The 56,530-nt window shown below is 69.1% G+C and carries 57 protein-coding genes (1 of these 57 running past the window's edge); 40 read left to right on the forward strand and 17 right to left on the reverse strand.

Annotation, left to right across the window (positions count from 1 at the left end; translation table 11 throughout):
* The first annotated feature begins 224 nt into the window (after nucleotides 1-224).
* The 3 genes from hpf to ACIA03_RS18305 all read left to right on the forward strand — a co-directional run bounded on the left by hpf (nucleotide 225) and on the right by ACIA03_RS18305 (nucleotide 2,217).
* On the forward strand, nucleotides 225-866 hold the full coding sequence (gene hpf / locus ACIA03_RS18295) for a ribosome hibernation-promoting factor, HPF/YfiA family (RefSeq protein ID WP_396985039.1): 642 nt from the start codon (nucleotides 225-227) through the stop codon (nucleotides 864-866).
* A 100-nt stretch (nucleotides 867-966) separates the two neighbouring features.
* Nucleotides 967-1,647, forward strand: coding sequence for a response regulator (locus ACIA03_RS18300; RefSeq protein ID WP_396985041.1), 681 nt, complete (start codon nucleotides 967-969; stop codon nucleotides 1,645-1,647).
* Nucleotides 1,648-1,746: 99 nt separating this feature from the next.
* Nucleotides 1,747-2,217 (forward strand): hemerythrin domain-containing protein, encoded by a 471-nt coding sequence (locus ACIA03_RS18305; RefSeq protein WP_396985043.1) that lies wholly within the window; start codon nucleotides 1,747-1,749, stop codon nucleotides 2,215-2,217.
* A gap of 65 nt (nucleotides 2,218-2,282) precedes the next feature.
* Here ACIA03_RS18305 and ACIA03_RS18310 read toward each other — a convergent pair whose 3' ends face one another.
* Entirely contained in the window at nucleotides 2,283-3,128 is an 846-nt protein-coding gene (locus tag ACIA03_RS18310) for an LLM class F420-dependent oxidoreductase (RefSeq protein WP_396985045.1), read from the reverse strand.
* Nucleotides 3,125-3,919, reverse strand: coding sequence for a hypothetical protein (locus tag ACIA03_RS18315; protein WP_396985047.1), 795 nt, complete (start codon nucleotides 3,917-3,919; stop codon nucleotides 3,125-3,127). The genes ACIA03_RS18310 and ACIA03_RS18315 overlap by 4 nt, the downstream gene beginning before the upstream one ends.
* 137 nt (nucleotides 3,920-4,056) lie before the next feature.
* Between ACIA03_RS18315 and ACIA03_RS18320 the strand changes: the two genes are divergently transcribed.
* The 3 genes from ACIA03_RS18320 to ACIA03_RS18330 all read left to right on the forward strand — a co-directional run bounded on the left by ACIA03_RS18320 (nucleotide 4,057) and on the right by ACIA03_RS18330 (nucleotide 9,159).
* On the forward strand, nucleotides 4,057-5,268 hold the full coding sequence (locus tag ACIA03_RS18320) for a winged helix-turn-helix domain-containing protein (RefSeq protein WP_396985049.1): 1,212 nt from the start codon (nucleotides 4,057-4,059) through the stop codon (nucleotides 5,266-5,268).
* A gap of 66 nt (nucleotides 5,269-5,334) precedes the next feature.
* Nucleotides 5,335-8,250: a preprotein translocase subunit SecA gene (secA, locus tag ACIA03_RS18325; RefSeq protein ID WP_396985052.1), complete on the forward strand. Its 2,916-nt coding sequence runs from the start codon at nucleotides 5,335-5,337 to the stop codon at nucleotides 8,248-8,250.
* Between the two features lie 78 nt (nucleotides 8,251-8,328).
* On the forward strand, nucleotides 8,329-9,159 hold the full coding sequence (locus tag ACIA03_RS18330; protein ID WP_396985054.1) for a hypothetical protein: 831 nt from the start codon (nucleotides 8,329-8,331) through the stop codon (nucleotides 9,157-9,159).
* A 47-nt stretch (nucleotides 9,160-9,206) separates the two neighbouring features.
* Here ACIA03_RS18330 and ACIA03_RS18335 read toward each other — a convergent pair whose 3' ends face one another.
* From ACIA03_RS18335 to ACIA03_RS18355, 5 genes are all read right to left on the reverse strand, one after another.
* Nucleotides 9,207-9,686 (reverse strand): Rv3235 family protein, encoded by a 480-nt coding sequence (locus ACIA03_RS18335; RefSeq protein ID WP_396985056.1) that lies wholly within the window; start codon nucleotides 9,684-9,686, stop codon nucleotides 9,207-9,209.
* A gap of 182 nt (nucleotides 9,687-9,868) precedes the next feature.
* Nucleotides 9,869-10,198, reverse strand: coding sequence for a sec-independent translocase (locus tag ACIA03_RS18340; protein ID WP_045547966.1), 330 nt, complete (start codon nucleotides 10,196-10,198; stop codon nucleotides 9,869-9,871).
* A gap of 18 nt (nucleotides 10,199-10,216) precedes the next feature.
* Nucleotides 10,217-11,362 (reverse strand): Mrp/NBP35 family ATP-binding protein, encoded by a 1,146-nt coding sequence (locus ACIA03_RS18345; RefSeq protein ID WP_396985059.1) that lies wholly within the window; start codon nucleotides 11,360-11,362, stop codon nucleotides 10,217-10,219.
* 11 nt (nucleotides 11,363-11,373) lie between these two features.
* Nucleotides 11,374-11,922 carry a DUF1003 domain-containing protein gene (locus tag ACIA03_RS18350; protein ID WP_396985061.1) on the reverse strand — a complete coding sequence of 183 codons (549 nt, stop codon included), beginning with the start codon at nucleotides 11,920-11,922 and terminating at the stop codon, nucleotides 11,374-11,376.
* Nucleotides 11,915-13,282: a magnesium transporter MgtE N-terminal domain-containing protein gene (locus ACIA03_RS18355; protein WP_396985063.1), complete on the reverse strand. Its 1,368-nt coding sequence runs from the start codon at nucleotides 13,280-13,282 to the stop codon at nucleotides 11,915-11,917. Before ACIA03_RS18355 ends, ACIA03_RS18350 begins: the two co-directional genes overlap by 8 nt.
* A 233-nt stretch (nucleotides 13,283-13,515) precedes the next feature.
* On the opposite strand from ACIA03_RS18355, the gene ACIA03_RS18360 reads away from it, so the two are divergent.
* The 12 genes from ACIA03_RS18360 to ACIA03_RS18415 all read left to right on the forward strand — a co-directional run bounded on the left by ACIA03_RS18360 (nucleotide 13,516) and on the right by ACIA03_RS18415 (nucleotide 24,578).
* On the forward strand, nucleotides 13,516-14,913 hold the full coding sequence (locus tag ACIA03_RS18360; RefSeq protein WP_396985065.1) for an endonuclease/exonuclease/phosphatase family protein: 1,398 nt from the start codon (nucleotides 13,516-13,518) through the stop codon (nucleotides 14,911-14,913).
* A gap of 115 nt (nucleotides 14,914-15,028) precedes the next feature.
* A complete protein-coding gene (locus ACIA03_RS18365; RefSeq protein WP_141795287.1) occupies nucleotides 15,029-16,222 on the forward strand; it encodes an acyl-CoA dehydrogenase family protein in 1,194 nt (397 codons plus the stop codon).
* A gap of 112 nt (nucleotides 16,223-16,334) precedes the next feature.
* On the forward strand, nucleotides 16,335-16,505 hold the full coding sequence (locus tag ACIA03_RS18370; RefSeq protein ID WP_160146661.1) for a DUF5302 domain-containing protein: 171 nt from the start codon (nucleotides 16,335-16,337) through the stop codon (nucleotides 16,503-16,505).
* Nucleotides 16,506-16,562: 57 nt separating this feature from the next.
* Nucleotides 16,563-17,714, forward strand: a complete 1,152-nt coding sequence (locus tag ACIA03_RS18375; RefSeq protein ID WP_396985068.1) for a hypothetical protein — start codon at nucleotides 16,563-16,565, stop codon at nucleotides 17,712-17,714.
* 90 nt (nucleotides 17,715-17,804) lie between these two features.
* Complete coding sequence (locus tag ACIA03_RS18380; protein ID WP_396985070.1) at nucleotides 17,805-18,674, forward strand: glycosyltransferase family 2 protein; 870 nt, start codon at nucleotides 17,805-17,807, stop codon at nucleotides 18,672-18,674.
* 57 nt (nucleotides 18,675-18,731) lie between these two features.
* A complete protein-coding gene (locus ACIA03_RS18385; protein WP_396985072.1) occupies nucleotides 18,732-19,766 on the forward strand; it encodes a MaoC family dehydratase in 1,035 nt (344 codons plus the stop codon).
* 10 nt (nucleotides 19,767-19,776) lie between these two features.
* Nucleotides 19,777-20,571 carry an SDR family oxidoreductase gene (locus ACIA03_RS18390; RefSeq protein WP_396985074.1) on the forward strand — a complete coding sequence of 265 codons (795 nt, stop codon included), beginning with the start codon at nucleotides 19,777-19,779 and terminating at the stop codon, nucleotides 20,569-20,571.
* Nucleotides 20,572-20,607: 36 nt separating this feature from the next.
* On the forward strand, nucleotides 20,608-21,162 hold the full coding sequence (locus ACIA03_RS18395; RefSeq protein WP_396985076.1) for a histidine phosphatase family protein: 555 nt from the start codon (nucleotides 20,608-20,610) through the stop codon (nucleotides 21,160-21,162).
* Nucleotides 21,163-21,249: 87 nt separating this feature from the next.
* Complete coding sequence (locus tag ACIA03_RS18400) at nucleotides 21,250-21,891, forward strand: DUF6758 family protein (protein WP_396985079.1); 642 nt, start codon at nucleotides 21,250-21,252, stop codon at nucleotides 21,889-21,891.
* 47 nt (nucleotides 21,892-21,938) lie between these two features.
* Nucleotides 21,939-22,814 (forward strand): PHP domain-containing protein, encoded by an 876-nt coding sequence (locus ACIA03_RS18405; protein WP_396985081.1) that lies wholly within the window; start codon nucleotides 21,939-21,941, stop codon nucleotides 22,812-22,814.
* Entirely contained in the window at nucleotides 22,811-23,410 is a 600-nt protein-coding gene (locus ACIA03_RS18410; protein WP_141795295.1) for a MarC family protein, read from the forward strand. The genes ACIA03_RS18405 and ACIA03_RS18410 overlap by 4 nt, the downstream gene beginning before the upstream one ends.
* A 265-nt stretch (nucleotides 23,411-23,675) precedes the next feature.
* Nucleotides 23,676-24,578 carry a hypothetical protein gene (locus tag ACIA03_RS18415; RefSeq protein WP_396985084.1) on the forward strand — a complete coding sequence of 301 codons (903 nt, stop codon included), beginning with the start codon at nucleotides 23,676-23,678 and terminating at the stop codon, nucleotides 24,576-24,578.
* 60 nt (nucleotides 24,579-24,638) lie between these two features.
* Here the strand turns inward: ACIA03_RS18415 and ACIA03_RS18420 are convergent, their stop codons facing one another.
* Nucleotides 24,639-25,403 (reverse strand): SDR family NAD(P)-dependent oxidoreductase, encoded by a 765-nt coding sequence (locus ACIA03_RS18420; RefSeq protein ID WP_396985086.1) that lies wholly within the window; start codon nucleotides 25,401-25,403, stop codon nucleotides 24,639-24,641.
* A gap of 195 nt (nucleotides 25,404-25,598) precedes the next feature.
* Here ACIA03_RS18420 and ACIA03_RS18425 point away from each other — a divergent pair, with 195 nt between their 5' ends.
* Nucleotides 25,599-26,243, forward strand: coding sequence for a L,D-transpeptidase (locus ACIA03_RS18425; protein WP_396985088.1), 645 nt, complete (start codon nucleotides 25,599-25,601; stop codon nucleotides 26,241-26,243).
* 16 nt (nucleotides 26,244-26,259) lie between these two features.
* Here the strand turns inward: ACIA03_RS18425 and ACIA03_RS18430 are convergent, their stop codons facing one another.
* Nucleotides 26,260-27,723 (reverse strand): DEAD/DEAH box helicase, encoded by a 1,464-nt coding sequence (locus tag ACIA03_RS18430; protein WP_396985090.1) that lies wholly within the window; start codon nucleotides 27,721-27,723, stop codon nucleotides 26,260-26,262.
* A 174-nt stretch (nucleotides 27,724-27,897) separates the two neighbouring features.
* Here ACIA03_RS18430 and ACIA03_RS18435 point away from each other — a divergent pair, with 174 nt between their 5' ends.
* Nucleotides 27,898-28,599, forward strand: a complete 702-nt coding sequence (locus ACIA03_RS18435) for a ferritin-like fold-containing protein (protein WP_045547952.1) — start codon at nucleotides 27,898-27,900, stop codon at nucleotides 28,597-28,599.
* On the forward strand, nucleotides 28,589-29,650 hold the full coding sequence (locus tag ACIA03_RS18440) for a C39 family peptidase (RefSeq protein ID WP_396985092.1): 1,062 nt from the start codon (nucleotides 28,589-28,591) through the stop codon (nucleotides 29,648-29,650). Before ACIA03_RS18435 ends, ACIA03_RS18440 begins: the two co-directional genes overlap by 11 nt.
* 57 nt (nucleotides 29,651-29,707) lie before the next feature.
* On the opposite strand, the gene ACIA03_RS18445 is transcribed toward ACIA03_RS18440, so the two are convergent.
* From ACIA03_RS18445 to ACIA03_RS18455, 3 genes are all read right to left on the reverse strand, one after another.
* Nucleotides 29,708-30,019, reverse strand: a complete 312-nt coding sequence (locus ACIA03_RS18445) for a hypothetical protein (protein ID WP_396985094.1) — start codon at nucleotides 30,017-30,019, stop codon at nucleotides 29,708-29,710.
* A gap of 155 nt (nucleotides 30,020-30,174) precedes the next feature.
* Nucleotides 30,175-30,396 carry a DUF3107 domain-containing protein gene (locus tag ACIA03_RS18450; RefSeq protein WP_091052608.1) on the reverse strand — a complete coding sequence of 74 codons (222 nt, stop codon included), beginning with the start codon at nucleotides 30,394-30,396 and terminating at the stop codon, nucleotides 30,175-30,177.
* A 110-nt stretch (nucleotides 30,397-30,506) separates the two neighbouring features.
* Nucleotides 30,507-31,139, reverse strand: a complete 633-nt coding sequence (locus ACIA03_RS18455; protein WP_141806050.1) for a TetR/AcrR family transcriptional regulator — start codon at nucleotides 31,137-31,139, stop codon at nucleotides 30,507-30,509.
* A 127-nt stretch (nucleotides 31,140-31,266) separates the two neighbouring features.
* On the opposite strand from ACIA03_RS18455, the gene moeZ reads away from it, so the two are divergent.
* The 11 genes from moeZ to ACIA03_RS18510 all read left to right on the forward strand — a co-directional run bounded on the left by moeZ (nucleotide 31,267) and on the right by ACIA03_RS18510 (nucleotide 43,527).
* The gene (gene moeZ / locus ACIA03_RS18460) at nucleotides 31,267-32,481 is read left to right on the forward strand and encodes an adenylyltransferase/sulfurtransferase MoeZ (RefSeq protein ID WP_396985097.1); all 1,215 of its coding nucleotides are present in this window, start codon (nucleotides 31,267-31,269) and stop codon (nucleotides 32,479-32,481) included.
* A gap of 149 nt (nucleotides 32,482-32,630) precedes the next feature.
* Nucleotides 32,631-32,921 carry a hypothetical protein gene (locus ACIA03_RS18465; RefSeq protein ID WP_396985099.1) on the forward strand — a complete coding sequence of 97 codons (291 nt, stop codon included), beginning with the start codon at nucleotides 32,631-32,633 and terminating at the stop codon, nucleotides 32,919-32,921.
* A 20-nt stretch (nucleotides 32,922-32,941) separates the two neighbouring features.
* The gene (locus ACIA03_RS18470) at nucleotides 32,942-33,544 is read left to right on the forward strand and encodes a class F sortase (RefSeq protein WP_396985101.1); all 603 of its coding nucleotides are present in this window, start codon (nucleotides 32,942-32,944) and stop codon (nucleotides 33,542-33,544) included.
* Nucleotides 33,545-33,651: 107 nt separating this feature from the next.
* Nucleotides 33,652-34,521 carry a hypothetical protein gene (locus ACIA03_RS18475; RefSeq protein WP_396985103.1) on the forward strand — a complete coding sequence of 290 codons (870 nt, stop codon included), beginning with the start codon at nucleotides 33,652-33,654 and terminating at the stop codon, nucleotides 34,519-34,521.
* A gap of 21 nt (nucleotides 34,522-34,542) precedes the next feature.
* A complete protein-coding gene (locus ACIA03_RS18480) occupies nucleotides 34,543-34,863 on the forward strand; it encodes an MGMT family protein (RefSeq protein ID WP_396985105.1) in 321 nt (106 codons plus the stop codon).
* The gene (locus tag ACIA03_RS18485; RefSeq protein ID WP_396985675.1) at nucleotides 34,863-35,528 is read left to right on the forward strand and encodes a lysophospholipid acyltransferase family protein; all 666 of its coding nucleotides are present in this window, start codon (nucleotides 34,863-34,865) and stop codon (nucleotides 35,526-35,528) included. The genes ACIA03_RS18480 and ACIA03_RS18485 overlap by 1 nt, the downstream gene beginning before the upstream one ends.
* A 91-nt stretch (nucleotides 35,529-35,619) precedes the next feature.
* Entirely contained in the window at nucleotides 35,620-36,318 is a 699-nt protein-coding gene (locus tag ACIA03_RS18490) for a hypothetical protein (protein WP_396985107.1), read from the forward strand.
* Nucleotides 36,299-36,748 carry a cupin domain-containing protein gene (locus ACIA03_RS18495; RefSeq protein WP_396985109.1) on the forward strand — a complete coding sequence of 150 codons (450 nt, stop codon included), beginning with the start codon at nucleotides 36,299-36,301 and terminating at the stop codon, nucleotides 36,746-36,748. The genes ACIA03_RS18490 and ACIA03_RS18495 overlap by 20 nt, the downstream gene beginning before the upstream one ends.
* Before the next feature lie 4 nt (nucleotides 36,749-36,752).
* Complete coding sequence (locus ACIA03_RS18500; protein WP_396985111.1) at nucleotides 36,753-37,055, forward strand: DUF1905 domain-containing protein; 303 nt, start codon at nucleotides 36,753-36,755, stop codon at nucleotides 37,053-37,055.
* Between the two features lie 32 nt (nucleotides 37,056-37,087).
* Entirely contained in the window at nucleotides 37,088-40,306 is a 3,219-nt protein-coding gene (locus tag ACIA03_RS18505; protein ID WP_396985113.1) for an ATP-dependent helicase, read from the forward strand.
* A gap of 8 nt (nucleotides 40,307-40,314) precedes the next feature.
* Complete coding sequence (locus ACIA03_RS18510; protein WP_396985115.1) at nucleotides 40,315-43,527, forward strand: UvrD-helicase domain-containing protein; 3,213 nt, start codon at nucleotides 40,315-40,317, stop codon at nucleotides 43,525-43,527.
* Between the two features lie 739 nt (nucleotides 43,528-44,266).
* Here ACIA03_RS18510 and ACIA03_RS18515 read toward each other — a convergent pair.
* Nucleotides 44,267-46,054: a hypothetical protein gene (locus ACIA03_RS18515; RefSeq protein WP_396985117.1), complete on the reverse strand. Its 1,788-nt coding sequence runs from the start codon at nucleotides 46,052-46,054 to the stop codon at nucleotides 44,267-44,269.
* A 37-nt stretch (nucleotides 46,055-46,091) separates the two neighbouring features.
* Here ACIA03_RS18515 and nudC point away from each other — a divergent pair, with 37 nt between their 5' ends.
* Nucleotides 46,092-47,003, forward strand: coding sequence for an NAD(+) diphosphatase (gene nudC, locus ACIA03_RS18520; protein ID WP_396985119.1), 912 nt, complete (start codon nucleotides 46,092-46,094; stop codon nucleotides 47,001-47,003).
* 6 nt (nucleotides 47,004-47,009) lie between these two features.
* Here the strand turns inward: nudC and ACIA03_RS18525 are convergent, their stop codons facing one another.
* Nucleotides 47,010-47,255, reverse strand: a complete 246-nt coding sequence (locus tag ACIA03_RS18525; protein WP_396985121.1) for a mycoredoxin — start codon at nucleotides 47,253-47,255, stop codon at nucleotides 47,010-47,012.
* Between the two features lie 91 nt (nucleotides 47,256-47,346).
* On the opposite strand from ACIA03_RS18525, the gene ACIA03_RS18530 reads away from it, so the two are divergent.
* The 4 genes from ACIA03_RS18530 to ACIA03_RS18545 all read left to right on the forward strand — a co-directional run bounded on the left by ACIA03_RS18530 (nucleotide 47,347) and on the right by ACIA03_RS18545 (nucleotide 50,467).
* The gene (locus tag ACIA03_RS18530) at nucleotides 47,347-49,398 is read left to right on the forward strand and encodes an ATP-dependent DNA helicase UvrD2 (RefSeq protein ID WP_396985123.1); all 2,052 of its coding nucleotides are present in this window, start codon (nucleotides 47,347-47,349) and stop codon (nucleotides 49,396-49,398) included.
* 138 nt (nucleotides 49,399-49,536) lie between these two features.
* Nucleotides 49,537-49,752 (forward strand): hypothetical protein, encoded by a 216-nt coding sequence (locus ACIA03_RS18535; protein ID WP_396985125.1) that lies wholly within the window; start codon nucleotides 49,537-49,539, stop codon nucleotides 49,750-49,752.
* Nucleotides 49,753-49,856: 104 nt separating this feature from the next.
* A complete protein-coding gene (locus tag ACIA03_RS18540) occupies nucleotides 49,857-50,156 on the forward strand; it encodes a WhiB family transcriptional regulator (RefSeq protein ID WP_396985128.1) in 300 nt (99 codons plus the stop codon).
* Nucleotides 50,157-50,302: 146 nt separating this feature from the next.
* The gene (locus tag ACIA03_RS18545) at nucleotides 50,303-50,467 is read left to right on the forward strand and encodes a hypothetical protein (protein WP_231380176.1); all 165 of its coding nucleotides are present in this window, start codon (nucleotides 50,303-50,305) and stop codon (nucleotides 50,465-50,467) included.
* 106 nt (nucleotides 50,468-50,573) lie between these two features.
* Here the strand turns inward: ACIA03_RS18545 and ACIA03_RS18550 are convergent, their stop codons facing one another.
* Entirely contained in the window at nucleotides 50,574-52,217 is a 1,644-nt protein-coding gene (locus tag ACIA03_RS18550) for a GMC oxidoreductase (RefSeq protein ID WP_396985131.1), read from the reverse strand.
* A gap of 115 nt (nucleotides 52,218-52,332) precedes the next feature.
* Here ACIA03_RS18550 and ACIA03_RS18555 point away from each other — a divergent pair, with 115 nt between their 5' ends.
* From ACIA03_RS18555 to ACIA03_RS18565, 3 genes are all read left to right on the forward strand, one after another.
* Nucleotides 52,333-53,457 (forward strand): dihydrodipicolinate reductase, encoded by a 1,125-nt coding sequence (locus ACIA03_RS18555; RefSeq protein WP_396985133.1) that lies wholly within the window; start codon nucleotides 52,333-52,335, stop codon nucleotides 53,455-53,457.
* The gene (locus ACIA03_RS18560) at nucleotides 53,454-53,936 is read left to right on the forward strand and encodes a carboxymuconolactone decarboxylase family protein (RefSeq protein WP_396985135.1); all 483 of its coding nucleotides are present in this window, start codon (nucleotides 53,454-53,456) and stop codon (nucleotides 53,934-53,936) included. Before ACIA03_RS18555 ends, ACIA03_RS18560 begins: the two co-directional genes overlap by 4 nt.
* Nucleotides 53,937-54,015: 79 nt before the next feature.
* Nucleotides 54,016-54,180, forward strand: a complete 165-nt coding sequence (locus ACIA03_RS18565) for a hypothetical protein (RefSeq protein ID WP_008364206.1) — start codon at nucleotides 54,016-54,018, stop codon at nucleotides 54,178-54,180.
* Nucleotides 54,181-54,188: 8 nt separating this feature from the next.
* On the opposite strand, the gene argS is transcribed toward ACIA03_RS18565, so the two are convergent.
* Both argS and ACIA03_RS18575 read right to left on the reverse strand, forming a co-directional pair.
* Nucleotides 54,189-55,886 carry an arginine--tRNA ligase gene (gene argS / locus ACIA03_RS18570; protein ID WP_396985677.1) on the reverse strand — a complete coding sequence of 566 codons (1,698 nt, stop codon included), beginning with the start codon at nucleotides 55,884-55,886 and terminating at the stop codon, nucleotides 54,189-54,191.
* A 158-nt stretch (nucleotides 55,887-56,044) separates the two neighbouring features.
* Nucleotides 56,045-56,530, reverse strand: the 3' portion of a protein-coding gene (locus tag ACIA03_RS18575) for a hypothetical protein (protein ID WP_396985138.1). Its footprint extends 288 nt past the window's final position; the window shows 486 of its 774 coding nt (coding positions 289-774); its start codon lies off the right edge, out of view — the gene reads right to left on this strand; its stop codon occupies nucleotides 56,045-56,047.

Raw genomic sequence — 56,530 nt, forward strand, 5'->3', positions numbered from 1 at the left:
CTGGGGCAAGGGGATCACGGTGCGGCTTAGAAATAAGTCCTGCCCTTGCCCTCCCGTCAGATACGGGAACCGGCAGGGAGAAGGTGGAGTGGCACCAAGCCGCTAAGCCTCAGCAGGCGATTGTGGGGTCGAAGACCAGGTCGGCCGGGCGGACTCCGTACCCCGGAGGTCACATGCGCTGACCATCCGGGATTCCGCCAACCCCGAAACACCGGGAGGTACCCATGGAAGTTGTCGTCACGGCCCGCAACGCCGAGGTCTCAGACCGCTATCGCGCTCACGTAGCAGAGAAGCTCGCGAAGCTCGAGAAGCACGACCACCGCATCATCAGGATCAACGTGGAGGTCGACAACGAGCCCAACCCGCGCCAGCACAAGGGCGCCGTACACGTCGAGCTCACCGCGTACTCGAAGGGTCCGGTCATCCGGGCCGAGGCGTGTGCCGAGGACAAGATGGGGGCGCTGGACCTGGCTGTCGACAAGATGGCATCCCAGATGCGCCGCGCCGCAGACCGCCGCAGGGTTCACCGCGGCCGTCGTACGCCGGTATCCGTGGGGCAGGCGCTGGCGGGCATCGAGCCCGACGGGCTGGCCCCGACGTCCGGGGCCGGGGACCTCGAGGAGGACACCGTCCGGGAGCACCAGGTCGGTCCGATCACCGTGACGGGGGAGGGGCCCTTGGTGGTCCGGGAGAAGACGCACACCGCGGAGCCGATGACGCTCGACCAGGCCCTCTACGAGATGGAGCTGGTCGGACACGACTTCTACCTCTACATCGACAAGGACTCGATGAGGCCGTCGGTCGTCTACCGCCGCAGGGGGTATGACTACGGGGTGATCGCGCTCAACCGCGCGGACCTCGTCTGACCGCAGGCCCAAGCACAACGGCCGGGACTTTTCCATCCCTCAGATGGAGGAGTCCCGGCCATTCCCTTTGTCATCATGAGTTACGTGCCATGATGCATTCGTGTCATCTACATCTGGTGCCGATCGTGAGCCGGTCCGCGTTTTGGTTGTCGACGACCAGGAGCTCTTTCGAAGGGGTCTGGTCGCGCTGCTGGCGAGTGAGCCCGGCATCGAGGTCATCGGCGAGGCGACCAACGGCATCGAGGGCACCGAGCGTGCCGCGGCTTCGGCTCCGGACGTCGTGCTGCTCGACGTACGCATGCCCAAGCAGACCGGCCTGGAGGCCTGCGTCGCCATCAAGGAGGCCGTTCCCTCGGCCAACATCATCATGCTGACCGTCTCCGACGAGGAGGCCGATCTCTACGACGCGGTCAAGGCCGGCGCGATGGGCTACCTCCTCAAGGACTCCTCGATCGACCAGGTCGCCCAGGCGATCCGGGTCGTCGCCGACGGCCAGTCCCTGATCAGCCCCGCCATGGCGGTGAAGCTGATGGAGGAGTTCAAGCAGATGTCCCGGCCGGACCGATCCCCGGTCCCTGGCCCCAAGCTCACCGACCGCGAGCTCGAGGTCCTCGGCCTGGTCGCCAAGGGCCTCAACAACCGCGAGATCGCCAAGCGGCTGTTCATCTCCGAGAACACGGTCAAGAACCACGTACGCAACATCCTGGAGAAGCTCCAGGCCCACTCGCGCATGGAGGCGGTCATGTACGCCGTGCGCCAGAAGCTCCTCAACGTGGACTAGGCTCGGGTCAGCGTCGCGTGCCGGTGACAGACCGTGTCAGGCATGGAGGCGCCGGACACGAAGGAGCACGACTGATGTTGTCGTCCCCTTCGCCCTCACGTGACTGAGGGCGAGAAGACCAGGCTGATCGCCTGGGCAGATGAGATGCGGCGGGTCCACGACCGGCTGCGCAAGGCACTGCGGGTGACGCAGGAGGCCATCGCCGCGGGGGATCCCGCCGAGCCCGCGGCCCGTGACCTGCTGCTGTTCTGTCACGGGTTCTGTGCGGCCCTGGCCGGCCACCACGAGGGTGAGGACCGCTCGCTGTTCCCGGTGATCGCCCGAGCCCACCCCGAGCTGCGCGAGACGATCCGCTATCTCGAGCAGGACCACTCCATGATCGGCCACCTCCTCGGTGGTCTCCAGGCAGCCGTCGATCGGGCTGCGACCCCCGAGGACCTCCGGAAACACCTGGAAGGCATCGCGGCGATCATGGAGTCCCACTTCCGCTTCGAGGAGCGCAAGCTGCTCGGCGTGCTCGACGCCGTCGCGTTGGACGCGGACGTCGGGGCGGTGTTCGGTCCGCTGTGAATCGGACCCTGGGAGCGTGAGGCGTGTCTGGTGCGCCTGGCGCTCCCAGGGCGCGGTGCCCGCCGTCAGGCGGCGGCGTCGCGGAGCGTGTCGAGGTCGGCGGCGGCCCGGTCGAGGGCGGCCAGGTGATCGCCGCTGCGGGGGAGAACGAGGATAAACTCGGTCGCGCCCGCAGTGCGGAAGTCCGCGACGAGACGTGCGAGGTCGCCGGCGTCACCGAGGCGGAGCTGAACGGTGCGGCGGATCGTGTTCGGATCCCGGTCCACCGTGGCGCAGTGCTGGTCGAGGATCGAGCCGAGCCGGGCGTACTCCTCAGGGGTCTCACCCGTGGCGTTCCAGGCGTCGGCGTACTGCGCGACCATTCTCAGGGTCCGCTTCGGGCCGCTGCCGCCGATCCAGATGGGCGGGTGCGGACGCTGGACGGGCTTGGGCTCCGCGACGGCCTCGACGAGCTGGTAGCGCGTGCCGGTGAAGGTCGTGGTGGGCTCGGTCCAGAGTGAGCGGATCACCTGGAGCGCTTCCTCCAGGCGGTCGAAGCGTTCGCGGAAGGTGCCGAACTCGAGGCCGTACATGGTGTGCTCGCGCTCCGCCCAGCCTGCGCCGATGCCGAACTCCAGTCGGCCGCCGGAGAGGTGGTCGACGGTGGTGGCGAGCTTGGCGAGCATCCCGGGGTGGCGGTAGGTGTTGCCGGTGACCATGCAGCCGATCCGCACCCGCTTCGTCGCGACCGCCATCGCCGCCTGCATCGCCCAGCCGTCGAAGATCGGCTCGTTCGGACTCTCGCCCAGGCTGGCGATGTGGTCCATCACCCAGACGTGATCGAACCCCGCCTCGTCGGCCGTGCGCCACACCCGCAGGTAGTCCTCGATCGGAGCTGCCTGGCTGAGCTTGATCCCGAACCGCGTCGTCATGAATCCGAGCCTAGGCGCCTCTGTCGCAGCCGCGGGGGATGCGTCCTCGGACCTCTGGGTCTGAGTGAGGCGACCGTCCGGCGGACGTCGTGCCACGCGAACCACGCCGTACGCAGGCGGGGGAGCGGCGCCGGGTCGCCTCGGCGCCGCGCGCGGAGCCGATCACGAAGCCAGGCCGGTGCATCGACCTGCTCGATCGCAGCCGTCTTGGTGAGCAGCCGGCCGTGCTCGGCCGCGTACCGACCGCGGGCCATCGCGGTCAGGCTCAGCTCGGCGATCTCCGGTTCGAGGATCCACCAGTGCGGATGCTTGAGCGCATCGGCCCAGTAGCCGCAGACCTCGGCACGTGACGCTTTCCGGATGTTGTCGGCGGTGACCTCCGGAAACGCTGCCCGTACGTCCTCGCCGAACACCGACAGGCCGTGGATGGCCAGCTCCGCGCGAGGGATGGTCGTCAGCGGTCGGTGAACCAGCCGGCCGTGCGTCCAGGTGGGATGCGGCGCCGCGTGATCGTCGCGTCGATCGGCGGCGACATAGGCACACCCGAGGTCGGCGCCCGCTGCGACACCGGCATCGAGCTCACGGTGGATCGACGAGAGCACCTGGACGTCCGGAGTCCCGTCGGTGAGCGCGACCAGGTCGAGATCGCTCACACCTGGAACGTAGTCGCGGGTGGCGAGTGACCCGGCGACGTACAGACCGAGCACCCATGGAAGCGTCTCAAGGCGTTCGGCGAGCGCGACGACGGCCTGATGGTCGGTCGGGCTCGAGCTCTCCGTCGGGGGTGCCACGGGTTCATGGTCTCGCACTGACGTCTTGAACTTGGTGAGATCCTCCGTCACAGCAGCCGCGGGGTCGGCTCCTGGGGAGGTATCGCTGACCCGGATCAGGTCGGATAACGTCCGGAACCGGCTCTAGAGTCGGACTCGTGCCTCGCTCTCAGACACTCAGCCGCTCCCAGGCCCGCCGGATCGCGCTGGCGGCGCAGGGGTTCGCCGACAAGCCCCACACCACGCCGACGATGCGTACGTTCCAGCGCACTCTCGAGCGCACCGGAGTCCTCCAGGTCGACTCGGTCAATGTCCTGCAACGCGCGCACTACATGCCGCTCTACAGCCGGATGGGGGCGTACGACACCGGGCTGCTGCACCGCGCCAGCAAGGGGCGGAAGGACCGGCGGATGGTCGAGTACTGGGCGCACGTGCAGGCGTTCATGCCGGTCGAGCTGTGGCCGCACATGCAGTGGCGGATGGACCACTACCGCGCCCAGAAGGGCTCCAAGTGGTGGGGGAGCGTGCCGGACGGGATGAAGGAGAAGGTGCTCGCGCTGGTGGCCGAGCAGGGGGCGCTCACCGCACGCGAGGCGGCCAAGGCGCTCGACGACGCCGGCCCGCAGACCAAGGACCACTGGGGCTGGAACTGGTCCGACTCGCGCAAGACCCTCGACATCCTCTACATGTTCGGCGAGCTGGCCATCGCAGGCCGCAACGACCAGTTCGAGGTCGCCTACGACCTGCCCGAGCGCGTCATCCCGCGGGTCCACCTCGAGACCCCGACGCCGACGAAGGAGGAGGCCCACCTCGAGCTCGTACGCCGCGCCGCCAGGTCCCACGGGGTCGGCACCGCCAAGGACATCGCCGACTACTTCCGGATGCGCGTCGACGACACGACACGCGCGCTCGGCGCGCTCATCGAGGCGGGCGAGGTCGAGCCGGTCATGGTCGAGGGCATCCGCAAGCAGGCGTACCTCATCGTAGGGTCCCGCCTCCCGAGGCGCGTCGAGGCCCGGGCGTTGCTGAGCCCGTTCGACCCGCTGGTCTGGGAGCGGGAACGCACCGAGGCGCTCTTCGACTTCTTCTACCGGATCGAGATCTACACGCCGGCGCCGAAGCGGATCCACGGCTACTACGTGCTCCCGTTCCTCCTCGGTGAGCACATCGTCGGCCGGGTCGACCTGAAGGCCGATCGGAAGAGCGGGACCCTCCAGGTCAAGGGCGCGTACGCAGAGCCCAACGCCCCCCTGGAGACCGCCGTCGAGCTGGCGGCCGAGCTCGAGCGGCTCGCCGGCTGGTTGGGTCTGGACGCCATCGAGGTCGATCCCAGGGGCGACCTGGCGCCGCTCCTTGCGCCGTTGGTGTGAGCAGGCGACCGGCAGGTGGGTAGAGTGAGCGTGCTATCTGTCTGCCGCTAGTAGGAGCCCGCCACCGTGGCAATTCTCGACAAGATCCTTCGCCTCGGCGAAGGCAAGATCCTTCGCGAGCTCGAGGCCATCTCGAAGGCCGTCAACGCGATCGAGGACGAGTTCGTCGCGATGAGCGATGACGAGCTGCGCGGGATGACCGACGAGTTCAAGCAACGCCTGGAGAACGGCGAGGACCTCGACGACATCATGGCCGAGGCGTTCGCCACCGTCCGTGAGGTCACCAAGCGCGTTCTGGGCCAGCGTCACTACGACGTCCAGATCCAGGGCGGCGCGGCGCTCCACCTCGGCAACATCGCCGAGATGAAGACCGGTGAGGGCAAGACCCAGACCGCGGTGCTCCCGGCCTACCTCAACGCGCTGGCCGGCAAGGGCGTCCACGTCGTCACGGTCAACGACTACCTGGCCAAGTACCAGTCCGAGGTGATGGGCCGCATCTACGGCTTCCTCGGCCTCAGCGTCGGTGTGATCCTGCCGCAGATGACCCCGGCGCAGCGCCGCGCGGCCTACAACTGCGACATCACCTACGGCACCAACAACGAGCTCGGCTTCGACTACCTGCGCGACAACATGGCCTCCTCCATGGGGGACCTGGTCCAGCGCGGCCACTTCTTCGCGATCGTCGACGAGGTCGACTCGATCCTCATCGACGAGGCCCGGACCCCGCTGATCATCTCGGGTCCGACCGAGGACGATGTGAAGTGGTACGACGAGTTCGCCACGATCGCCAAGAACCTGACCAGGGACGTCGACTACGAGGTCGACGAGAAGAAGCGCACCATCGCCGTTCTCGAGCGGGGCATCACCCGGGTCGAGGACCACCTCGGCATCGAGAACCTCTACGAGGCGGTCAACACCCCGCTGATCTCGTTCATGAACAACTCGATCAAGGCCAAGGAGCTCTTCCGCCGCGACAAGGAGTACGTCGTCGCCAACGACGAGGTCCTGATCGTCGACGAGCACACCGGCCGCATGCTCGCCGGCCGTCGCTACAACGACGGTCTGCACCAGGCGATCGAGGCCAAGGAGGGGGTGAAGGTCCGCGAGGAATACCAGACCCTCGCGAGCATCACCCTGCAGAACTACTTCCGCCTCTACGAGAAGCTCTCCGGCATGACCGGTACGGCGATGACCGAGGAGTCGGAGTTCGACAAGATCTACAAGCTCGGTGTGGTCCCGATCCCGACCAACAAGCCGATGATCCGCAAGGACCAGCCCGATCTCGTCTACCGGACCGAGGTGGCGAAGTACGAGGCCGTCGCCGACGACCTGGTCGAGCGTCACAAGAAGGGCCAGCCGGTGCTGGTCGGCACGGTCTCGGTGGAGAAGTCCGAGTATCTCGGCAACATCCTCAAGAAGCGCGGCGTCCCGCACACCGTCCTCAACGCGAAGTACCACGCCGACGAGGCCAAGATCGTCGCGTTGGCCGGCCACAAGGGCGCCGTCACGGTCGCCACCAACATGGCCGGCCGAGGCACCGACATCATGCTCGGTGGGTCCGTCGACTTCCTGGCCGACCAGGAGCTTCGTAAGCAGGGCCTGGAGCCCACCGGCGAGACCGCCGAGGCGTACGAGCAGGCGTGGGCGCCGACCGTCGAGCGGATCAAGGAGCAGGTCAAGGCCGAGCACGAGGAGGTCACCAAGCTGGGTGGTCTCTACGTCCTCGGCACCGAGCGCCACGAGTCCCGCCGCATCGACAACCAGCTGCGTGGTCGTTCCGGCCGTCAGGGTGACCCGGGCGAGTCCCGCTTCTACCTGTCGCTGGAGGACGACCTGATGCGCCTGTTCAAGGGCGAGTGGGTCGACCGCATCCTGACCACGCTGAAGATCCCCGACGACGTGCCGATCGAGGCCAAGTCGGTGACCAAGTCGATCGCCAACGCGCAGACCCAGGTCGAGGGCCAGAACTTCGAGTCCCGCAAGAACGTCCTCAAGTACGACGACGTCATGGACCGCCAGCGCAAGGTGATCTACGCCGAGCGCCGCGAGGTCCTCGAGGGCGCCGACCTCGAGGAGCAGATCCGCACCTTCATCGACGACGTCGTCGAGGGCGTCGTCACCGGAGCGACCCAGGACTACGCCGAGGAATGGGACCTCGACCAGCTCTGGACCGACCTCAAGCAGATCTGGCCGGTCTCGGTCGAGCCCAAGAAGCTGATCGCCGACGCCGGCGGTAGCAAGGACGACCTCGACCGCCAGGAGCTCATCGAGATCCTCAAGAAGGATGCTCAGGAGGCGTACGACCGCCGCGAGGAGGAGATCGGCTCCGAGGGCATGCGCGAGGTCGAGCGCCAGGTCGTGCTCTCGGTCCTGGACCGCAAGTGGCGCGAGCACCTCTACGAGATGGACTACCTGCGCGAGGGCATCGGGCTGCGGGCCTACTCCCAGCGTGACCCGCTGGTGGAATACCAGCGCGAGGGCTTCGACATGTTCACCGCGATGATGGACGGCATCAAGGAGGCCGCGGTCGGCTACCTGTTCAACCTGGAGGTCCAGGTCGAGCAGGCTGCGCCTGAGGCCGGGAGCGCCGAGTTCCACTACCACCCCGACGGCACCCGTCACGCCGGTCCGATGCACGAGGGTGCGCTCGCCGAGCCGCCGGTCGGTGTCGGGCAGGCTGGTGGCCTCCAGGACATCTCCGCGGCCCTGAAGTCGCAGGCCGCCGACCGGGCCCCGAGCGCCTCGCCCCACATCGTCGCTCCGGGCCTGCAGAAGCCTGCCGCGCCCAAGCACCTGGCCTTCTCCGGCCCGGACGAGCAGGGCCAGGCCGAGGCGCTGGGCAACACGGTCACCAACGCTGACGACCCGTACGCCAAGGTCGGCCGCAACGAGCAGTGCCCCTGCGGCTCGGGCAAGAAGTTCAAGCAGTGCCACGGCCGTCCCGGCGGCCCGACCGGCCTGACCACCCGCGTCAACGGCTGACGCCCTTCTCGGGCACCAACCGGTGGAGCGCTGTACGCACCAGGTGCGTACAGCGCTCCACCGGTTTACTGTGCTTGAGTGAGTGATGCCGTCGACGATCCGGATACCGAGCGCAACCGGGTCCATGCCGCTGGGCTGCTTGCCTCGCAGCTGCGGGCGGTGCTCTACGCGGAACCTGCCTTCCTGTGCTTGACCAGCGTCGAGCAGCCGAAGGGCCGTGACCTTGGCGACCCGATCCACGTCGCCATCCAAAGGTCACGTCGCGTACGACCGCAGGACGGCTTGGTGATCCATCGCCTGGCCGACCTGGCGCCGCGGACGTACGGCGGCACGCCGCCCAGGCTCAACTTCGAGGACAACGCCCTGCTGATGGCCCACGAGGCGCGCAGGGATATCGACGCGATCGCGGCGTTCGCGCAGGTCGCGAGCAGGTCCTATGTCACCGCCGACTCGCTGCGGGGCGCCTTGGCGCGCTATCCATCGCTGCGCCGCCGCTCGCTCATCGCCGCGATGATCGATGACCTGGAGGCAGGCACTCACTCGGTTCTCGAGCACGGCTACCTAACCAAGGTCGAGCGGCCGCACGGGCTGCCGACCGGGAAGCGGCAGGTTCAGCGAGCTGCGCCGAACGGCAACCAGTTCCGTGACGTCGAGTACGTGGCGTACGGACTCGTGGTCGAGCTGGACGGCGCACTAGGCCACGAGTCGTGGCGGGACCAGGGTCGTGACGCCGACCGCGACCTCGACGACCTCGCCCGGGTCGGCTCCGTCACTGCACGGTTGCGCTGGCACCAGGTGTTCGACACTCCGTGCCGTACGGCCGCCCGCATCGGAAAGATCCTGGTCCGTGGTGGATGGCAAGGTGCGGTGCAACGGTGCAGGGACGGCTGTGACCTGACTCGGGTCTGAGGGTGTGGAGCGCCATACGCGCGTGGTAAGTACAGCGCTCCACAGGGTCACTCGTACGGCCCGAAGTTGAGGACCGTGCAGATCCAGTTCTCGCCGCTCTGCTCGAAGCGGAGGGCCATCGCGCGGTAGCCGTGGCCGTACTTGATCGTGGCGGTCGCTTCGACGATGGTCTCGGTGACGACGTGGAGGCGCCAGCGGTAGACCCGAGGGCGGACCGGCTGGTGGCGCCCCAGGCCGGGCTCGTACGCCCCGCTGCGGGCCGTCAGGGCGGCGCGGTATCGCAGGTCGGCGACGACGTCCTTGGTCGTCCAGCGGACCAGCTGGCTCGCCGGACGGTCGCCGCCGACGACCTCGGCGATCTTCTGGGCGAACTGCGGGATCCACGCCTTCAGATGACCGCGGGCGGGGACGATCGGGATCGGCTCGGCCAGCAGACCGTCGTCCTGCCCGCTCCGGTCCGGCTGCGGCGGGTCCAGGCGTGGCTGTAGCTCGAAGGAGAGCATGCCCTGGACATCGGCCAGGGGCACGTCGGCAGGGCGTTGCGGATTCGGCTCCGCTGAAGGATCAGGTTCCCGAGATGGTAGAGCGCTCATGGGCGCAAACTCCTTTCTACGCAGGCAACCCCCTCTTACCCGTTATGTGTCGCTCTAAACCGGCGGGTAACGAAAAGGTTCTGCTGTGACAAAAGGAGACTCGAGTGGCCAGCGCTTTAGGTTGCCTGGTCGTCGTACGGCGGCTTCTCGCCGGCCAGGAGAGGCCTGGGCGCCTTGGCGCGCGCCTCTTCCTCCTCGATCTCGGCGAGGGCTTCCTGGATCTGCCTGCTGACGATGCGACGGGGGTCGAGGTCACGCAGCTCGAGATCCTGGTAGGCGGGCCCGAGCTCTCCGCGCAGGTCGTCTCGCGCGTTGTTGGCCAGGTTGCGCACCTGGTGGAGGAGGCGGGCGATCTGCCGTGCCATGTCGGGGATCTTGTCCGGCCCGAAGACCAGGATGGCGATCACGACGATGACGGCAAGCTCCGCGAAGCCGATGCCGAACACGGAGGTGAACCTACAGGCTCAGAGCTTGGAGGTGGGAGTGAGGCCCAGCTGCATGCCCGCGAGCCCGCGCCCGCGGCCCGAGATCGTACGCGCCACCTCGGCCAGCACCTTGGCCGACTCGGCCGTCGGGTCGGACTCGACGATCGGCTTGCCGGCGTCGCCGGCCTCGCGCAGGGTCTGCTCCAGCGGCACCTGGCCGAGCAGCGGCACCTTCGAGCCGAAGCGCTGGGAGAGGGTGTCGGCGACCCGCTGACCGCCGCCGGAGCCGAAGAGCTCCATCTTGGAGCCGTCGGGCAGCACGAGCCAGGACATGTTCTCCACGACGCCGACGACGCGCTGGTGCATCATCTCGGCCATCGTGCCGGCCCGCTCGGCCACCTCGGCGGCGGCCTCCTGCGGGGTGGTGACCACGACGATCTCGGCGTTGGGCAGGTGCTGACCCAGCGAGATCGCCACGTCGCCGGTGCCCGGGGGCAGGTCGAGCAGCAGCGCGTCGAGGTCGCCCCAGTAGACGTCGGAGAGCATCTGGACCAGCGCCCGGTCGAGCATCGGACCGCGCCAGGCGACGACCTGGTCGCGACGCGGCTTGAGCATCCCGATCGAGATCACCGAGACGCCCGAGGCGGTCGGGACCGGCATGATCAGGTCGTCGACCTGGGTCGGACGGGAGTCGGCCACACCCAGCATCGCGGGCACCGAGTGGCCGTAGATGTCGGCGTCGACGATGCCGACCTTGAGGCCCTGCTGGGCGAGCGCGACGGCCAGGTTGACCGTGACCGACGACTTGCCGACACCGCCCTTGCCCGAGGCGATCGCGAAGACCTTGGTCAGCGAGCCCGACTTGGCGAAGGGGATCTCCCGCTGCGCCTGGCCGCCGGTGAGCCCGTTGCGCATCTCGGTGCGCTGCTCGTTGGTCATCACACCCAGCTCGAGGTCGACGCCGGTGACGCCGTCGACCTTTTCGAGCGCCGCGGTGGTGTCGCGGTTGATGGTGTCCTTGAGCGGGCAGCCGGCGACGGTGAGCAGCACCTTGACGCTGACGACACCGGCGTCGTCGATCGATACGGAGTCGACCATCCCCAGCTCGGTGATGGGACGTTTGATCTCCGGGTCCTGCACGGTCGCCAGAGCTGCGTTGACACGGTCGAGAAGCGGGCTACTCACGGTATGCAAGCCTACGTCGTGCGTGGGGACTCTCCCGCATCGACCGAGGGCTGGTCGATCGGACCACGATGACGGTCACGTTCATCCAGCTCCTCGAGGAGCAGCCGGAGCTCGGAGCGGAGGTAGTCGCGGGTGGCGACCTCGCCGAGGGCCATCCGCAGCGCCGCGGTCTCGCGGGCGAGGAACTCCATGTCGGCCTTGGACTGGGAGGCGATGCGTCGGTCCTGTTCGGCGATCGCGCGGTCGCGGTCCTCCTGGCGGTTCTGGGCGAGCAGGATGAGCGGGGCGGCGTAGGAGGCCTGCAGGCTCAGCGCCAGGGTCAGGAAGATGAACGGGAACTCGTCGAAGCGCCATTCCTTCGGGACGAGGAGGTTCCAGGCGACCCAGATGACCACGACCATCGTCATCCAGGCGATGAACCGGGCGGTGCCCATGTAGCGGGCGAAGGCCTCGGCGAACGAGCCGAAGGCGTCGGCCCGGAAGGTGGGACGCCTGACCAGGGGACGGCGCAGCTCCCGCGGGGTGTCGAGGCGTCCGCGGGCGGCGCGTGCGTCAGCCACGGCGCACCATGTCGGGGGTGATCACCTTGTTCGGGCGGGTGTCGGGACGGGTGTCGGGACGTGGCTCGGTGGCCGACTCCTGGCGGGCGAGCTTCTCGCGCCAGTTCTCCGGGAGCAGATGGTCGAGCAGGTCGTCGACGGTGACGGCGCCGGCGAGGTGGCCGTTCTCGTCGACGACAGGCGCGGCGACCAGGTTGTACGTCGCCAGGTGGGCCGCGACCTGCTCGGTGCTGTCCTCGGGGCGCAGCGGCTCCAGCGACTCGTCGAGAGCACCCGCGACCAGCGTCGACGGTGGCTCGCGCAGCAGCCGCTGGATGTGGGCGATGCCGAGGAACTTGCCGGTCGGGGTCTCCAACGGCGGACGGCACACGTAGACGACGGACGCCTCGGCCGGGGTGAGGTCGGGGTTGCGTACGAGCGCGAGCGCGTCGGCGATGGTCGCGTCGGGGCCGACGATGACCGGCTCGGGGGTCATCATCGAGCCGGCGGTGTCCTCCTCGTAGGACATCAGTCGGAGGACATCCTTCGCGTCCTCGGGCTGCATCAGGTCGAGCAGCAGGGTCGCGGTCTCCTCGGGCAGCTCGGCGATGAGGTCGGCGGCGTCGTCGGGCGACATCTCCTCGAGCACGTCGGCGGCACGCTCGGAGTCCAGAGCGCGCACGATGGCGACCTGGTCGTCCTCGGGCAGCTCCTCGAGCACCTCGGCGAGACGCTCGTCGTCGAGGGCGGCGATGACCTGCCGCTGACGCTCGGGAGGCAGCTCGTGGATCATCGTCGCGGCATCGGCCGGGCGCATCTCCTGGATCGCCTGGACCAGATGGGTCGCGGCCTGGGTGGGGGAGCGGCGGGCCAGGCCCTCGACGTCGTCCCACTCGATCACGTGCGTCTGGCCGCGGCGGCGCAAGCCCTTGGCGGGCTCCTGCACGGCGACCCGGGACAGCAGCCAGTCGCGGTTGCGCGCCTGCTCCATACCGACGTCGTAGACGGTCCCGGACACACCGGTGGTGCGGATCGTGACCTGTCGGTCGAACATCTGGCCGATGACCAGGGTCTCGGTCGACCGCTGCTGGAAGCGGCGCATGTTGAGCAGGCCGGTCGTGTAGATCTGACCGGAGTCGATGCTGGTCACCCGGGTCATCGGCACGAAGATGCGCCGGCGCCCGAAGACCTCGACGACGAGGCCCAGCACGCGCGGCTGCCGGGCGTCGGACCTGACCGTGACCACGAGATCTCGCACCTTGCCGACCTGCTCACCGAGCGGGTCGAAGATCGGAAGGCCGACCAGGCGTGCCGCATAGACGCGGTTGGGCGAGCTGCTCACGCCGCCACCCCCGTAGCGCAGGCGCCAGAGTACGGGCATGGCGGCGCGATGGACCTCTGGTTCACTCGCTGACGCTCGCTCACGACCCCACGTTATGACATGCGGCCCAGCAGTTCGCTTCGGCGCTCATGCGGTGGCGCAGAACGGGGAGTCAGATGAGCTATCTGAACCCGTGCGGGAGCGGGAACCGGGATTCGGGTGGGGCGTGTGTTACACAAGTGGTCTATGTGACCAGTGAGCGGTCGCCACCGCTTCGAAAGGGGTCCGAACAGATGCGTACGCACTCTCCTGTCACGTCTCGCGCGGTCCTGGCGGTCAAGGCCGTGCTCACCACGGGACTGGTCCTCGGCCTCTTCGGTGGCGGGCTCGTCGCCGTGCGCGACTCGACGGCGCCGGCCCCGGCTGACCTGGAGAAGGTTGCCTACTCGCCGCCGCGCTACCGGATGGTCCAGGCCAACATCAAGGCCAGCATGGGCACGGCCAGGTTCAAGAAGGACGTACGCGAGGTCGTCGGCACCGCGCCCGACTTCATCACCTACAACGAGGTGAACGGCCGTCGGACCGCGGATCTCGAGCCGGGGCGCTACCGGGTGTGGCGCAAGGGCGGCGACCCGTACAGGTCGGCGACGGCGGTGGCCTGGGACAACGACAAGTGGGCCGCCGCCTCCAAGGGCATCCACCAGATCAGCAACAAGCGCGGCAAGTCCGCCGACCAGCGGCTGCACTGGGGGATCAGGTATGCCAACTGGGTCACCCTCGAGAACCGCGCGACCGGCCGGAACGTCTCGGTGGTCGCGGTGCACTTCGCCCCGAAGTCGAAGTACTACGGCGATCTGGTCCGGCCCTCCGCCCGCGCGCTGAACGTGCTCGTCGAGGCACTGGCCCGCCGCGGCCCGGTGATGGTCGGCGGCGACCTGAACGTGCAGTACGACGGCTCGCGCTACCCCCGTGACATCTTCGACGCGCAGCATCTGGTCCCGACCTTCGACGTCACCCAGCAGACGCCGGTCACGCACGGCCAGGCCTCGACCATCGACTATGTGCTGGCCCGTGGGATCGCGCGGTTCGCCACCGGCAACCAGCGCGCCTTCGGCCTCGAGTCGGACCACAACGCCGTACGCGTCGACTTCTCGCCGCTGCCGGTCACCTCGACCGAGGGGTCGGCGCGGACCAGGTTCGGGCCGGGTGTCGTGGTCACCGACCCCGGACTGAGCGCCGCCGATGAGCAGAGCGTGCTGCGTACGGTCCTGAAGTCGATCAACAGTGCCGGACGCGGTCACGTCGTCCACCTGGCCACCCGCGCCCTGACTCACGGCAGGGTCCTCCGGGCGCTGAAGCGAGCCAAGTCCCGCGGGGTGGACGTCCAGGTCGTCACCGCCGAGCAGACCACGACCGACCAGATGCGCTCGCTGCAGCGGGTCCTCGGCAAGGACGTGCACAAGGCCAGCTGGGCCGTGCGGCGCCCGAGCGGCTACGACCGCGCCGGTCTCAGTGCGACGGTGCTGCTGGTCAGCAGGACCGGTGCCACGCCGGCGTTCGCGTTCAGCTCCAGCACCCAGATGTCGGCCTCGGCCGGGACCGGGAAGCGATCGGGCTACATCAGCGTCACCAAGGCCTCGTACGACAAGCTCTTCAAGCCGTTCTTCTCGGCTGTCGGACGGCAGGTCTGAGCGTCGTAGGATCGCGATGTGGCGGGTGTCACCTGTCACTGATGGTTACCGATTGGTAACCTGCCCCAGTGACGTCGTGGTGGCCTCGACAGGCCACCGAGATTAGGAGTTGAGCATGGGTCGCCTTGCCGAGACCGAGGGTCTCACCGACATTCAGGAAGAGATCCTGAAGACCGTCCGTCAGTTCGTGGACGAGAAGGTCATCCCGGTGGCCCAGGAGCTGGAGCACGCCGACGAGTATCCGACCGAGATCGTGGAGGGTCTCAAGGAGCTCGGCATCTTCGGCCTGATGATCCCGGAGGAGTACGGCGGCCTGGGTGAGTCCCTGCTGACGTACGCGCTGTGTGTCGAGGAGATCGCGCGCGGCTGGATGTCGGTCTCGGGTGTCATCAACACCCACTTCATCGTGGCCTACATGCTGATGCAGCACGGCACTGAGGAGCAGAAGCAGAAGTACCTGCCGAAGATGGCCACCGGTGAGGTGCGTGGCGCGTTCTCGATGTCCGAGCCGGGTCTGGGCTCCGACGTGTCCGCGGTCTCCACCAAGGCGACCAAGCTCGAGGACGGGTCCTACAGCATCACCGGTCAGAAGATGTGGCTGACCAACGGTGGCTCCTCCACGCTGGTCGCGGTGCTGACCAAGACCGACGAGGGCGCCGAGAGCGTCTACAAGAACATGACCACCTTCCTGGTGGAGAAGACCCCGGGCTTCGGCGAGACCGCCCAGGGCGTGACCGTGCCCGGCAAGATCGACAAGATGGGCTACAAGGGCATCGACACGACCGAGATGATCTTCGAGGGTCACAAGATCTCGGCCGACCAGATCCTTGGTGGCGTGCCCGGCAAGGGCTTCTTCCAGATGATGGACGGTGTCGAGGTCGGCCGAGTCAACGTCGCCGCCCGCGCCTGCGGCCTGGCGATCCGTGGCTTCGAGCTCGGCATCGCCTACTCCCAGCAGCGCCAGACCTTCGGCAAGAAGATCGCCGAGCACCAGGCCATCCTGTTCCGTCTCGCGGAGATGGGCACCAAGGTCGAGGTCTCCCACAACATGATGGTCCGCGCCGCGCGGCTGAAGGACACCGGCAAGCGGATGGACGTCGAGGCCGGCATGGCCAAGATGGTCGCCTCCGAGTACGCCAACGAGGTCGTCGAGGACTCCTTCCGCATCCACGGCGGCTACGGCTACTCGAAGGAGTACGAGATCGAGCGGCTCATGCGCGAGGTCAAGTTCATGCTCATCGGTGAGGGCACCAGCGACATCCAGAAGATGATCATCGGCCGCTCGCTGCTCAAGGACTACAAGAGCTGAGCCTGCCGAGATCCCGGCCGACCCTGGCGAAACCGATGGTTTCGCCAGGGTCGTTGTCGTAGGTTGGTCGTTACCCGTGCAACGACCGAGGAACACGAGACCAGGGGGAGCGATGACCAACGACGATCTCAAGGCCAAGATGCGCGAGGCGCTGGAGAAGAAGAACAACAACGACCACGCACATGCGGAGAGCGCCGGGGCCAAGGAGAAGGCACACGGGTCCGAGGTCGTCGGTGGCGCACCGAAGATGCACCGCCGCAAGGCGGGTGGCGGCGGGTCCTGACGCTACGATGCCCCCTCCGGGGGTGTCGGGTCGGTCTGGTCGAGAGGTAACGAGAAGTTGGCGCGCCGCGTAGTGCTCCATGTCGGGGCGATGAAGTCGGGGACGACGTACCTGCAGGGTGCCCTGTACAAGAACAAGGCACTCCTCGCGGAGCGTGGTTTCCTGGTCCCCGGCGCGCGCTGGCGCCAGCAGATCGAGGCCGTCCTCGATGTGAAGGGCCGCCGGACGCACCCGGAGGGTGACTCGGTCACCGGAGCCTGGGACCGCCTGGTCGCCGAGGTCGACGCGTGGGACGGCACCGCGCTGATCTCGGTCGAGCTGCTCGCGCCCGTCGGCCCGGAGACGGTCGAGCGGGTGGCGACGAGCTTCCAGGGCGTGACGCCCGAGATCGTGCTCTCGCTGCGCGACATCAACCGGCAGATCCCGTCGATGTGGCAGGAGCTCATCCAGAACGGCATGGACTGGACCTGGGCGGAGTTCCTCACCGCGGTCAACAAGAGCCGTCCAGGCTCTCCCGAGCGCCGCCACTCCAAGCCGGGCAAGCGGTTCTGGTCCGAGCAGGACATGGTCGCCATCGCCCGGCGCTGGGGTCAGGCAGGTCCGCTTCACCTGGTCACGGTGCCGCCTCCGGGCAGCCCGGCGACGCTGCTGCTGGAGCGTTTCGGCGCGGCGATGGGCTTCGACCCCGAGGGGATGAAGAGCCCGCCGCCGAAGAACACCTCCCTCGGCGCCGCGACCGTCGAGGTGCTGCGGAGTCTCAACGCCGAGCTGGACCGGCGCGGCCTGGCCTATCCGGCGGCGATGGGCCTGCGCAAGCACACCCTCGGCAAGCGCCTGATGCCGGCGCTGACGACCGACGACCCGCGCATCGGGCTCCAGTCGCCGCGCTGGACGCAGTCCTTCACCCGCGACCAGGCCGCGGAGCTGCGTGGTCTGGACGCGACCATCCACGGGGATCTCGACGACCTGTCCCCTGTGGACGTACGCGGGATCGACCCGCGCAAGGTCACCGACAAACAGGTCCGAGACGCCGCCGTCGCTTCCTGTGCGGCGCTGCGTACGGAACTCGACAAGAAGCTCGCCGATCCGACCATTCCTGGTGAGGCCATCGACCCGGGGGAGGGCCGCAAGGCTCCGGCGCGCGCCGTCTCCGCCCTGGCCGACCTCGTGGAGTGGTCCGTGCGGCGAGAGGAGCTGGTCCGCACGTAGGGCCACAACACACATAATCGGGGGAGTTCTTTGTCAAGCAGCTGGAGCCTGCGCCGTCGGCGCAGACTCGCCGAAGAGGCGGGCGACACCATGGTCGCGTCGCCGCGGATCGCGGTGCTCACGATCGCCCGCGACGAGGGCGAGATGCTCGCCCGCTGGGTCGACCACTACGGCCGGCAGGCGGGTCACGAGAACCTGATCGTCTTCGACGACGGCTCGACCGACGGTTCCACCGACGACCTGGCGTGCACGGTCCAGCACCTGCCCGGCTTCCGGAAGGGCAACTTCGAGGCCGGCCGGATGGGCCTGGCCAGCGGGGTGGCCCAAGGTCTCCTGGGCGTCTACGACGTGGTGATCTTCACCGACGTCGACGAGTTCCTCATCCCCGACCCGGAGAGGTACGCCGACCTCCCGGACTACCTCGCCAGGCGGCCCGAGCGGGTGATCGCCCCGTTCGCCCTCAACGTCATCCACCACACCGCCGTCGAGGGGCCGCTGATCAGCGGCAAGCCGATCCTCGGTCAGCGGGCGTACGCCCAGTTCGCGCCGTTGATGTGCAAGCCGTCGGTCAAGCGGGTGCCGGCCGCCTGGACGTCCGCCTCCCACGGGATCAAGGCGCCCTACATGCCGGATCCCGGGCTGTTCATGGTCCACATGAAGTTCGCCGACGTGGATCTGCTCCGGCGACAGGCGGATCGCCGCAACGAGCTCGCCAAGTCGGTGGGCCGCGGCAAGGGCAGCTCGTGGGGGCGCTCGGGCGACGACCTCGCCGACCTGCTGACCGCGGCAACCACCTCGGTGGATGTGCACCTCGAGGAGTTCGACCCGACCTCGGTGCTGCCGGCCAGGCTGGTGCGCGAGGAGGACGGCGTGCACCGCGCCGTCGGTGCGGGCCACATCGACAACCTCCGCAACCAGCCGCTGCTACGCATCCCGGAACGCCTCCACGGGATCGTCTGAGCTAGGTTACCCTCCGGTAATCCACGCATCGCCAGACTCACCGACGAGAGGCCGCAGATGAGCAAGACGAACCCCGGCAACTTCTTCGAGGACTTTCAGGTCGGCCAGGTCATCGAGCACGCGACCCCGCGCACGGTGACCGAGGGCGACCGGGCTGCGTACGGCTCGCTCTACCCGACCCGCTTCGCGGTGCCGTCGAGCGCTGCCTTCGCGGCCTCCGTCGGCCTGGGCGTGCACCCGGTGGAGGAGCTGATCGGCTTCCACATCGCCTTCGGCAAGACGGTCCCGGACGTGTCGCTGAACGCGGTCGCCAACCTCGGCTACGCCGAGTGCCGCTTCCACCAGCCGGTGGTGCCGGGCGACACGCTCTCGACGACGTCGGAGGTCATCGGCCTCAAGCAGAACTCCAACGGCAAGTCCGGCGTCGTCTACGTACGCTCCACCGCCACCAACCAGCGCGGCGAGGTAGCCATCGACTGGGCGCGCTGGGTGATGGTGCACAAGCGTGACCAGTCCGTCGAGGCGCCGGAGACCGTGATCCCGGAGCTGGCGACGGCGGTCGACGCGAAGAACCTGATCGTGCCGAAGGGCCTGGACTTCACCTCCTACGACTTCATCGCCGCCGGCGAGCCGCACCGCCTCGCCGACTACGAGGTCGGCGAGAAGATCGACCACGTCGACGGGGTGACCCTGACCGCCTCCGAGCACCAGCAGGCCACCCGGCTGTGGCAGAACACCGCGAAGGTGCACTTCAACGTCGAGGCGCGGCCCGACGGGCGCAACCTCGTCTACGGCGGCCACATCATCTCCCTGGCCCGGGCACTGTCGTTCAACGGCCTCGCCAACGCCCAGCTCATCGCCGCGATCAACGCCGGCGCGCACACGTCGCCGGCCTTCGCGGGTGACACCGTCTACGCCTGGTCCGAGGTGCTCGACAAGGCCGAGACCGACGCCCCGGGCGTCGGTGCCCTCCGGCTGCGGCTGGTCGCCACCAAGGGTCGCGACGAGTCGATGACCCTGCGCGGCGATGACGGCAAGTACGCCCCCGGGGTGCTGCTCGACCTCGACTACTGGGCGCTCATTCCTGTGTAAGGATCACGTCATGGCAGTGAAAAAGGCTCTCCTTGTCTCCGGCTCCGCCCAGGGGATCGGCAAGGCGATCGTCGAGAAGTTCGCGGCCGAGGGCTGGTTCGTCGGTGTCTACGACATCGACGCCGAGCTCGCCCGGGACGTCGCGGCGATCCTCGGCAGCGACAACGCGATCGGCGGCGCGCTAGACGTCACCGACCCGGCCTCCTGGAAGGCGGCGCTGGAGGAGTTCGCCACCGCCGCCGGCGGCCGGCTCGACCTGCTGGTCAACAACGCCGGCATCCTGCGTGCCGGCCGTCTGGCCGACGTCGACCTGGCCCAGCACCACCAGACCATCGAGATCAACGTCAACGGTGTGATCAACGGCTGCCACACGGCCTACCCCTACCTCCGGGCCACCCCCGGCTCGGGCGTCATCAACGTCTGCAGCGCCAGTGCGATCTACGGACAGCCGGAGATCGCCTCCTACAGCGCGTCCAAGTACGCCGTGCGCGGACTCACCGAGGCGTTGGAGCTGGAATGGCGCAAGGAGGGGATCCGGGTGCAGGCGGTCTGGCCGCTGTGGGTGAAGACCGCGCTGCTCGACGGCAACGTCGCCTCCTCCCACCAGACCCTGGGCATCCGGCTCACTGTCGAGGACGTCGCCGACCAGGTCTGGGAGATGGCGAAGCCGCGCAAGGGGCTGCGCGGGCGAGTGCCGAAGGTGCACACGACCGTCGGGTTGCCGGCCCGGGCGCTCTCGACGGCCGCCGACCTCGCCCCCAACGTGGTCGTCCGCGAGGTCAACCGGTTCATCACTCGGGCGTGAGGCGTCGGCCGGGCCGATGGCTGGTTGGATGGGGGCATGGCGCTCTACCTCGTCAGGCACGGCACCACCGAGTGGTCCCTCAACGGCCGGCACACCTCCCGCACCGACCTTCCCCTCCTGCCTGAGGGGGAGGAGGGTGCCAAGCTGCTCGCGTCGCGGCTCCAGGACCAGAAGTACGCCGCGGTCCTGACCTCCCCGCGACAGCGGGCGCTGCGTACGGCTGAGCTCGCGGGCTTCCCCGACGCCGTCGTCACCGACGACCTGGTCGAGTGGGACTACGGCGACTACGAGGGCATCACGACCGACGAGATCCACCGCACCGACCCCGGCTGGAGCCTGTGGACCGCAGCGACGCCCGGGGGAGAGGCAGCGGCCTCCGTCCAGGAGCGGCTGGGCCGGGTCGTGTCGGCCGCCCGCGAGCGCGACGGCGACACCCTGGTCTTCTCCCACGGACACGCGCTGTGTGCCCTCGCAGCCGTCTGGCTGGGGTTCCCGGTCACCGACGGACGGCTCTTCCGGCTGGACACCGCGACCGTCTCGATGCTGGACGAACATCACGGGCAGCCGGTCGTCAAGCAGTGGAACACCTAGTCGGACCGACGAGTCCGCCGAAAAACTGGCGGCCGACGCTTGCCCGAACCGCTTGACCAGACGGATGGCACGGGTCACCGTTGTGGGGTGGCTCTTGCGGTTGGCTGTCCACGCTGCGCGACGCCGGTGGCGAGCATCGGCGCCGGTGGCAGCAGATCGTGCCCCGAGCACGGTGTGGTGACGCCGGTGTGGCATACGGACATGGCCTCCTACGAGGACCTGGTGCAGGTCCTCGCGCTGGCCGGTGACGTGCCCACCTACGTTCCCTGGCCGGTCGAGTCCGGCTGGTCGATCGCCGACCTAGCCGTGGTCGGCGACGAGGTCAGGGGATCAGCGACGCTGGTCACCCTGAGCGGCGTGACCCCCGACGACGGACCGGTCGAGATGACCGTCGTGACCGAGGAGGCCGGCGTCGGGCTGGGCGCCAGGTGCGCGCATACGCATGGGCCGGACCCGGGCGTCGACGCCTGCACCGGCCCGCCCACGACGAGGGTTCGCGTCGGCGGGCAGCTGGTGCCGCTGTGGCCGATCACCCAGTGGACCAACGGCGCCGAGGAGTGGGAGCGGTCGGTGATGGTCGGCGAGGCCGCCGGGCGCTGGCTGTGGCTGATCTTCCGCCCGGCCACCGCGATGCTGATGCTCCAGGACGGCTGGCATCTGCGCCAGGTCGGCGACCTGGGCGTACAGATGGTCGAGCTGCCCTTCGGCAAGCCCGGTGAATCTTGGTGAGAGCCGCCGTAGAGGTCTCCGCGAGCAGAGGCCTCTAGGATGGGCGGGTGCGCATCGACCTCCACACTCACTCGCGAGTGAGCGACGGGACCGATTCGCCCACCGAGCTGGTCCAGGCGGCGTTGGCCGCGGGGCTCGATGTCGTCGCGATCACCGACCACGACACCGCCGCGAGCTGGGACGAGGCGGCCGTCGCTGCCGCCGAGGCCGGGATCGAGCTGGTGCGGGGCATGGAGATCAGCGCCGACCACCACGGCCACGGCGTACACCTGCTGGCCTACCTCCCCGACCGGACCTACCCGCCGCTGGTCGAGGAGCTCGGCCGCGTCCTCGCCGGCCGCGACGGACGGCTGCCGCTGATGCTGGACCGGCTGGCTCGTCTCGGCATCGAGGTGTCCCTCGAGGACGTCGCCGCCGTCTCGGGCGACGCCGCCGCCTCGGGGCGACCGCACCTGGCCGACGCGCTCGTCGCCAAGGGCTACGTACGCAACCGTGACGAGGCGTTCAACCGCTATCTCGGCGCCGGCAAGCCTGCCCACGTCCATCGCTACGCGGCCCCGCTCGAGCCGATGATCCGTACTGTCGCCGCGGCCGGCGGAGTCACCGTGATCGCCCACCCGTGGGGCCGGTCCGGGCACGAGCAGCCCGACGAGGCGGCGCTGTCCGAGCTGGTCGACGCGGGCCTGTCCGGGCTGGAGGTCGACCACCAGGACCACACCCCGGAAGTGCGCGACAAACTGCGGGTGATCGCCCGCAACCTCGACCTCGTGGTGACCGGATCCAGCGATTACCACGGCACCGGGAAGGTGGGTCACCATCTGGGAGTGAACACCACCGCACCCGCCGAGTACGAGCGGCTGCTGGAGCGCGCGGCCGCAGCCTCGGCCGCCTCCGGACGAGCCACCCCCGAGGTCGTACGTTGACCGAGATCTTCGTCTCCTCGCTGGTGACGCTCTTCGTGATCATGGACCCGGTCGGCACGATCCCGGTCTTCCTCTCGCTGACCGCCGGCCAGTCGCCTGGCAAACAGCGTCGCGCGGCGGTCCTCGCGGTCGCCGTCTCGTTCCTGGTGATCACGATCTTCGCGCTGTTCGGACAGGCGATCCTGCACTACCTGCACATCTCGCTGGAGGCGCTGCAGTGCGCCGGCGGCCTGCTCCTGCTGCTGGTCGCCCTCGAGCTGCTCACCGACAACTTCGACGACCCGGTCGCCGCCGCGGGAGCCAACGTGGCCATGGTGCCGCTCGGCACCCCGCTCCTGGCCGGCCCCGGCGCGATCGTCGCCACGATGGTCTTCACCCAGCAGGTCGACTCCGTCGCGACCGGCTTCGGGCTCGGCCTCGGCCTGGTCGTCGTGCACCTCACCCTGCTCCTCGGGATGATCTTCTCCGTCCCGATCCTCAAGGTCCTCAAGGAGTCCGGCGTCCTGCTCATCACCAGGATCGCCGGTCTCCTCCTCTCCGCGATCGCCGTCCAGATGGTCGCCGACGCGGTCAAGACCTTCATCGCCAACGCCTGAGTCCTGGTAGTCCGAGACGTTTCGGCCCGTCTACCGGCCGGTAATGGGCCCGAACGTCTCGGACTACCCGGCTGTCGGCGAGATGTCGGTGGTCACGGAGATCATGGGGGACGTGACCTCCCGCTCGCCTCACTTCAGGCCACCCGATGTGCTCGGGCGGCCCGGGCTGGTGCGTCCTGTGCGGACGGATCCTTCGGGTGTCCGCGGCCCGACGCCGAAGCAGGCGAGGGGGCGCGCGTGGCGGCGTTCGTCGCGGGGGTTCTACGTGCCTGCTGACGTCCCCGTCTCGCCGCAGCAGCGGGTGCTCGAGGCCGCCGCCGTGCTGCCTGCGGACGGTGCGGTCACGGGCTGGGCCGCTCTGGCATGGCAGCGCGTGCGCTGGGTGGACGGGTGCGACACGGACGGCAGCCAGTTGCCGGTGACCATCCTCACCCCGGGATCGCAGGCACGCGCGCAGGCCGGGATCGAGGTGAGCAAGGAGCGCCTGCTCCCACGAACGCGTCAGATCTTGGATGGGGTGGTGCTCACCGATCCTCATCGGTCGACGGCCTTCGAGGTCCGGAGGGCAGCGACACCGTTGTCGGCCGTACGGTGGCTCGATCTCGTCGCCGCCAGCGACCTGATCTCGCTGGCAGAGATGGCTGCCTATGCCGAGACGCTCAGCGGATGGACGGGTATCGACCACCTCCGGCGAGCGATCGCACTGGCAGACGAGAACGTGTGGTCGCCATCGGAGACCGATCTGCGACTCACCTTCTCGGTGAGGATGGGGATTGCCGGCGTGGTCAGCAACCGTCCGGTCTTCGACCTCCATGGTCGTCACATCGGCACTCCGGACATCCTCGATCTGGAGCGAGGGGTGGTTGCGGAGTACGACGGTGCCCTGCACCTGGCAGGCAAGCAGCGTGCCAAGGACCTGCGGCGTGAGGGTGCCTTCCGACGGGTCGGCCTGGAGTACGTCACCATGGTGGCCGCCGATCGCCGCGACCCTGCCGACTTCATCAGAAGAGCGCACGAGGCGCGGGCGCGGGCACACCGGACACCGGTGGCCGACCGACAATGGACGATCGACCCGCCAGGCTGGTGGACCCCTACCCACACCGTCGAGATGCGCCGTGCGCTGGCGGACTGGCAGCGCGAGCGCTACCTGAGACCGCGGGCTGCATAGTCCGAGACGTTTCGGCCCGTCTACCGGGCGGTAATGGGCCAGAACGTCTCGGACTACCGGCTACCTGCGGCCCAGGGACTGGAACTTCTGGAGGACGCCGGTGGGGACCACACGCGCTGCCGTGGCGAGGGCCTTGTAGCGCTTGCTCGGGATCGAGAAGGTCTTGTCGGCCTCGTAGTCCTCGAGCGCCTCGCGGACGAGGTCGTTGACGTCGAGCCACATCCAGGCGGGGGCCGAGTCGTAGCCGGAGCCGAGACGCTCGTGGAACTCGGTCTTGGTGAACCCCGGCAGCAGGGCCATGACCTTGATGCCCCGGCCGGCGTACTCGTTATGGGCCCACTCGGTGAAGGAGTTGATCCACGCCTTGGCGGCGGAGTAGGTGCCGCGAGGCAGATAGGACGCGACGGAGCCGACGTTGATGATGCCGCCGTGGCCGCGGGCGACCTGGGCGCCCAGCGCGGCGTGGGACAGGCGCAGCGGGGCGATGACGAGCACCTCCGCCATCGCGGTCTCCTCGTCGGCGGTGTTGTCGAGGAAGCGGTGCTTGAGGCCGTGGCCGGCATTGTTGACCAGCAGGTCGACCGGGTGCTCGGCGTCGGCCAGACGGGCCTCGACCCGGGCCAGATCGGCGCTGTCGGTCAGGTCGGCGCGGAGCACCTCGACGCCGATGCCGTGAGCGTCCGTCAGGTCCTTCGCGACGCCGTTCAGGCGCTCCTCGTCACGAGCGACGAGGACGAGGTGGTGACCGCGGGCGGCGAGCTGCCGCGCGAAGGCGAGTCCGATGCCGGCGGTCGCGCCGGTGATCAGGGAGGTGGGGTTCGACATGAGGCAATCCTGCCACCACCGGACGAGAGGGGACTCGAGTGCCGGCCCGTCGGTTCAGCGGCGGAATCACGGTTTCTGTCTGTCGTGTGACAGTTGACTTGCGGTGATGGGAGTTTGGATGATGTTCGACGTGGACTTCGCAGGCGGGCTCGGGCACGTGATGGAGAAGTGAGCCGCGGTGGGCGACACCGGACGGTGTCCCGGCCTCTCCAGCGCACCAAGATGCTCTTCGCCGCGTCCTTGCTGACCTCGGCCGGTCTGTACGGCGGAATCGAGATCGTCGCCGAACCGGAGGCCGACGGCCTGACCAGCGTGGCCGACAGCGGCCAGAAGGTGGGCGTGGGCGACGAGGCCCGCACCCCGCTGTGGCCGCACGACGCCCAGCGTGAAGCAGGAATGAACCGCCACGTCGACGCTCGGACGGAGGCCGAGGAGAAGGCGCTCCCCGCCGACTCCGGCACCGGTCGCCGGGCGGTCTTCTCGATCAGCCGCCAGCGGGTCTGGATCGTGTCTGCTGCCGGCAAGACGCGGCGTACGTATCCGGTCTCGGGCAGCGTCTACGACAACCTCGAGCCCGGCACCTACAGAGTCTTCTCCCGCTCCAAGCACGCGAAGGGGATCGACGACTCGGGCACGATGCAGTGGTTCGTACGCTTCACCAACGGCCCCAGGGCCGCGATCGGGTTCCACAACATCCCGGTCGACAAGGGCAAGCGCGTGCAGACCCGCGCCCAGCTCGGCACACCCCTCTCGCACGGGTGCATCCGCCAGGCCGAGCCGGACGCGAAGGCGATGTGGCGCTTCGCGCGGCTCGGCACCAAGGTGGTCGTGACACCGTAGCCCGGTCAGCCGACGCTCAGGCGTCGGCCTTCGGGGCGGTGCCGCTCGAGCCCGACGAACGGCGGCGACGGCGACGACGGGGCGCGGAGCCCTCGGACGCGACCTCGGCGGCGGGCTCGGTGGACTCGGGAGACTCGGCGGACTCGGCGGACTTCTCGACGACCTGGCCGCCGCGGGACCGGGTGCGCTGACGGTTGCGGTTGCGGGGAGCGCGCTCGCGCTTCTCGCCGTCCGACCCGGCGTCCTTGTCCTTCGGCTTCTCGGGCGCGGCCTTTTTGATCCGGCCCTTGGTGCCCTTCGGGATGCCCATGTCGTGGAGGAAGTGCTCCGAGGAGGAGTAGGTCTCCTGCGGCTCGTCGAACGGAAGGTCGAGAGCCTTGTTGATCATCTTCCACTTGTGCAGGTCGGCCCAGTCGACCAGCGTGACCGCGACGCCGGAGGCGCCGGCGCGGCCGGTGCGGCCGATGCGGTGGACGTAGGTCTTCTCGTCGTCGGGGGTCGTGTAGTTGACCACGTGGGAGACGCCGGTGACGTCGATGCCGCGGGCGGCGACGTCGGTGGCCACCAGGACCTCGACCTTGCCGTCACGGAACTTCTGCATCACCCGCTCGCGGGCGGCCTGCTGCATGTCGCCGTGCAGAGGAGAGGCAGGGAAGCCGCGCTCGGCGAGGTCGTCGGCCACGCGCTGTGCCTGGCGCTTGGTGCGGGCGAAGACGACGACCTTGTCGTGGTCCTCGCACTGCAGCAGGCGGCCGATCATCTCGGGCTTGTCGAGGTCGTGGGCCTGGTAGACGAACTGCGCGGTGGCGGGCACCGTCTCGCGCTCGCTCGAGGACTCGGCGCGGATGTTCATCGGGTGGCGCATGTAGGAGCGGGCCAGGGCCACGATCGCGCCCGGCATGGTGGCCGAGAACAGCAGCGTCTGGCGGGTCTCCGGGGTGAGCGTGACCAGCTTCTCCACGTCGGGCAGGAACCCGAGGTCGAGCATCTCGTCGGCCTCGTCGAGGACGAGGGCGTGCACGTGGGAGAGGTCGAGGACCTTCCGGTTGGCCAGGTCGATCAGGCGGCCGGGGGTGCCGACCACGATGTCGACGCCCTTCTCCAGCGCGTCGATCTGGGGGTCGTAGCCCGCGCCGCCGTAGACGGTCAGCACACGGAGGCCGCGGTCCTCGGAGATCAGCGAGATCTCGGCGGAGACCTGCATGGCCAGCTCGCGGGTCGGGGCCACGATCAGAGCCTGCGGCTTGCCCTGGGGGATCTCCGGGTAGTCGGGGTCCTTCGGCGCGACGCTGCGCTGCACGACGGGGATGCCGAAGGCCAGCGTCTTGCCGGAGCCGGTGCGGGCCTGGCCGATCAGGTCGGTGCCCTGCAGGGCGACCGAGAGGGTCATCTCCTGGATGGCGAAGGGGGTGGTGATGCCTCTGCGCTCGAGCGGAGCGCAGATCTCGGGATGAACCCCGAGGTCCTTGAACGTTGTCATGATTTCGTCGCTACTCGCTTGTCTCATCGAATGCGGCGAGCGACTCACGGGTGTCTCGAGCTTGCCAAGCGAGTGCCACGCCGCGCACATACGGGATCCAGGCCACTGCGATATGAAGGTGAATATCAGCGGTGCTGGGTCGGTCAAAAGGCATTCTATCGGTAGGGTTCTCCCGTGGTTGCATCGTCAGAGTTCACGGGTCCCCAGGATCCGTTCGGTGATCCTGTTTACAAGGCTGCCGTCATCGACCTTCTCGGAGCGGTCGCCTATGGCGAGGTCTCGGCTGTCGAGCGGCTGACCGACGACGCCAAGATGGCGCCGTCACTGGAGGACAAGACGGCCCTGCTCGCGATGGCGGCCGCACAGCACGCCAAGATCCAGCCGGTTCTGGACCGGCTGGAGGAGCTCGGGGCCGACCCCTACGCGGCCATGGAGCCGTTGCGCGCGGGCTTCGACGAGTTCCACGTCCACACCAAGCCCGCCGACTGGTGGGAGTCGCTGGTCAAGGCGTACGTCGGTGACGGGCTCGCCAACGACTTCTACCGCGAGGTCGCGGGCTTCCTCGACGAGGACACCCACAAGCTCGTGGTCACCACCCTCGAGGACGCCGGGCGGGCCGACTTCATCGTCGACCGGGTGCGGGCCGGCATCGAGGCCGATCACCTCATCGGCGGACGCCTGGCGCTGTGGGGCCGTCGCCTCATGGGCGAGGCGATCACCCAGGCGCAGCAGGTCGCGGCCACCCGCGAGGGGCTCAGCGAGCTGATCGCCGGTGGCCACCTCTCTGGTCTCGACCTCGGCACCATCGGCGAGATGCTCACCCGGCTCACCCAGCGTCACGTCGAGAGAATGGGCAAGCTCGGGCTTGAGCACTGATATCCGCTTCACCGGCTGGTCAGGGACACAGATCGTCCCCGAAGCCGGTGTGTGGACGTCTCCCGAGGTCAGCCCCGGGTTCTCCTTCGACGAGCTGGTCGCCTCCTGGAACGTGGTGACACCGCCCGGCACCTGGGTGGAGGTCGCCGCCCAGGTCGTCGCCGAGTCGGGGGAGCGCAGCGGCTGGCTGGTGCTGGCTCGCTGGTCATCGGACCCGGCTTTCACGTCCACCTCCGTCTCCGGTCAGGACGACCCGGTCGCGGTCGCGGCCGACGACACCATCCTGGGGCGGGACGGGTGCCGGTTCACGGCGTTCTTGTTGCGGCTTAGCCTGCACGGCCCCGACGGGAGCCTGCCGCGGGCGAGCCTGCTCGGGGCGATGGTCTCGGCCGACGCCCGGGACTCGGCGCCCGCGCCGGGGACGGTGGCCAGCGGGACGGTCGTGGAGGGCGTACCGGCCTATTCGCAGCAGCTCCATCGTGACCGCTACCCGCACTGGGACGGTGGCGGGCAGTCGTGGTGCAGCGCCGCCTCGACGGCGATGATCGCCGACTTCTGGGGGGTCGGGCCCACCTACGCCGAGACGGCCTGGGTGGACTACGAGACCCTCGACCCACAGGTGCCGTTCACCGTCCGGGAGGTCTACGACGAGTCCTTCCGTGGCGCCGGCAACTGGGCCTTCAACACCGCCTATGCGGGCGCTCGGGGGCTGGTCGCGTACGTCACCAGGCTCCGTTCCTTCGCCGAGGCCGCCCGCTTCGTCGAGGCCGGGATCCCGCTCGTGCTGGCCGTCTCCCACCAGGAGGGCGAGTTGACCGGCGCCGGGTACGTCACCAACGGACATCTGCTCGTGCTGACCGGTTTCGGGGAGGACGGCCGTCCCGTCGTCCACGACCCAGCCTCCCACAAGATCGCCAGCGACGAGGCGGTGCGGACGACGTACGACCTCGGGGAGCTCGACCGCGCCTGGGCCCGCTCCGGGCGGATCGTCTACGTCGTCCGGCACCCGGACGTGGTGCCCCCGAAGCCTCCAGGGCAGCCGAACTGGTGACGCAGAAACGGCCCAGCCCCAGAGGGGCGGGACCGCTTCAGATGACCTGGGTGAGACTCAGGCCTTGGACTTTCCGGTGATGCCAGACGCGACGACGACCGCGACTGCGGCCACGACGACCTGCCAGATGTGACGCCACCAGTCGACGCCGTTCGTGGCGTTGTCCCAGGTGGCTTTGTGGCCATCGAAGGCCGCGTTGTTCTGGCCGAAGATGACCCAGTACAGCAGACTGCCGACGATCATGCCGACGATGCCGCAGACGACCGTCAACCAGAGCGGGATGTTGTCCTTGTCGCCTGGCGCAAGCCACTTGCCAAGCAAACCGATGACGACACCACCGATGAGGGTGACGAGAATGGTCCCGATCATGCCCTTGTCCCTTCAGGTTGTGATGGGCGCGAAGAATGCGCCTATTCCTCGATAGTGCACCTGTTGAGACGGCATTGCACGGACATCACCGACGGAATCCGGACGTTTTCCGCCGGAATCAGGGCGATCCCTGACTAGTTGCAGCCCGGTGCGGCTCAGCCGGCGAAACCGACCTTGCCGACCTTGGCCGGGCCGATCTCGATGTAGGCGAGCTTCTCGGTCGGGACGATGACCTTGCGGCCCTTGCTGTCGGTCAATGCGAGCACAGCGCCGCCGCCGAGGGCATCGGCGATGAGCTTCTCCACCGACTCGCTGGACTCCTCGGTCTCTACGACGAGCTCACGGGCGGCCTGCTGGACGCCGATCTTGACCTCCACGGGTCCTCCTTGCGATGGGTCGATCAATGCTTCGGAATCCTCTCACACAGAAGGTGAGGAACCCCGTCGTTGCGCTACGAGCGGAAACTTCGAGTGGGATCCGCGCGGGATCAGTCGGTCTTGGGGTAGCCGCCGATGCCGCGCCAGGCGAGGCCGGCGACCAGGCGCGCGGCGTCGGCCTGGGAGAGGTCGCCGTTGTTGTGGAGCCAGTAGCGGGCGCTGACCTGGATCTGGCCGACGAGGCCGACGGCCAGCAGGTGAGAGGCGGTGGCGGCGAAGCCGGTGTCCTCGGCGATCACCTCGGCGATGACCTCGGCGCACTCGTTGGTGACCCGGTCGACCTGCTCGCGCACGGCGGGGTCGTTGGTCAGGTCGGACTCGAAGACGAGCCGGAAGGCACCGGACTCGGAGGCGACGTAGTCGTAGAAGACCTCGACGGTGCGGGCCACGCGTTCCTTGTTCTCGTCCGTCGACGCCAAGGCCTCCCGGCAACGGTCGATGATCTCGTTCGCGGACTTCTCCAGCAGCGCGAGATAGAGGTCGAGCTTGCCGGGGAAGTGCTGGTAGAGAACGGGCTTCGAGACCCCGGCCCTCTCGGCGATGTCGTCCATCGCGGCGGCGTGGAAGCCGTAGGCGACGAAGACCTCGAGAGCGGATTCGAGAAGCTGGGCTCGTCGTTCCGTCCGGGGCAGTCGCGCCCCTCGCGGTCGAGTGGGGTCGAGCTCGGATTGGTGCGTGGTCACCCCAGCAGCCTACCCGCTGGTACTCGGATCGCGGGACGCGTCGTTGTCTCGCCGGTGGATGAGGGAACATGGAGAAGTGCCTGCGGCGTTCAAGCAGGCATACGTACGTCCGAACTGAGGAGCAGTTGTGTCCCTAGCCCCGCTCGTGGAGCCCGCTGACGAGCTGACGATCGACGAGGTGCGCCGCTACAGCCGCCACCTCATCATCCCCGACGTCGGCATGGACGGGCAGAAGCGCCTGAAGAACGCCAAGGTGCTGGTCATCGGCGCCGGCGGCCTCGGCTCGCCCGCCCTGCTCTACCTGGCCGCGGCCGGCGTCGGCACTCTCGGCATCGTCGAGTTCGACGAGGTCGACGAGTCCAACCTGCAGCGCCAGATCATCCACAAGCAGTCGACGGTGGGCCAGCCGAAGGCCGACTCGGCCGCGGCGGCGATCAAGGAGGTGAACCCGTACGTCAACGTCGTGCTGCACGACGTGCGTCTCGACAACGACAACGTGCGCGAGATCTTCACCGGCTACGACCTGATCGTCGACGGCACCGACAACTTCGCGACCCGCTACATGGTCAACGACGCGGCCTACTTCCTGGGCATCCCGTACGTCTGGGGCTCGATCTACCGCTTCGACGGCCAGGCCTCGGTGTTCGCGCCGACGATCGGCGAGGACGCGCCCTGCTACCGCTGCCTCTACCCGGAGCCGCCGCCCCCGGGCATGGTCCCCTCCTGCGCCGAGGGCGGCGTGCTCGGTGTGCTGTGCGCCTCCATCGGCTCGATCCAGGTCAACGAGGCCATCAAGATGCTGACCGGCATCGGCGAGCCGCTGGTCGGCAAGCTGATGATCTACGACGCACTCGAGATGGAATACCGCAAGCTGAAGGTCCGCAAGGACCCCAACTGCGCGCTGTGCGGCGAGAACCCGACGGTTACCGACCTGATCGACTACGACGCCTTCTGCGGTGCGCTCTCGACCGAGGCGGCCGACGCCGCGGCCGGCTCGACCATCTCGGTCACCCAGCTCTCCGAGATGATCAAGGAGCGCGAGGAGGGCAGCCGCGACTTCGTCCTCGTCGACGTCCGCGAGCCCAACGAGTACGAGATCAACAAGATCCCGGGCGCCGTGCTGATCCCCAAGGGCGAGTTCCTCAACGGCAACGCGATCCCGCAGGTCGCCGAGCTCACCGGTGACGGAGCCAAGCCGCTGGTGTTCCACTGCAAGAGCGGCGTACGCAGTGCCGAGGTGCTGGCGATCGCCAAGGGCGCCGGCTATGCGGACGCGGTCCACGTCGGTGGCGGCGTGGTGGCGTGGGTCAACCAGATCGACCCGTCGCAGCCCTCGTACTGATCAACGAAGACGCTTACTGAACTGTTGGCCAGCGGTGGCCCCACTGGGGCCGCCGCTGGCTTTCTTTGAGCGTGGCGAACCCGATAGTTTTGCGGCGCAGCTGCGGGGGGCGGAGTTGCATCCATGCCCGAACCTCGGAGGATTCGACGTTGTCCACACGCGCTCGTCTCAGCGCGACGCTCGCCGGTGCCACCCTGGCCGGCGGACTGCTTCTCGGTGCCCCTGCCCACGCGAGCGATCAGGCCCCGGAGCCGGCCTCCGGCACGGCCGTCGGCTCTGCGATCGACCCGGAGAGGCTGGAGTCGAACGTCGCGGACCCGACCCGCGGCGTACCGCCGTCCTATGTCTTCGCCGGGGTCGGTGCGCTGCTGATGGGCGCGGGCGCGGGCATGGCCGTCCGTCGCAGGCGAGCTGAGGCCCTGGCCCCCTCGGCAGAGTGAGACAACCCAGCCTGAGGACCTTGATCGGGGAGATCTTCGTCGTCGTCCTCGTGGTCGCGGTCGCCGTGCTCGGCTACGCCGCGTACGACTACTACACCAAGATCGACGAGGTGCAGAAGGCCAACGCGACCCCGCCCTCGACGACGTCCTCGATCCCGGCCGAGGCCCTGGCCGCGGTGCCGAAGAAGAAGGGCAAGGTACGCGGCGTCTCCATCCCGTCGCTCAACGTGCACGCCGACGTGGTGCCGTTGGCGATGGAGGCGGGCACGCTCACCCCGCCCGCCGACTCCGCGCTCATGGGCTGGTGGAAGGGCGGCGCGAAGCCCGGGGCGGACGACGGCTCGGTCCTGATCGTCGGCCACACGCTGCACAACGGCGGCGGCGTCCTCGACCGGCTGGGCGAGGTGAACGAGGGCGACGAGATCATCGTGCGGACCAAGGGCGAGGAGTTCACCTACACCGTCCGGTCGGTGCGCGACCTCTCCAAGGAGCAGGTCGCCAAGCGCAGCGCCAAGCTCTTCGACCCCGACGGTGAGGCGAGGCTGGTCGTGGTGACCTGTGACGACTGGGACGGCACCTCGTTCCAGGGCAACACCGTGGTCGTCGCCGTTCCGGACAGCTGAGCCGCCACCGATCGACGAAACCCCGGGAGGTGTAAACATTTCGTAACCTCCGGCCACCACACCTCGTTGTTCTGTGAGTCACATCACCTACGAACAGAGGCCCCCACATGCTCCGCACTCGCCGTTCCGTACGCCGCGCCGCAGCTATCGCCGCCGGCACCCTCGCCGCCGCGCTCGTCCCGGCCCTGATCCCGTCCCCGGCGCAGGCCTGGGCGCCGGCCGACACGGCCACCATCACCCCGGGCGTGATGATGTACACCAAGGGTGCCCAGTGCACCGCCAACTTCGTCTTCACCGATTCCTCGGCCAACGTCTACGTCGGCTACGCCGCTCACTGCGCGGGTCTCGGCGAGGCCACCGACACCAACGGCTGTGCCGCCGACTCGCTCCCGCTGGGCACCGAGGTGACCTTCAACGAGGGCGGTTCGCTGCTTTCCGAGGGCACCGTGCTCGGGAAGGGGAAGTTGGCGTACTCCTCCTGGCTGACCATGCACAAGCTGGGCACCAAGGACGAGGACACCTGCGCCTACAACGACCTCGCCCTGGTCAAGGTCGACGCCGCGGACGCCGGCAAGGTCAACCCGACCGTGCCGATCTGGGGCGGTCCGACCGGCATCGACACCGACGGCACCGTGGCCGGCGACAAGGTCTACTCCTACGGCAACTCCTCGTTGCGCGCCGACGTCGACCTGCTCTCGCCGAAGATCGGCTTCTCGCTGGGTGACGACGTCAACGGCACCCGCTGGTCGCACCCGCTCTACAACCTCACCCCCGGCATCCCCGGTGACTCCGGCTCGGGGTTCCTGAACGCCGACGGCAAGGCGGTCGGGACGCTGTCGACCCTGGGCCTGGCTCCGCTCGCGGGTTCCAACAACATCGGCGACATGGACCTCGAGCTGAAGTTCGCCCAGGCGAACTCGGGCATCTCCGGTCTGCGTCTGGTCAACGGCACCGAGCCGTTCAGCCCGATCCTGTAGCACCGCGCTAATGTGCCCGGCATGACGGACCGGGAGGCGTACGTGGAAGCCGTTCTGCGTCTTGTCGAGCAGATCCCGCGCGGGCAGGTGACGACGTACGGCGCGATCGCCGATGCCCTCTTCGACGAGTTCGGAGGCGGGCCTCGGCAGGTCGGCTCGGTGATGGCGCGCGAGGGCGCCGGGATGCCGTGGTGGCGGGTGGTGCGGGCCGATGGCTCGCTCCCCGCCTCCCACGGCGAGGAGGCCCGGCAGGCCTATCTCGAGGAGGGCACCCCGCGACGTGTCTCGGGGGCGGTGGACCTGCGCAAGGCGATGTGGCTGCCGCCTACGATGATCCCGTGATGTATCGCGTCCTCCACGCCATCGTGCCGCCCGTCCTCCGAGCAGTCTGGCGCCCTACGGTGACGGGGGCCGAGAACGTCCCGCGCACCGGTGGGGTGATCCTGGCCAGCAACCACCTCAGCTTTGCCGACTCGATCGTGATCCCGTCGGTCTCGCCCCGCCCGGTGCACTTCCTGGCCAAGTCCGACTACTTCACCGGCAGCGGCCTCAAGGGAGCTGCCCAGAGGGCGTGGTTCGAGGGCATGGGGATGCTGCCGGTGGACCGTGACGACCCGCAGGCGGCGCTCGGCTCGCTGGAGGTGGCCCTGGAGGTCCTCGGCAAGGGCGAGGCGTTCGGGATCTACCCGGAGGGCACCCGTTCGCGCGACGGGCGGCTCTACCGTGGGCGCACCGGGGTGGCGCACCTGGCGCTGACCGCCGGCGTGCCCGTGGTGCCGGTGGGCCTGCGGGGGACGGCGGAGCTCCAGCCGGTGGGATCGAGCCTGCCGCGCCTGGCGAAGGTCACGGTCGAGTTCGGGGAGCCGATCCAGGTGGCCGGCCGCTTCGACGGCGTACCTCTCGGCAAGGCCCGCCGGGTCATCACCGACGAGGTCATGGAGTCGATCGCGGCGCTGAGCGGACAGGACGTGGCCGGGGTCTACAACGAGCGGCCGGCCGACGCCTGATCCTCTGTTTGCCTGTTGCGTCGGGGCGCTGGGGGGAGCACTCTGGAGAGTGACCGAGTAAATCACTGGGCTAGCAGCCGAGGTGAGGCAGATGGCCACCACGACCGTGTTGCAGGACGAGCTGCGACACAAGCACGACGAGCTCGCTGGGCGCCTGGCCCACGCTCGGAGCATCATCGCCAGGCCGGAGCAGACCCGCAGGGGCTGCCCACCGATCGACCAGTTCAACGCCGGTACGTCTCGACACCTGCACGCGGTGGACGAGGCGCTGCTGCCGGCGGTCTCCGCCCACTGCGAGGACGGCGCAACTCTGGTCCATGAGTACCTTCTCACCGCGCGGCGCCTGGAGGTGCTGCTCTTCCACGTCAAGGCGCACGAGTACGGCTCCACCTGGGAGACCACCCACGAGTGGCCGACGCTGTGGGGCGAGGTCGAGGAGGCGCTCATCGACCAGGAGGAGAGGGAGGACGAGCTGGTCTCGCGCCTCGCCGAGGAGGCCTCCGACGACGTGCTCCTGCTGGTCGCCGAACGGATCACGGCGGCCGAGCGCCGGGCGCCCTCACGTCCGCACCCGCACCTCCCGCACACCGGTCTGCCCGGAAAGGTCGTACGCCGCCTGGCCCGTCCCGTCGACGCCGTCTGGGACGCGGTCGAGGGCCGGTCGGTCGGTGGTCCGAAGCCGCTGCCCCACAAGAAGCCGGGGCTGCTCTGGCAGTACCTGCTCGGCGACCCGCGCTTCCCCGAGGAACCTGCCGACGAGACCCGGCACAATGAGCCGGGTGACCGCTGACTCCATCACCATCGCACTCGATCTCGCGCCCCACCCCGAGGGTGGTGCGTTCCGGCAGACCTGGGCCGCCGCCGAGACCGTCACCCTGCCCGACGGGCGGGTGCGCCCGACCGCGACCTTGATCTACTTCCGGCTCCTGGCCGGGGAGTCGTCCGCGTGGCACCGGGTCACCTCCGACGAGATCTGGCTCGCGCACACGGGCGTCGTGTCCCTCCAGCTCGGCGGCGCCGGTGCGGCCCCGGTCGAGGGCGAGACCGTGCTCGTCGGGGTGGACGTCGCCGCCGGCCAGATGCCGCAGGCGGTCGTGCCGGCGGGGGTGTGGCAGCGTACGGTCCCCTCGGCCGACGACGCGCTCGTCTCCTGCGTGGTCTCGCCCGGGTTCGACTTCGACGACTTCGAGCTCGCCCCGGAATCAGGCACGGCGGAGTAGGAACGTGGAGTACGCCTTCGAAGGGGCCGTGATCGAGTGGCGCGGGCCGGCGCCGTTCTACTACGTCCCGATGCCTGTCGAGGACGCCGAGGACCTCAAGGAGGACGCGCGGGGTCTGGAGTACTGGGGCCAGGTCGCCGTCACCGCCACCATCGGCGAGACCACCTTCACCACCGCGCTCTTCCCCAAGGACGGCACCTATCTGCTTCCGTTGAAGGTCGTCGTGCGGAAGGCGGAGGGGATAGACCTCGACGACGTGGTTGCGGTGCGCATGCGGCTCGGGCACGAGGCACGAGGGGACGCCTGAAACTGTCGGTGCAGTCTGATTGGGTGGGACCCGTGAGTGTCGCCTACCGCCTTGCCCCGCCGCCGAGCGCTGCCGCCGTGCCGGTGCTCGACGAGCACCAGCGGTCGGTCGTGGAGCATCCCGGAGGACCGCTGCTGGTGCTGGCCGGCCCCGGGACGGGCAAGACGACCACGCTGGTGGAGGCGGTCGTCGACCGGATCGAGAACCGCGGCGTACGTCCGGACCAGCTGCTGGCGCTGACCTTCTCCCGTAAGGCCGCCGAGCAGCTGCGCGACCGGGTGACCGCGCGGCTGGGGCGGACGCTGTCGGGGGCGGTCTCCTCGACGTTCCACTCCTTCGCCTACGGCCTGGTGCGGCGCTACGCGCCGGCCGAGCTCTACGCCGCCCCGCTGACACTGCTCTCGGCGCCTGAGGCCGACGTGGTGCTGCAGGAGCTGCTGGCCGACAGCCCGGAGTCGGTGCGGTGGCCGGAGCGGTTCCGGATGGCTGTCGGCACCCGGGGGTTCGCGCGCGAGGTGCAGACCGTGATCGCGCGGGCGCGCGAGCGCGGGCTCGATCCCGACCAGCTGGTGGCGCTGGGGCGTGACGAGGGGATCGAGGAGTTCGTCGCCGCCGGATGGTTCCTGGAGCAGTATCTCGACGTGCTCGGTGCCCAGTCGGCCATCGACTACCCCGACCTGATCATGCGCGGGGTGATCGAGGCCGAGCGGCACGCGGCCGAGCTCCGGGCCGAGTTCGCGTGCGTGTTCGTGGACGAATACCAGGACACGGATCCGTCGCAGGTCGCGCTGCTGCAGGCCCTGGCGGGCGACGGGCGCGACCTGATCGTGGTCGGCGACCCGGACCAGTCGATCTACGGCTTCCGGGGCGCCGACGTCAACGGCATCCTCGACTTCCCCTCGCAGTTCCTGACCCGGGAGCGCCGGCATGCGCCGGTGGTGGCGCTCGGGACCACCCGCCGGTTCGGGTCGCGGCTGCTGCGGGCGTCGCGGTCGATCGCCGCGGGGATCTCGGTGCGCGGCTCGATCCCTTCCTCTGCCTATGACACGTTCCGCAACCCGCATCCGCTGGCCTCCGACCCGGGTCGGGCCGAGGTGCTCACCTTCGACACCGACCGCGCCGAGACCGAGCACATCGCCGACCTGCTCCGCCGGGCGCACCTCGAGGACGGCATCGACTGGTCCGACATGGCCGTCCTGGTGCGTTCGGGCCGCACCTCGATCCCGCAGCTGCGTCGCTCGCTGACCGCCGCCGGGGTGCCGGTCGAGGTCGCCGCCGACGAGACGCCCTTGGTGCGTGAACCCGCCGCCGCGGTCCTGCTCGACGCGCTCGGGATCGTCGTCGACGCCGACGTCGAGTCCGACCTCGACGAGCGCTACGTACGCCCCGAGCGCTGCGAGGAGCTGCTCACCGGTCCGCTCGGTGGCCTCGCCGCCACCGACGTCCGCGCGCTCACCCGCACCCTGCGGGCGAGGTTCCCCGACGTCGCCGCCCACGATCTCGTACGCCGCGCCGTGCTCGATCCGTCGCTGCTCGATCCGGAAGAGGACGGCGGGGGCGAGGAGCGGGTGCTGGGGCGCGTACGCCGGCTGGCGGCGCTCCTCGCCGAGGCCCGGACGGTGCTGAGGGACGGTGCCGGGGCGGAGCAGGTGCTGTGGACGCTGTGGGACGGTGCCGAGTGGGGGCAGCGGCTGCGGGCGCAGGTCGAGTCGGGTGGACCCGCCGCGCGGCTGGCCCACCGTGACCTGGACGCGGTCGTGGCCCTCTTCGACACCGCCGCCAAGATCGAGGGCCGACAGGAGTTCGCCTCGGTCGAGACGTTCCTGGCCACGCTCCGCGCCCAGGAGATCCCGGCCGACACCCTGGCCGACAAGGGCGTGCGCGGCTCGGCGGTGCGGCTGCTCACCGCCCACCGTTCAAAGGGCCTGGAGTGGGGTCTCGTGGTCGTCGCCCACGTCCAGGAGGGTGCCTGGCCCGACCTACGTCGTCGCGACTCGCTCCTCGGTCCCGACCGGATCGCCCCTGCCCTGCCGGACGGCCGCCACGGCGGGCTGCTACCGCCCCTGACCCGCTCGGCGATGCTCGCCGAGGAGCGTCGGCTCTTCTACGTCGCCGCCACGCGTGCACGCTCTCGGCTGGTCGTGACCGCGGTGAAGTCGCCCGACGACGACGGCGACCAGCCCTCGCGATTCATCAACGAGCTCGGCCTGCGCGAGGACCAGATCCGTCACCGGGTCGGCCGGCCGTCGCGACCGCTGTCGCTGGCCGGCCTGGTCGCCGAGCTGCGCCGCACCGCGGCGGACCCGGCCCAGCCCGACGCCCTGCGTGAGGCCGCCGCGCGGCGGCTTGCGATGCTGGCGGCGACCGAGGTGCGCGGCAAGCGGATCGTGCTCGCCGCGGACCCGTCGACCTGGTGGGGGCTGCGGGCCCCGACGTACGCCTCGGCCGCGGTGCGTCCCGAGGACCGTCCGATCACGCTGAGCGCGTCGGCGCTGGAAGCGATCCTGACCTGCCCCGCGCAGTGGTTCCTGGCCCGCGAGGCGGGCGGCGCGGTCACCGACTCCTCGAGCCAGGGGTTCGGAAAGGTGGTGCACGCGATCGCCGAGCAGCTCGCCCGCGGCGACCTCGACGCCGCCACCGTCGAGGACCTGATGCCGTTCGTGGACGAGGTGTGGGGCCGCCTCGAGTTCCGTACGCCCTGGTCGGCCGCCCGCGAGCGCGAGGCGGTCCGGGAGGTGCTGGCCCGGTTCCTGACCTGGCACCGGCGCCCCGGCGCGAGGACCGTGATCGGGTTCGAGGAGCAGCTGACCGCGAAGGTCTCGCTGCCCAGCGGGGAGACGGTGCGGCTGAACGGCTACGCGGACCGGCTCGAGCTCGACGAGAGCGGCCGGATCGTGGTCGTCGACCTGAAGACGGGGAAGTATCCGCCGACCGCGCAGGAGGTCAAGGAGCACGGCCAGCTCGGCCTCTACCAGCTAGCCGTGGAGCACGGCGCGGCCTCGTCGCTGGCGCCGGGCGCGACCTCCGGGGGAGCGGAGCTGATCCAGCTGCGCCATCCCGCAGGTTCGGGGAGCGAGCTGCCGAAGGTGCAGGTGCAGGCGCCCGAGCCGCCCGAGATCATCACCCAGCTGGAGAAGGCGGTGGCGACGGTGCGCGCCGAGGAGTTCGTGGCCAGGCCCGGCAAGCAGTGCGACCGGTGCCAGTTCGTCGCGCTCTGCCCGGCGCAGACCTCGGGATCGGTGCTGTCATGAACCCAGCCATGAGGATCGACACCCCTGAGGAGCTCGCCAAGCTGATGGGCCACGACTGGCTCTACAGCGAGGAGCAGTTCCGGGCGATCACGGCTCCGCTGGAGCCGGCCGTGGTGATCGCCGGCGCCGGATCCGGCAAGACTGCGGTCATGGCCGCTCGGGTGGTCTGGCTGGTCGCCACCGGCCGCGTACTCCCGGGTGAGGTGCTCGGTCTGACCTTCACCACGAAAGCGACCGCCGAGCTGGCCACCCGGATCCGGGAGTCGCTGCAGAAGGCGGGCCTGTGGCCCGAGCGGCGTGAGGGCCCGCCGCGCCCCGGTGAGGACGAGGAGGAGCCGACCGAGCCGACGGTCGCGACCTACCACTCCTATGCGTCCGGCCTGCTCTCCGAGCACGGGCTGCGGATCGGCCACGAGCCCGACACCCGGTTGATCGCCGACGCGACCCGCTACCAGCTCGCCGCGCGGGCGGTGGCCCGGCACACCCACCCGGTAGAGAAGCTGACCGACTACCCGAAGCTGGCCGTGCAGCAGCTGCTCGCGCTCGACTCCGAGCTCTCCGAGCACCTCGTCGACCCCGCCACCCTGCGTGCCTACGACCGCAACGAGCGGTCGCTGTTCGCGCTCGAGGTCGCCGATCTCAACGCCCAGCTCGCCGACGGGAAGCGCGTCAAGACCAAGCTGACCAAGGTCGAGAAGGCGATCGACGCGATCGACAAGCGCTACGAGCTGCTCGACCTGGTCGACGGCTACCGGCGCCTCAAGGACCGGCTCGGGCTGATGGACTTCTCCGACCAGATCGCGCTGGCCGCCCGGTTGGCCGTGGAGACCCCTGAGGTCGGCGAGATCGAGCGCGGGAAGTTCAAGGTGGTGCTGCTCGACGAATACCAGGACACCTCGGTCGCCCAGGCCCAGATGCTCGCCCGCCTCTTCGGCGACGGACATCCCGTCACCGCCGTCGGCGACCCCAACCAGGCGATCTACGGCTGGCGCGGCGCCTCGGTGAGCAACATCCTCGAATTCGGCCGCGACTTCCCGACGAAGGACGGGCATCGTCCGGCGTACTCCCTGACCGTCAACCGACGTTCCGACGCGCGGATCCTCGACACCGCCAACCACCTGGCCGCCCAGCTCTACGAGGGCCGGGAGAAGGAGCGTCTGGTCGCCGCCGAGGGCGCGCGCGACGGTGAGGTGCGGGTGCATGTCCACGAGACGTACGACGACGAGCTGCTCTGGCTCGCGGACAAGGTGATCGAGGCCCATGAGGCGGTCGGGGAGTGGAAGGAGATCGGCGTACTGACCAGGGACAACTCGCAGGCCGCGGCGGTCTTCGACGCGCTCACCGCTCGTGAGATCCCGGTCGAGATCGTCGGCCTGAAGGGGCTGCTCCGGCTGCCCGAGGTGGCCGAGGTCGTGGCCACCATGGAACTGCTCCACGATGTCACCGCCAATGCCGCGCTGCTCACGCTGCTCGCTGGTCCGCGGTGGGCGATCGGGCCGCGCGACCTGGCCATCCTCGGACGGCGCTCTCGTGACCTCGCCGGTGTCGTCGGTGGTGCGGAGGAGTTCGCCGACATCGAGCGACAGCTCGAGGCGGCCGTCGAGGGCACCGACCCCACCGAGATCCCCTCGCTAAACGATGCGCTGGAGGATCCCGGCGACCCCTCCGACTACGACTACTCCCCGCAGGCCAGGGAGCGCTTCAAGATGCTCGCCGAGGAGCTCCGCGGGCTGCGCCGGGCGGTCAACGAGCCGCTCCTCGACCTGGTCCGGCGGATCATCGACGTCACCGGCATCGACGTCGAGCTGGCCGCCTCGGTCTCTCCGGCAGCCTCGGCCAGGCGCGACAACCTCGACCTCTTCGTCCAAGCGGTCGCGGATTTCGAGGGTCTCGACGGCCAGGTCACCCTCGCCGCGCTGCTGGCCTACCTGGAGGCGGAGGACGAATACGGCCAGGGTCTCGACGTCGCCACGCCCTCGGAGGCCGACTCGGTCAAGCTGCTCACCGTCCACCGAGCCAAGGGGCTGGAGTGGGACGTCGTCTTCCTGGTCGGGGTGACGCACAAGAAGTTCCCCACCGGCCAGACGCGCTCCTCGTGGCTGACCGTCCCCTCGGTCATGCCCGCCGCGCTCCGCGGCGACCGCGACGACCTGCCGCAGCTCCACGGCCATGACGCCGACTCGATCGACGAGCTCCTCGCCGAGCGCAAGGAGCACGAGCGGGTCGAGGAGCTCCGACTGGCGTACGTCGCCTGGACCCGCGCCCGCCACATCCAGTTCGTCTCCTGCTGGCGCTGGTCACCCTCGCTGAAGGAGGGGCGCGGACCGTCGGTCTACGTGGAGAAGACCCGCGAGGCGCTGCTCCAGTGGGGCGCCAAGCCAGACCGCTGGGCCGAGGTCGTCGTCAAGGGCGAGGAGGAGAGCCCGTACGCCGCCCAGGAGGTAGATCTGCCCTGGCCGATCAACCACCACACCCCTGAGGTGGAGCGTCGTCTGGAGGCGGCCAGGCTGGTCCGGGAGGTGGGCCCTGGCCCCGACGATCTCGACGATCTCACCCTGCTCGAGACGGTGAACCAGTGGGACGAGGAGATCGAACGACTGCTCACCGAGGCAGCGCGTGAGCGCGCCCCCGAAGTGGTCGTACCGCTGCCCTCGTCCCTGTCGGCCACCGCCATGTCGAAGCTGCGCGACGACCCGCTCGGCTTCGCCGCCGACCTGGTCCGCCCGATGCCCCGCAAGCCGTCCTCCCAGGCCCGCTTCGGGACCCGGTTCCACGCCTGGGTCGAGGCCCGCTTCGGTCAGCAGGACCTCTTCGACCCCGACGACCTACCCGGTCGCGCCGACCACGGTATCGAGGACGAGTCCGGTCTCGAAGAGGTCATCGCCGCCTTCGAGCAGGGTCCGTTCGCCGACCGCCCGCCGTTCCGGGTCGAGGCCGCCTTCGCGATCGTCCTGGCGGGTCAGGTCGTACGCGGCCGGATCGACGCGGTCTACCAGGAGCCCGACGGGAGCTTCCTGATCGTGGACTGGAAGACCAACCAGGCCCAGAACGCCGACTCGCTCCAGCTCGCGCTCTACCGGCTCGGCTGGGCCGAGCTGATGGGGGTGCCGTTGTCGCGGGTTCGGGCGGCGTTCTATTACGTGCGATCCGGTCGTCTGGTCGAGCCTGCTTCGCTTCCTGGGAGGGGGGAGTTGGAGGGTCTCTTGGGCGGGGGTCGCTAGCGCGTTCCTTCGGCGCCCTTCGGTTGCTTTCTTTTTGTGGTTGGTGTTTGCCGCCGACCCGTTACGGGAGGGTGTTCTCGCCGGTTCCCGGAGTAAAGGACGGCCTTCGGCCGCCGGCTTCGCCGGTCGCCTTCGGCGATCCTTGACACCGGGATCCGCCGAGAAATTTTGGCTGGCTATCGGGTCGGCGGCAGGGGTCTGGCGCGGCGATGTGGGTTGGGTAGGGGCTTGGGACCTGACGGGTGAACGAATTTTCGTTCACATAGGGGGCGGGGCTTCGGCTGGCTGGGGTCGGCGGGGTGAATGAATTTTCGTTCACGCCAGACCGCCGTGGTGCGGTGGGCGGACGAGGTGAACGAAAATTCGTTCGGCAAGGTGGGCGGTCGTTGCCGGCATAGCGGGGTTGCCAGGTGAAGAAATTTTCGTTCCCCCAGGGGAGCGTCGTCTTCCGCAGGGGTGAATGAATTTTCGTTCACCGTGGGGCGTCTGCCTCCGAGGAGCGACTGTCCCGCGGCCACACTGGGGCCGCCGCCCCTGATAGCCAGCCAAGTCTTTCTCGACATGGTCCGGTGTCAAGGCGATGTATCGAGCTTGTCGAGATGACCGCGAAGCGGCCGGCGAAGCCGGCGGCCGCAGGCCGTCCCTTACTCCGGGGCAGGTCGAGAAACACTCGAGGACAGGGTCGGCGGCCCAGACCAGCCCCAAACAACAGCACCGGCCGGCGGCCATCACGGCGAAGCTACTTCACCGTCCGAGCAACCTCCGGCAACTCCCCCGACTCCCGCAACGAGTCGAGCAGATCCCCAGGAAGGATCCAGACGGTCGCAAGCGGGAACGGCCGCTCGCGCAGCATCACGGCACCGGTGACGAAGGAAGGCTCACCGTTCGGGCACGAGAAGACGATGTCGTCGCCCCACTCCCACTCCCACTGCCGCTTGACGATGGTGGGAAGCATCCACCACATCAGCCAGTTGCGTTCGGAGTTCTTCGAGCCCGGGCGGCGGGGGCAGTGCTCGTCGTAGGCGACGACCGCGTCGGGGTGCTCGGCGAGGATCGAGCGGAGCTCGCCGACGACCGGAGTGGCGTGGTCGAAGTGGTGGTGGAACTTGTCGGAGGCCACGTCGCCGGTGGCCGAGGCGGCGGTGCCCACGACCAGGACGAGCGCGGTGACGACCACCGAGCGCACCCGGTCGCCGATCTTCGGCACGACCGCGAGGAGGGTCCAGATGGCCAGCGGCACCAGGGCGCACAACGTGGCGATCAACCAGAAGCGGTTGTCGTTGGTGAACGACGGGATCGGACCGGGCTGGGGGAACTGTCCGTCGGGGAGAGCCCACCACCAGGGGATCGCGCCGGGGATGTGCGCCGGCGTGGTGTAGGCCCAGGTGGGCGCGTCGGGGGCGACGACGAGGATGATGACCAGCGAGATCCCGGCGACGATCACCCAGGTCCAGACCAGGACCGCCCGGGAGCGTACGGCCTGGATCGCGGCACACACCCCGGCCAGCACCAGGACCGCGAAGACCGGGTCGATGTAGCGCCCGTAGATCCAGTAGTCGAAGCGGCGCCACTCCATGGTGAACAGGGAGTACTCGTTGCCCCAGTTCAGGCAGCTGAGGACGTACATCGAGCCGGCGGCGATCAGCACGAACCCGGCCGGCCCGACCTGCTTCGTACGCAGCTCCTTCCAAGCCAGCCCGATCACGACCACCAGGCCCACGACGACGACGCCGAAGCTGCCGATCATCTGCGTCCAGGCCTCGCCGGCGAAGGTGTCGACCCAGTATCGCGGGTTGGCCTGCGAGACCTTCTCGAAGAAGCCCTGCGCCTGGATGAACTTCCACGGCACCAGCTGCGCGTGGAACCAGAGCGCGGCCTTGTTGGCGAGCACGGCGAGCACGCCGGTGGCGACCAGCCCGACGAGGGCGATCTGCCACCTGCGTACGAGAAAGAAGACCAGCCACAGTGCGACCGCGGCGACGAACACCTGCATCCGGGCGTGGGAGAAGAGCGCCAACGCGGTGAGCAGGCTGAGCAGGAGTACGCCGCGGTAGGTCGGCCTCTCCCAGAGCCGGAACGCGACCAGGGTCGCCACGACGACGAGCAGCGTGACCAGCCGCTCGGAGAGGATGTAGTCGGCCTGGATCGCGCGTGGCGGCAGGGCCATCACGATGGCACCCGCGACCACGCCCTGTGCCGGGGTGACGCCGCTGAGCCGTACCGCGACCCGGGCGAGGGGCCAGATCGTGAGCATGCTGATGACCAGGCCGACGACGATCGCCATCTTGTAGAACGTGAAGACATTCGAGGTGACCAGCCACAACGGCGCCAGCAGCACGCCCCAGCCGGGGTAGTAGCCGGGGGTGTTCAGCTGCGGCGAGTCGAGTCCGAGGACGGTCCGCCCGTGGATGACGGTGCCGATCTCGTCGTACATGAACGAGAGGTTGGAGCCCCAGGCGATGTAGACGTTGATCGCGAGAGCGACCACGACGGAGACGACAGCGGCGATACGCCAGAACCGATCCACGCGGCGGAACATATACCCACCTCCTAGGCTTTGACGGGTGGACTCCCCGAAGCTGCCCATCCATCTGCGAATCACCCAGGACCCCCACGATCGGTCGGGCCATCTGCGCGCCGACGACGGCTGGGTCGAGAAAGCCTGGTCGGACGAGACCACGAAGGTCCTCGTGGTCGCCGGCAACAGGGTCGAGCCGTCAGGCGAGACCGGAGTCAGGTGGCGTACGCCTGCGGCTTCTCCCGACGGGATCCGGCTGCTCCTCGGCGACACCCCTGACGGAGCGAGGTTCGCGGTGCTCACCGGACGGGAGGGGGCCGGAGAGACGTGGCGCGACCTGCGGGGGCTCTTCCCCGCGATGCTCGCCGACACGACCGAGGCGAGCTTCCTGATGCACGCGATCGGGCTGGCCGAGTGGCATCGGGCGACCCGGTTCTGCGCGCGCTGCGGCGGCAGGCTCGAGCCGCGTGCGGCCGGTCACGAGCTGGCCTGCGCGGAGGGACATCCGACCTTCCCGCGCACCGACCCGGCGGTGATCATGCTGGTGACGACGGGGGAGCCCGGGTCCGAGGAGGAGCGCTGCCTGCTCGGCAACCACACCCGCTGGCCCGCGCCCAACTTCTCCACCCTCGCCGGCTTCGTCGAGCCGGGGGAGTCGCTGGAGGACGCGGTCCGTCGTGAGGTCGCCGAGGAGGTCGGCGTACGTGTCGGGCAGGTCGACTACTTCGGCAACCAGCCCTGGCCGCTGCCGGCCAGCCTGATGCTGGGCTTCTTCGCCCGTGCGGCGTCGACCGAGATCACGGTCGACGCGGACGAGATCCGGGAGGCGCGCTGGTTCACGCGCACGGAGCTCGCCGCGGTCGCCGAGAGCGGTGAGATCAAGCTGCCCAGCGGCATCTCGATCAGCCGGTCGCTGGTCGAGGAGTGGTACGGCGGCGAGCTTCCCGACTCGTGGTGACCGGCGTCAGACCAGCTCGGCGAGCTTGGCCTTGACCTGAGCGATCGACGGGTTGGTCATCGCCGTGCCGTCGGCGTAGACGAGCGTCGGCACGGTCTGGTTGCCGTTGTTGACCTGCTCGACGATCTGGGCGGCCTCGGGGACCTGCTCGATGTCGACCTCGTCGAAGGTGATGTCCTCGCGGCCGAGCTGTCCCTTGAGTCGCTGGCAGTATCCACACCAGGGGGTGGTGTACATCGTGAAGCTGCTCATCGGGGGGCTCTCCTCATCTGAACTGTCGGTGCGAGCCAATAGTCTTGGCCGCAAGGCACAACGTTCCCACCCCGAGGAGTTCTTCCCGCCCATGACCCCCGAGTCTCTCCTCGCCGCCCTCGACCCTGAGCAACGCCGGGTGGCGGAAGCGCTGCGGGGTCCGGTCCGGGTGCTGGCGGGTGCGGGGACCGGCAAGACCCGGGCGATCACCCACCGGATCGCCTACGGCGTCGCCACCGGGGTCTACGCGCCGCAGGAGGTCCTGGCGGTCACCTTCACCACCCGCGCCGCGGGGGAGATGCGGCAGCGGCTGCGTGCGATGGGAGCCGGCTCGGTCCAGGCGCGGACGTTCCACTCCGCAGCCCTGCGTCAGCTGCGGTTCTTCTGGCCGAAGGTCTACGGCACCGAGCTGCCGAACCTGACCGAGTCGAAGATCCCGCTCATCCGGGCGGCGGCCCAGCGTCAGCGGATCAACGTCGACCAGGCCCAGGCGCGCGACCTGGCCTCGGAGATCGAGTGGTCGAAGGTCTCCAACGTCCACCCCGACGACTACCCGAAGTCGGCCGAGGCCCGCGGCCGGGAGGTCGGCGGGCTGACCCCGTCGATGGTGGGACACATCTACGCCGCCTACGAGGACGTCAAGCGCACCCAGGCACGGATGGACATGGAGGACGTGCTGCTGCTGACCGCCGGGCTCCTGGAGCACGACGAGCGGGTCGCGGCGCAGGTCAGGCGGCAATACAAGTGGTTCACCGTCGACGAGTTCCAGGACGTGTCGCCGCTGCAGTCGGCGCTGCTCGACCTGTGGCTCGGCGGGCGCAGCGAGCTCTGCGTGGTGGGTGACCCGGCCCAGACGATCTACACCTTCGCCGGTGCCGACGCGACCTACCTGCGTGACTTCACCAAGAAGCACCCCGAGGCCACCTCGGTCGAGCTGGTCCGCAACTACCGCTCCTCGCCGCAGGTGGTGAAGGCCGCCAACAAGATCCTGGAAGGTACGCCCAGTGCCGGTGTCCAGCTGCAGGCACAGCGCGACGCCGGGCCCGCCGTCGAGCACGTCGAGCAGCCCGACGAGGTCGCCGAGGCCGAGGGCGTCGCCGCCGAGATCCTGCGCCTGCACCAGTCCGGCAAGCCCTACAACGAGATGGCGATCCTGTTCCGGATCAACGCCCAGTCGGAGGCGTACGAGGACGCGCTGACCGCGCGCCGGATCCCCTATGTCCTGCGCGGCGCCGCCAGGTTCTTCGATCGGCCCGAGGTCCGCGAGGCGGTGACCCGGATCCGGGGCGCGGCGCGCGGCGGCCAGGGGGCCGTGATCGGTGACGAGCTGCTGGAGTCCGTCCACGGCATCCTGGCCGGGATGGGCTGGACCTCGGAGCCGCCGGACGGACGCGGGCAGACCCGTGACCGGTGGGAGTCGTGGCAGGCGCTGATCGACCAGGCGCGCGCCTTCGCCGCCGCCGGCGGCGACCTCGCCGGTCTCGTCGCCGAGCTCGACCGCCGTGCGGCCGAGCAGCACGCCCCGGTCCCGTCGGGCGTGACTCTGGCGACCTTCCACGCCGCCAAGGGGCTGGAGTGGGACTCGGTGTTCCTGGTCGGCCTCCAGGACGGCACGATGCCGTTCATCCTGCGTGGTGAGGAGCCGACTCCCGCCGAGATCGAGGAGGAGCGGCGGCTGCTCTACGTCGGCCTCACCCGGGCGCGGGTGGACCTGACCCTGTCCTGGGCGCTGGCGCGCCAGCCGGGCCAGGCCGCGCGCCGCAGGCCGTCGCGGTTCCTCGACCCGCTGCGCCCGGCGCGGTCCACGGCCCCGGCGCGACGTCCGGGCTCAGGCAAGGCGCGGATGTGCAAGGCCTGCGGCGGGCCGCTCGGCTCGGCCGCCGAGAAGCGGATCGGTCGTCACGAGGGCTGCGACGCGCCCTACGACGAGCAGCTCTACGGCCGCCTGAAGCAGTGGCGCAAGGAGACCGCCGAGGCGATCCGCAAGCCCGCGTTCGTCGTCTTCACCGATGCGACCTTGGAGCAGATCGCCGAGCAGAAGCCGGGCACCCTCCAGGATCTGCAGCGCATCGCCGGCATCGGCCGCAGCAAGGTGGAGACGTACGGCTCGGAAGTCCTTCAGGTGATCTCCGCCGAGGCGTAAAAGTCCTTCACGGAAATTCCTCGAAATCAACGGGTTTAATCGTTTGCGGCCCACCTGCCCGGCCGGTTAGTGTTCTTCCATCAAGTAAAGCCGCGCGCTGTTGAAGCGCGCCCGACAGCCCCGAAGGAGGTGGCCCCAGTGAAGATCAACCAGATCAAGACGCCGATCAATGGCATCGCCATGTCCGCGTGCGGCCACCCCGAGCTGTCCAGCCCGACCTGGGCCACCCCGGCTGCCGGCGCCTTTATGGGCGCTGGTTACGGCATGCGCGTCAAGGGACTCGTGTCCCCGCAGGCGGATGCCATCAAGGTCAAGTCCCACGGGATTCGAGCCTGGAGCTGTCCGGCTACGTAGAACCACGTAGTCACAGCAGCCTCCAGGCCGCGGAACCCGAAACCCGGGATCCGCGGCCTTTCTGTTTCTCAAAACCCGCGATCAGTCACAAAGGAGGTGTACATATGACCAGCATTCTCGAGCCCGAGGTCGCACTCGGCGTTCTCCATGACCGCGCCAACCGCTACGACGAGGACATGCTGCCCTGCCGGGCCAACAACCCGGAGCTGTGGTTCGCCGAGTCTCCTGCCGACGTCGAGTTCGCCAAGGCGCTCTGCGCGACCTGCCCCGTGCAGCCGCTCTGCCTCGCCGGCGCCCTCGACCGGCGTGAGCCCTGGGGCGTCTGGGGCGGCCAGCTGCTCCTGCAGGGGAAGGTGATCCCCCGCAAGCGGCCCCGTGGCCGGCCCCGCAAGGACGCCGCCTGAGCACCGAACACCATCAACACCAGCAGCCGTTTCAACGACGAGAGGCAACAGCTATGAACACGATCGTGATGACCATGGGCGCCGGAGCCCGCTGACCAGCAGGAGATCTCACAGACATGAACACCAACCGAGTACGGAGCACTCAGATGAACTTGCTTTACGAAGACCTGGCGCGCGCGCAAATGGCCGCGCGCCTGGGAGAGGCGCGTGAACTGCGGCGAGGCCATGCCCTCGTCAAGGCCGCTCGCCTGGGCCGCAAGGCCGAGCGAGCCGCCGTCCAGGCGAAGCTGGCTCTTGCCCGCGCGCTGTAAGTCCCCCATGGGACCCCAGACCTCACCCCTCTGATCGCGGGTGTGGAAGATGACCGGCCGGTCCGAGAAACCCTCGGACCGGCCGGTCCTACATTTCCCTGACCGATCAGAGATCGGTGGCGATGATCCTCTCGATGTTCCGCTCCGCGAGAGCGGTGATCGTGACGAACGGGTTGACGCTGGTGTTGCCGGGGATGAGCGAGCCGTCGATGACGTAGAGACCGTCGTAACCGTGCAGTCGGCCGTAGTTGTCCGTCGCCTGGTTCAGGACGGCGCCGCCCAACGGGTGGTAGGTCAGGTGGTCGCCCCAGATCTTGTTGGTGCCGAACAGGTCGGTCCGGTAGATCGTCCCTTCCGTCTTGTTGATCTTGTCGAAGATCGTCTTCGCCATCGTGATCGAGTCCTGCTTCCAGGCGGTCTGCCACGACAGGTCGACCGCGCCGGTCGTCGAGTTGTAGCTGAACGCCGCCCGGCGCTGCGTCTTGGTGATCGCGAGATAGAAGGACGCGAAGGTCTCGAGCCCGGCGGGCAGCGGCGCGACCTCGGCGAAGGCGCCACCGGCGTCCCAGTTGTCGATCCCCGAGCACGGGATGGTCGACTGCACGTCACCGGTCGGGTCCCACATGTGGTTGGCGCGTCCGACCATCACGTTGCCGTTGTCACCCCAGCCCTGGCCGATCGCGCTGTTCAGCGCGGGCAGTGCGCCGGTCGCCTTCAGCTTCACCAGCAGCTTGCTGGTGCCGACGCTGCCGGCCGCGAAGAACACCTTGCCCGCGTTGACCGTCTTCGTGGCCACGACGTCGCCGGCGGTGTTGATCTGTTCGAGGACGACGTCGTACCCGCCGGCCGCGGCGGGCCGGACCGACGTGGCTCGGTGCAGCGAGGAGATCGAGACCTTCCCGGTGGCGGTGGCCTGAGCGAGATAGGTCTTCGGCAGCGTCTTCTTGCCGTAGTTGTTGCCGTAGATGACCTCCTGGGCCAGCGCCGACTTCGGCACGCTGCCGTTGTCCTCGGCCACCATGTAGTCCCAGTCGTAGACGTCCGGGACGAACGTCCACGCGAAGCCGGAGCGCTGGGCGTGCTTCCGGCCGACGCGGGAGTACTGGTAGTAGGAGGTCCGCTCGAACCAGTCCGGGTCGACCGATCCGACGCCGAGGGCGGCATTGGCGCGCGGGTAGTAGGTGGCGTACATCTCGGCGGCATCCACCGAGGGCAGGATGCTGGCGAAGTTCTCCCGCTTCGGGGTGACGGCCATGCCTCCGTTGACGAGCGAGCCGCCGCCGACGCCGCGCCCCTGGTAGACGGAGATCCCGGCGAAGTCCTCGGCATCGAGGATGCCGGCGTACTTCGGGACGTCCTTGTCGATGGGGAACCCGAGGAAGTTGCTGAGCGGCTGCTTGGTGCGGGTACGCATCCAGAAGGACCGATAGTCCGGCGCGCTCACCTTCGGGTGGATCTTGCCGTCCGGGCCTGGTGCGACCGTGGCCCAGTCCTGGCCCATCTCGACCATGTGGACGTTGATGCCGGCCTGGGCCAGCCGCAGGGCCGCGACCGAGCCGCCGTACCCGGTGCCGATGACCAGCACGGGCACCTGCTCGCCGTTACCGATCGATGACGGCGCCGCGGCCGCCCATGTGGGGGTGCCGAATGCTCCTCCCAGCATCCCGACCCCAGCCAGTGAACCCGCGCCGAGCACGAATCCTCGGCGTGACAGACCTCGCGAGCGGTCCTGTCGTGGTGTGTTGCTCAAGATGACCTCCCTTTTCATCACTGATTGCTAGAACATGTTCTAGTATGCCGGTGGGGGTGTCAGGGGATTCGCAACATTCATCAGGACCGGCAAGACACATCGACAGGGAGGTCGCATGGTCACCGCATGCGTGTGGGGCACGGGAAACGTCGGCCGGCTCGCCATCCGGGCGGTCGAGGCACATCCACGACTCGAGCTGACGAGCGTGCTCGTCCACGACCCGGGGAAGGTCGGTCGCGACGCGGGCGAGCTGGGGGAGCTCGGCCGTGACATCTCGACAAGCTCGATACATCGCCTCGGCGTCGCCGCCACCGACGACATCGACGCGGTGCTCGCGACGCGTCCGCAGGCGATCGTGTACGCCGCGTCCGGCGACATCCGTCCGGACGAGGCGCTCGCCGACATCGTGCGAGCGGTCGGGACCGGTGCGGTGGTCGTCACGCCCGCGCTCTACGCGCTCTACGACCAGCGGAACGCTCCGCCGGAGATGCGCGAGCCGGTGCTGGCCGCGATCGCCGAGGGCGGAGGGTCCCTCTTCGTCTCCGGTGTCGACCCGGGGTGGGGCAACGACGTGCTGCCGCTGCTGGTCAGCGGCCTGGGCAGCACCGTGGACGTCGTCCGGTGCCAGGAGATCTTCGACTACTCCACCTACGACCAGCCCGACTCCGTCCGCTATCTCGTCGGGATGGGCCAGCCGATGGACTACGACGCCCCGATGCTCATGGAGACCGTGCCGACCATGGTGTGGGGAGGCCAGGTCCGGTTGATCGCACGCGGGCTCGAGGTCGAGCTCGACGAGATCCGGGAGACCGTCGAGCGGCTGCCGCTGGACGAGACCGTGACCACCGCGTCGATGGGTGACTTCGAGAAGGGCACCCAGGGCGCGGTGCGCTTCGAGGTCCAGGGGATCGTCGCCGGCGAGCCGCTCATCGTCGTCGAGCACGTCACTCGCATCCATCCCTCCTGCGCCCCGCACTGGCCGACGCCGCCCGACGGCGACGGAGCCCACCGGGTGATCATCGAGGGCGACCCGCGCATCGAGGTCACCGTCGAGGCGACGGACAAGGCCGGCAATCGGGCGGCGGGCGGCAACGCCACCGCGGTCGGACGGCTCGTCGGCGCGATCGAGTGGCTGATCGACGCGGGCCCAGGGCTCTACGACGCACTCGACGTCCCGCTGCGTCCGGCAACCGGCAGGCTCGGCGCGGCCAAGGCCGCCCAGGAAGGCGTGACCGCATGATCATCGACATCCCCGAGGGGCAGGACCCGATCACGTACGTCTGGGGCGAGATGGTGCCCGGGATCGGCCCGGCCGCTGCCGGTCTCTCGCTCGCGGTCTACGAGCACACCACGCTCGGGCTCCGCGAGTTCGAGGCCGCCCGGTTGCGGATCGCCCAGATCAACGGGTGCGTCTTCTGCCTCGACTGGCGCACCGACCGAGACGGGGAGAAGGTCGAGGAGTCGTTCGCCGAGGCGGTCGAGGATTGGCGTACGACGGACGCTTTCGACGACCGCACCCGGCTCGCCGCCGAGTTCGCGGAGCGTTATGCGATCGACCATCACGGCATCGACCAGGACTTCTGGGATCGGATGTCGGCCCACTACACCGATCCCGAGATCGTCGAGCTGAGCATGTGCCTCGGGTCGTGGCTGGCGTTCGGTCGGCTCAACCGTGTTCTGGGCCTCGACAGCACCTGTGTGCTGCCCGCCCGGACGTAACACGGCCCTGACAATCAGGTGACGCAGAATTTCGGTGTTGCGCCCTCGGAACCGCAGGATTTCGACCTATCGTTGATACATGAAGACCTGCGATTTCTGCGGATGCTACGAGGCCGATCCCCACCGCCTCCTCGCATGGACCACCGCGGTTGAGCGTGGGCGCTCGAAGGCGTTCTGCGAGGCCTGCTCGCGGCGCCACGTGCGCTCCATGGAAGCCAAGCTCGACTCCGACTGGTGGGCCTAGACACACAGTCACATCCGTTGTGGCGCCTCGATGCCGAGGAGCCCGAGTCCATCTGACAGCACTCGCCGGGTCGCCTCGCACAACGCGAGCCGGGTCTGCCTGACCTCGTCCTTCGCCTTGAGCACGGGACAGTTCTCGTAGAACGCCGTCAGCGCGGTCGCCAGACCATAGAGGTACGCGGTCAGGTGATGCGGTTCCAAGGTCTCGGCGACCTTGGCGACCACCTGGGCGAAGCCGGCCAGCTCCAGCGCGAGCCGCTGCTCGGCCGGGTGGGTCAGGGTGCCGATGACGTACGTCGCCCCCGGGGCCTGCGCGAGGATGCTGCACACCCGGGCGTGGGCGTACTGCAGATACGGGCCCGTCTCGCCGGTCGTGGCCGACATCCGGGCGAGGTCGAAGGCGTAGTCGCGGGCGAGGTGGTTGGAGAGGTCGGCGTACTTCACCGCGGCATTGGCCACGGCGCGTACGACCTCGGGGTTGTCGTAGCGCGCGGCGACGGCTTCCTCGGCGTCGTCGAGGAGCGAGGTCAGTGTGACCGTCTCGCCCGAGCGGGTCTTGAAAGGCCGGCCGTCGGGGCCGAGCACGGTGCCGAAGCCGATGTGCTGGACCTCGACCGAGTCGGGCAGCCAGCCGGCCGCGCGGGCGACGGCGAAGACCATGTCGAAGTGCTGGCTCTGCCGGTGGTCGACGACGTAGACGACCCGGTCGACGGCCAGGTCATCGACGCGGTGCCGGATCGTGGCGAGGTCGGTGGCTGCGTACCCGAACCCGCCGTCGGCCTTCCGCACGATCAGCGGCAGCGGCGCGCCGTCGCGGCCGGTGAAGCCGTCGGGGTAGACGACCTGCGCTCCGGCCGACTCGGTCAGCAGGCCCAGCGCCCGCAGGTCCTCGACGACTCCGGGGAGCTGCGGGTTGTAGCGGCTCTCGCCGTCGAAGTCGTCATCGGTCAGGAGTACGCCGAGCCGGCTGTAGGTGGCGTCGAACTCTGTCATCGAGGCATCGACGAGCGCCTGCCAGAGCGCGAGCGTGGTCGGGTCGCCGGACTGCAGCACCACCACCCGCCGCCGGGCGGAGTCGGCGAAGCCCGGGTCGTCGTCGAAGCGCGCCTTGGCCCGCTGGTAGAGCGCGAGCAGCTCGGTCATGTCCAGGCCGGCGACCGCCGTCGGGTCGCTGAGGCCCTCCCCGAGCAGCTCCTCGACCAGCATGCCGAACTGGGTGCCCCAGTCGCCGAGGTGGTTCTGCCGCACGACCTCGTGGCCGGCGTAGGCCAGCACCCTGGCCAGCGAGTCACCGATGACCGTGGAGCGCAGGTGGCCGACGTGCATCTGCTTGGCGACGTTGGGGGAGGAGTAGTCGACGACGACCCGTTTCGGGGCCTCGGGGACGAGTACGCCCAGGTGCGGGTCGCTCAGCAGCTCCTGGACGACCGCGCCGAGGACGCCGGGGGACCAGGTGAGGTTGAGGAACCCGGCACCGGCGAGCTCGAGGGTGCCGAGGCGATGTATCGAGCTTGTCGAGATGTCGCCGATGTCGACGGCGTCGATCAGGCGGGTGCCGATCTCCCGCGGAGGTAGGCCGAGCGGACCGGCGAGCCGCAGCGGGAGGTTGGACTGGAGGTGGCCGAACTCGGGCCGGGTGGCCGGCCGCAGCTCGGGGTCGATGCCGGCGTAGGCGCTGCCGAAGCAGGCGACGACGGCGTTCTGCAGGTGTGCGGACAGGGCAAGAGTGTGCTCGTGCACGAGAGGGTCCTAGGAGGTGAAGAGGGCAGGCTGACGCGAGGGCGGGGTCAGAGACCCATGCCTCGTCGTCGCAGCGCGCTCTTCGTGACCATGTCCGCAAGGGTGCCTGGACGTGTCGGCGTTGGTCAAGCCGGTTCGCCTCCGTCGACCCTGGCCGCGGCGATCAGGTCCCAGGCACAGCCGCAGTAGGGATGTCGCAGCCACGGCCGGATGGTGGGCGCGTCGTCGCGTGTCAGGATCACCGACGCCGACCACGACGCCGGTGTGCGCCCGGCCAGGTAGGTGCGGGCGTCGCGTACTGCCCAGGAGAGCGTCAGGGACTGCAGCAGTGCGTCGCCCGGCACCTCGTTGCCGACGAGCTGGCTCACGACCACGGCACGTCGCTCGTCCTCCTCGGCGAGCGTCGCGTCGAGACAGCGCAGGCAGGCGGTGACACCGGGCACGACCAGCGGGCCCACCGTCCAGGTGTCCGGGCCGCTCTCGACGGAGAGGTGCGCCCGGCCCTCGCGCACCAGCTCGTCGGCGCGTTCGCGATCCAGCGGTCCCTCGGAGAGCAGTAGGACGAGCTCCGGGTCACCGGACGCCGCCGTGGCTGATCCGGTCAGTGCCCG

The organism is Nocardioides sp. NPDC051685 (assembly GCF_044453405.1).
In the GTDB taxonomy this organism is placed as follows: Bacteria; Actinomycetota; Actinomycetes; order Propionibacteriales; family Nocardioidaceae; genus Nocardioides.

Bases quoted from the DNA above. Each gene is read 5' to 3' on its own strand.
- ACIA03_RS18360 (WP_396985065.1), top strand. From the start codon at position 13,516: ATGCGTACGCACTCTCCTGTCACGTCTCGCGCGGTCCTGGCGGTCAAG.
- ACIA03_RS18540 (WP_396985128.1), top strand. From the start codon at position 49,857: ATGACCAGCATTCTCGAGCCCGAGGTCGCACTCGGCGTTCTCCATGAC.
- ACIA03_RS18355 (WP_396985063.1), bottom strand. From the start codon at position 13,282: ATGCCCGTACTCTGGCGCCTGCGCTACGGGGGTGGCGGCGTGAGCAGC.
- ACIA03_RS18525 (WP_396985121.1), bottom strand. From the start codon at position 47,255: ATGAGCAGCTTCACGATGTACACCACCCCCTGGTGTGGATACTGCCAG.
- ACIA03_RS18530 (WP_396985123.1), top strand. From the start codon at position 47,347: ATGACCCCCGAGTCTCTCCTCGCCGCCCTCGACCCTGAGCAACGCCGG.
- ACIA03_RS18310 (WP_396985045.1), bottom strand. From the start codon at position 3,128: ATGACGACGCGGTTCGGGATCAAGCTCAGCCAGGCAGCTCCGATCGAG.
- ACIA03_RS18555 (WP_396985133.1), top strand. From the start codon at position 52,333: ATGGTCACCGCATGCGTGTGGGGCACGGGAAACGTCGGCCGGCTCGCC.
- ACIA03_RS18385 (WP_396985072.1), top strand. From the start codon at position 18,732: ATGAGCAAGACGAACCCCGGCAACTTCTTCGAGGACTTTCAGGTCGGC.
- ACIA03_RS18390 (WP_396985074.1), top strand. From the start codon at position 19,777: ATGGCAGTGAAAAAGGCTCTCCTTGTCTCCGGCTCCGCCCAGGGGATC.
- ACIA03_RS18495 (WP_396985109.1), top strand. From the start codon at position 36,299: ATGAGCCGGGTGACCGCTGACTCCATCACCATCGCACTCGATCTCGCG.
- ACIA03_RS18445 (WP_396985094.1), bottom strand. From the start codon at position 30,019: ATGATCGGGACCATTCTCGTCACCCTCATCGGTGGTGTCGTCATCGGT.
- ACIA03_RS18430 (WP_396985090.1), bottom strand. From the start codon at position 27,723: ATGACAACGTTCAAGGACCTCGGGGTTCATCCCGAGATCTGCGCTCCG.
- ACIA03_RS18560 (WP_396985135.1), top strand. From the start codon at position 53,454: ATGATCATCGACATCCCCGAGGGGCAGGACCCGATCACGTACGTCTGG.
- ACIA03_RS18480 (WP_396985105.1), top strand. From the start codon at position 34,543: ATGACGGACCGGGAGGCGTACGTGGAAGCCGTTCTGCGTCTTGTCGAG.
- ACIA03_RS18510 (WP_396985115.1), top strand. From the start codon at position 40,315: ATGAGGATCGACACCCCTGAGGAGCTCGCCAAGCTGATGGGCCACGAC.
- ACIA03_RS18485 (WP_396985675.1), top strand. From the start codon at position 34,863: ATGTATCGCGTCCTCCACGCCATCGTGCCGCCCGTCCTCCGAGCAGTC.
- ACIA03_RS18380 (WP_396985070.1), top strand. From the start codon at position 17,805: ATGGTCGCGTCGCCGCGGATCGCGGTGCTCACGATCGCCCGCGACGAG.
- ACIA03_RS18565 (WP_008364206.1), top strand. From the start codon at position 54,016: ATGAAGACCTGCGATTTCTGCGGATGCTACGAGGCCGATCCCCACCGC.
- ACIA03_RS18370 (WP_160146661.1), top strand. From the start codon at position 16,335: ATGACCAACGACGATCTCAAGGCCAAGATGCGCGAGGCGCTGGAGAAG.
- ACIA03_RS18475 (WP_396985103.1), top strand. From the start codon at position 33,652: ATGCTCCGCACTCGCCGTTCCGTACGCCGCGCCGCAGCTATCGCCGCC.
- ACIA03_RS18365 (WP_141795287.1), top strand. From the start codon at position 15,029: ATGGGTCGCCTTGCCGAGACCGAGGGTCTCACCGACATTCAGGAAGAG.
- ACIA03_RS18545 (WP_231380176.1), top strand. From the start codon at position 50,303: ATGAACTTGCTTTACGAAGACCTGGCGCGCGCGCAAATGGCCGCGCGC.
- hpf (WP_396985039.1), top strand. From the start codon at position 225: ATGGAAGTTGTCGTCACGGCCCGCAACGCCGAGGTCTCAGACCGCTAT.
- ACIA03_RS18420 (WP_396985086.1), bottom strand. From the start codon at position 25,403: ATGTCGAACCCCACCTCCCTGATCACCGGCGCGACCGCCGGCATCGGA.
- ACIA03_RS18490 (WP_396985107.1), top strand. From the start codon at position 35,620: ATGGCCACCACGACCGTGTTGCAGGACGAGCTGCGACACAAGCACGAC.
- ACIA03_RS18395 (WP_396985076.1), top strand. From the start codon at position 20,608: ATGGCGCTCTACCTCGTCAGGCACGGCACCACCGAGTGGTCCCTCAAC.